Annotated in this window: 41 protein-coding genes (2 of these 41 cut by a window edge); 20 read left to right on the forward strand and 21 right to left on the reverse strand. The window is 70.7% G+C overall.

Annotation, left to right across the window (positions count from 1 at the left end; translation table 11 throughout):
• Both OHA73_RS34890 and OHA73_RS34895 read left to right on the forward strand, forming a co-directional pair.
• On the forward strand, positions 1-420 hold the 3' end of the coding sequence (locus tag OHA73_RS34890; protein ID WP_327657068.1) for a glycoside hydrolase family 2 TIM barrel-domain containing protein. 2,715 nt of this gene lie to the left of the window's left edge; the window shows 420 of its 3,135 coding nt (coding positions 2,716-3,135); the start codon falls outside the window, past its left edge; it ends in the stop codon at positions 418-420.
• A gap of 47 nt (positions 421-467) precedes the next feature.
• Entirely contained in the window at positions 468-2,438 is a 1,971-nt protein-coding gene (locus OHA73_RS34895; RefSeq protein ID WP_327658586.1) for an alpha-glucuronidase, read from the forward strand.
• A 20-nt stretch (positions 2,439-2,458) separates the two neighbouring features.
• On the opposite strand, the gene OHA73_RS34900 is transcribed toward OHA73_RS34895, so the two are convergent.
• The 5 genes from OHA73_RS34900 to OHA73_RS34920 are packed head-to-tail and all read right to left on the reverse strand — an operon-like array spanning position 2,459 to position 8,775.
• A complete protein-coding gene (locus OHA73_RS34900; protein ID WP_327657069.1) occupies positions 2,459-4,477 on the reverse strand; it encodes a beta-galactosidase in 2,019 nt (672 codons plus the stop codon).
• Complete coding sequence (locus OHA73_RS34905; RefSeq protein WP_266715592.1) at positions 4,474-5,181, reverse strand: hypothetical protein; 708 nt, start codon at positions 5,179-5,181, stop codon at positions 4,474-4,476. Before OHA73_RS34905 ends, OHA73_RS34900 begins: the two co-directional genes overlap by 4 nt.
• Complete coding sequence (locus OHA73_RS34910; RefSeq protein ID WP_266715594.1) at positions 5,178-6,833, reverse strand: ABC transporter substrate-binding protein; 1,656 nt, start codon at positions 6,831-6,833, stop codon at positions 5,178-5,180. Before OHA73_RS34910 ends, OHA73_RS34905 begins: the two co-directional genes overlap by 4 nt.
• A 35-nt stretch (positions 6,834-6,868) precedes the next feature.
• Complete coding sequence (locus OHA73_RS34915; RefSeq protein ID WP_266715596.1) at positions 6,869-7,783, reverse strand: carbohydrate ABC transporter permease; 915 nt, start codon at positions 7,781-7,783, stop codon at positions 6,869-6,871.
• Complete coding sequence (locus tag OHA73_RS34920; RefSeq protein ID WP_266715598.1) at positions 7,780-8,775, reverse strand: ABC transporter permease; 996 nt, start codon at positions 8,773-8,775, stop codon at positions 7,780-7,782. The genes OHA73_RS34915 and OHA73_RS34920 overlap by 4 nt, the downstream gene beginning before the upstream one ends.
• 218 nt (positions 8,776-8,993) lie before the next feature.
• Between OHA73_RS34920 and OHA73_RS34925 the strand changes: the two genes are divergently transcribed.
• The 7 genes from OHA73_RS34925 (at position 8,994) to OHA73_RS34955 (ending at position 17,870) form a co-directional block, all read left to right on the forward strand.
• Positions 8,994-9,992: an acetylxylan esterase gene (locus OHA73_RS34925; protein ID WP_327658587.1), complete on the forward strand. Its 999-nt coding sequence runs from the start codon at positions 8,994-8,996 to the stop codon at positions 9,990-9,992.
• Positions 9,993-10,183: 191 nt separating this feature from the next.
• On the forward strand, positions 10,184-11,182 hold the full coding sequence (locus OHA73_RS34930) for a LacI family DNA-binding transcriptional regulator (protein WP_327657070.1): 999 nt from the start codon (positions 10,184-10,186) through the stop codon (positions 11,180-11,182).
• A gap of 128 nt (positions 11,183-11,310) precedes the next feature.
• Complete coding sequence (locus tag OHA73_RS34935; RefSeq protein WP_327657071.1) at positions 11,311-12,609, forward strand: extracellular solute-binding protein; 1,299 nt, start codon at positions 11,311-11,313, stop codon at positions 12,607-12,609.
• A gap of 6 nt (positions 12,610-12,615) precedes the next feature.
• The gene (locus tag OHA73_RS34940) at positions 12,616-13,605 is read left to right on the forward strand and encodes a carbohydrate ABC transporter permease (RefSeq protein ID WP_266715604.1); all 990 of its coding nucleotides are present in this window, start codon (positions 12,616-12,618) and stop codon (positions 13,603-13,605) included.
• Positions 13,602-14,447: a carbohydrate ABC transporter permease gene (locus tag OHA73_RS34945; protein ID WP_327657072.1), complete on the forward strand. Its 846-nt coding sequence runs from the start codon at positions 13,602-13,604 to the stop codon at positions 14,445-14,447. The genes OHA73_RS34940 and OHA73_RS34945 overlap by 4 nt, the downstream gene beginning before the upstream one ends.
• Before the next feature lie 45 nt (positions 14,448-14,492).
• Positions 14,493-16,730: a glycoside hydrolase family 3 N-terminal domain-containing protein gene (locus tag OHA73_RS34950; RefSeq protein ID WP_327657073.1), complete on the forward strand. Its 2,238-nt coding sequence runs from the start codon at positions 14,493-14,495 to the stop codon at positions 16,728-16,730.
• Positions 16,731-16,799: 69 nt separating this feature from the next.
• On the forward strand, positions 16,800-17,870 hold the full coding sequence (locus tag OHA73_RS34955) for an endo-1,4-beta-xylanase (protein ID WP_327657074.1): 1,071 nt from the start codon (positions 16,800-16,802) through the stop codon (positions 17,868-17,870).
• 4 nt (positions 17,871-17,874) lie between these two features.
• Here OHA73_RS34955 and OHA73_RS34960 read toward each other — a convergent pair whose 3' ends face one another.
• Entirely contained in the window at positions 17,875-20,040 is a 2,166-nt protein-coding gene (locus OHA73_RS34960) for a DEAD/DEAH box helicase (protein WP_327657075.1), read from the reverse strand.
• Between the two features lie 314 nt (positions 20,041-20,354).
• On the opposite strand from OHA73_RS34960, the gene OHA73_RS34965 reads away from it, so the two are divergent.
• Positions 20,355-22,418, forward strand: a complete 2,064-nt coding sequence (locus OHA73_RS34965) for a pectinesterase family protein (protein WP_327657076.1) — start codon at positions 20,355-20,357, stop codon at positions 22,416-22,418.
• A 26-nt stretch (positions 22,419-22,444) separates the two neighbouring features.
• On the opposite strand, the gene OHA73_RS34970 is transcribed toward OHA73_RS34965, so the two are convergent.
• A complete protein-coding gene (locus tag OHA73_RS34970; protein WP_267068509.1) occupies positions 22,445-24,271 on the reverse strand; it encodes an AMP-dependent synthetase/ligase in 1,827 nt (608 codons plus the stop codon).
• Between the two features lie 187 nt (positions 24,272-24,458).
• Here OHA73_RS34970 and OHA73_RS34975 point away from each other — a divergent pair, with 187 nt between their 5' ends.
• Positions 24,459-24,974 (forward strand): hypothetical protein, encoded by a 516-nt coding sequence (locus tag OHA73_RS34975; RefSeq protein WP_267068508.1) that lies wholly within the window; start codon positions 24,459-24,461, stop codon positions 24,972-24,974.
• A 12-nt stretch (positions 24,975-24,986) separates the two neighbouring features.
• On the opposite strand, the gene OHA73_RS34980 is transcribed toward OHA73_RS34975, so the two are convergent.
• Positions 24,987-26,453 (reverse strand): MFS transporter, encoded by a 1,467-nt coding sequence (locus tag OHA73_RS34980; protein WP_267068507.1) that lies wholly within the window; start codon positions 26,451-26,453, stop codon positions 24,987-24,989.
• A gap of 158 nt (positions 26,454-26,611) precedes the next feature.
• A complete protein-coding gene (locus OHA73_RS34985; protein ID WP_327657077.1) occupies positions 26,612-27,799 on the reverse strand; it encodes an epoxide hydrolase family protein in 1,188 nt (395 codons plus the stop codon).
• An 84-nt stretch (positions 27,800-27,883) separates the two neighbouring features.
• Between OHA73_RS34985 and OHA73_RS34990 the strand changes: the two genes are divergently transcribed.
• The gene (locus tag OHA73_RS34990) at positions 27,884-28,459 is read left to right on the forward strand and encodes a CGNR zinc finger domain-containing protein (RefSeq protein WP_327657078.1); all 576 of its coding nucleotides are present in this window, start codon (positions 27,884-27,886) and stop codon (positions 28,457-28,459) included.
• 71 nt (positions 28,460-28,530) lie between these two features.
• Here OHA73_RS34990 and OHA73_RS34995 read toward each other — a convergent pair whose 3' ends face one another.
• Complete coding sequence (locus OHA73_RS34995) at positions 28,531-29,763, reverse strand: CynX/NimT family MFS transporter (RefSeq protein ID WP_267068504.1); 1,233 nt, start codon at positions 29,761-29,763, stop codon at positions 28,531-28,533.
• Positions 29,764-29,912: 149 nt separating this feature from the next.
• On the opposite strand from OHA73_RS34995, the gene OHA73_RS35000 reads away from it, so the two are divergent.
• Positions 29,913-30,653: a FadR/GntR family transcriptional regulator gene (locus OHA73_RS35000; RefSeq protein WP_266715628.1), complete on the forward strand. Its 741-nt coding sequence runs from the start codon at positions 29,913-29,915 to the stop codon at positions 30,651-30,653.
• Between the two features lie 104 nt (positions 30,654-30,757).
• Entirely contained in the window at positions 30,758-32,416 is a 1,659-nt protein-coding gene (qcrB, locus tag OHA73_RS35005; protein WP_266715630.1) for a cytochrome bc1 complex cytochrome b subunit, read from the forward strand.
• A gap of 53 nt (positions 32,417-32,469) precedes the next feature.
• On the opposite strand, the gene OHA73_RS35010 is transcribed toward qcrB, so the two are convergent.
• Positions 32,470-35,130 carry a glycoside hydrolase family 31 protein gene (locus tag OHA73_RS35010; RefSeq protein ID WP_327657079.1) on the reverse strand — a complete coding sequence of 887 codons (2,661 nt, stop codon included), beginning with the start codon at positions 35,128-35,130 and terminating at the stop codon, positions 32,470-32,472.
• 137 nt (positions 35,131-35,267) lie between these two features.
• Here OHA73_RS35010 and OHA73_RS35015 point away from each other — a divergent pair, with 137 nt between their 5' ends.
• Positions 35,268-37,457, forward strand: coding sequence for an MGH1-like glycoside hydrolase domain-containing protein (locus OHA73_RS35015; protein ID WP_327657080.1), 2,190 nt, complete (start codon positions 35,268-35,270; stop codon positions 37,455-37,457).
• A gap of 12 nt (positions 37,458-37,469) precedes the next feature.
• Here OHA73_RS35015 and OHA73_RS35020 read toward each other — a convergent pair whose 3' ends face one another.
• The 3 genes from OHA73_RS35020 to OHA73_RS35030 all read right to left on the reverse strand — a co-directional run bounded on the left by OHA73_RS35020 (position 37,470) and on the right by OHA73_RS35030 (position 42,948).
• Positions 37,470-38,606, reverse strand: coding sequence for a serine hydrolase domain-containing protein (locus OHA73_RS35020; protein WP_327657081.1), 1,137 nt, complete (start codon positions 38,604-38,606; stop codon positions 37,470-37,472).
• A 75-nt stretch (positions 38,607-38,681) separates the two neighbouring features.
• Positions 38,682-40,070 (reverse strand): hypothetical protein, encoded by a 1,389-nt coding sequence (locus OHA73_RS35025; protein WP_327657082.1) that lies wholly within the window; start codon positions 40,068-40,070, stop codon positions 38,682-38,684.
• Positions 40,063-42,948 (reverse strand): peroxidase family protein, encoded by a 2,886-nt coding sequence (locus OHA73_RS35030; protein WP_266715640.1) that lies wholly within the window; start codon positions 42,946-42,948, stop codon positions 40,063-40,065. Before OHA73_RS35030 ends, OHA73_RS35025 begins: the two co-directional genes overlap by 8 nt.
• A 321-nt stretch (positions 42,949-43,269) precedes the next feature.
• Between OHA73_RS35030 and OHA73_RS35035 the strand changes: the two genes are divergently transcribed.
• A complete protein-coding gene (locus OHA73_RS35035; protein ID WP_327657083.1) occupies positions 43,270-44,526 on the forward strand; it encodes a lipase family protein in 1,257 nt (418 codons plus the stop codon).
• Between the two features lie 39 nt (positions 44,527-44,565).
• On the opposite strand, the gene OHA73_RS35040 is transcribed toward OHA73_RS35035, so the two are convergent.
• From OHA73_RS35040 to OHA73_RS35060, 5 genes are all read right to left on the reverse strand, one after another.
• Entirely contained in the window at positions 44,566-46,005 is a 1,440-nt protein-coding gene (locus OHA73_RS35040) for an amidase (RefSeq protein WP_267068499.1), read from the reverse strand.
• Positions 46,006-46,030: 25 nt separating this feature from the next.
• Positions 46,031-47,329 carry a purine-cytosine permease family protein gene (locus tag OHA73_RS35045; protein WP_267068498.1) on the reverse strand — a complete coding sequence of 433 codons (1,299 nt, stop codon included), beginning with the start codon at positions 47,327-47,329 and terminating at the stop codon, positions 46,031-46,033.
• Positions 47,330-47,457: 128 nt separating this feature from the next.
• On the reverse strand, positions 47,458-48,363 hold the full coding sequence (locus OHA73_RS35050; protein ID WP_267068497.1) for a polysaccharide deacetylase family protein: 906 nt from the start codon (positions 48,361-48,363) through the stop codon (positions 47,458-47,460).
• 19 nt (positions 48,364-48,382) lie between these two features.
• Positions 48,383-49,585, reverse strand: a complete 1,203-nt coding sequence (locus tag OHA73_RS35055; RefSeq protein ID WP_267068496.1) for a maleate cis-trans isomerase family protein — start codon at positions 49,583-49,585, stop codon at positions 48,383-48,385.
• Positions 49,586-49,626: 41 nt separating this feature from the next.
• Positions 49,627-50,961, reverse strand: coding sequence for an MFS transporter (locus OHA73_RS35060; protein ID WP_327657084.1), 1,335 nt, complete (start codon positions 50,959-50,961; stop codon positions 49,627-49,629).
• A gap of 175 nt (positions 50,962-51,136) precedes the next feature.
• Here OHA73_RS35060 and OHA73_RS35065 point away from each other — a divergent pair, with 175 nt between their 5' ends.
• From OHA73_RS35065 to OHA73_RS35080, 4 genes are all read left to right on the forward strand, one after another.
• On the forward strand, positions 51,137-51,835 hold the full coding sequence (locus OHA73_RS35065) for a GntR family transcriptional regulator (RefSeq protein ID WP_266715654.1): 699 nt from the start codon (positions 51,137-51,139) through the stop codon (positions 51,833-51,835).
• A gap of 69 nt (positions 51,836-51,904) precedes the next feature.
• Positions 51,905-52,306, forward strand: coding sequence for a hypothetical protein (locus OHA73_RS35070; RefSeq protein ID WP_266715656.1), 402 nt, complete (start codon positions 51,905-51,907; stop codon positions 52,304-52,306).
• Between the two features lie 38 nt (positions 52,307-52,344).
• Positions 52,345-53,568, forward strand: coding sequence for a sensor histidine kinase (locus OHA73_RS35075; protein WP_266715658.1), 1,224 nt, complete (start codon positions 52,345-52,347; stop codon positions 53,566-53,568).
• Positions 53,565-54,170, forward strand: a complete 606-nt coding sequence (locus OHA73_RS35080) for a response regulator transcription factor (protein ID WP_266715660.1) — start codon at positions 53,565-53,567, stop codon at positions 54,168-54,170. The genes OHA73_RS35075 and OHA73_RS35080 overlap by 4 nt, the downstream gene beginning before the upstream one ends.
• Before the next feature lie 17 nt (positions 54,171-54,187).
• Here the strand turns inward: OHA73_RS35080 and OHA73_RS35085 are convergent, their stop codons facing one another.
• Together OHA73_RS35085 and OHA73_RS35090 are read right to left on the reverse strand one after the other, a co-directional pair.
• Positions 54,188-57,019: an NHLP bacteriocin export ABC transporter permease/ATPase subunit gene (locus OHA73_RS35085; protein ID WP_327657085.1), complete on the reverse strand. Its 2,832-nt coding sequence runs from the start codon at positions 57,017-57,019 to the stop codon at positions 54,188-54,190.
• A 1-nt stretch (position 57,020) separates the two neighbouring features.
• A protein-coding gene (locus OHA73_RS35090; protein ID WP_266715664.1) for an NHLP family bacteriocin export ABC transporter peptidase/permease/ATPase subunit crosses the window boundary here: on the reverse strand, positions 57,021-57,671 show its end. It continues 1,581 nt past the right edge of the window; the window shows 651 of its 2,232 coding nt (coding positions 1,582-2,232); its start codon lies off the right edge, out of view; its stop codon occupies positions 57,021-57,023.

A 57,671-nucleotide genomic window follows, 5' to 3' on the forward strand; every position in this document is an offset into this window, starting at 1 on the left:
TCGGGTGCCACGAAGACACTCCCCGCCGCGATGCTCGACGGCGACCCGGCCACCCAGTGGTCCAACGCGTTCAGCAAGGACGCCACCGCCCTGCTGCCCGCCTTCAAGGGCGCGCGGCCGGAGGACTGGGTCTCGGTGACCTGGGCCGAGGAACGGCAAGTGGGCCGCATCGAGGCCTCCTTCACGGTCGATGCCACCCACTCCCTGCCCGCCGCGATCGAGGTGGCGGTCGGCGACGGCGACACGTACACCGTCGTGGACGACGCCGACATCGCCTGGGCCAAGGCCTCCGGCGAGCCCACCGTCATCACCTTCGACGCGGTACGAGGACGATCGCTCCGCCTGAAGCTGACCAGCAGCAAGCCCGGGGACGTCACGGGCGCCGTGGGGATCAGCGCGCTGGACGTGGCGCAGTCGTGACACCCCCGCACGGCGTCGATACACCCCCGCACAGCGTCGCTGCACCCCTGCACGGCGTCGATCCCGCGTGGCTGCCCGACGGGGCGCTGCGCGGGGTCGGCGCGCGGCGCGTCCTCGTGCGGGGCGAGGGCGTACTGGTGGACACCGTCCGGACCGAAGTGACCGACGCCTGCGCGAAGTTCGGCGGAAAGGTGGTCGGAGAGGGCGAGGCGTACGAGCTGCTGCTCCAGGTCACTGGTGCCGGCGACCAAGGGGCCGAAGGGTTCCTCCTGGAGCGGGGCGCCGGCCGCGCCACCGTCACCGCCGCCACCCCGGCCGGCCTGCTCCACGGCTACTTCCACGTCGTCCGCCTAGGCGGGGCCGCCTTCGCCGACGCGCCGCCCGAAACGCACCGGCCCGCCCTCGACCTGCGCATGCTCGACCACTGGGACAACGTCGACGTGCACCCCGTGATGGGGCAGGTGGAGCGCGGGTACGCGGGCGGATCGCTGTTCTGGCGGGACGGGAAGGCCCGCGCGGAGCCGGAACGGGTGCGGGCGTATGCGCGGCTGCTCGCGGCCAGTGGCGTCAACGCGCTCGGCGTCAACAACGTCAACGTGCACGCGACGGAAGCCCGGCTGCTCACCGACCGGATCGGTGAAGTCGCCGCCATCGCCGCCGAGTTGCGCCACTACGGCATCCGTACCCACCTCTCCGTCAGCTTCGCCGCGCCCCTGCTCCTCGGCGGCCTCGACACCGCCGATCCGCTCGACGAAGGCGTACGGGCGTGGTGGCGGGCGGCCGTGGACCGGGTGTACGACGTCATCCCCGACTTCGGCGGCTTCATCGTCAAGGCCGACTCCGAGGGGCAGCCGGGGCCTTTCGCCTACGGCCGCTCGCACGCCGACGGGGCGAACCTGCTCGCCGACGCGCTCGCCCCGCACGGCGGCACGGTCCACTGGCGGGCGTTCGTGTACGACCACCGCCAGGACTGGCGCGACCGGAGCACGGACCGGGCGCGCGCCGCGTACGACCATTTCGCCCCGCTGGACGGGCAGTTCAGGGACAACGCCGTCCTCCAGGTGAAGCACGGGCCGATGGACTTCCAGGTCCGTGAACCCGTGTCGCCGGTCATCGGTGCGCTGCCCGCCACGCGCGTCGCCGTCGAGCTCCAGGTCACCCAGGAGTACACCGGGCAGCAGTGGCACGTGTGCGCGCTCGCACCGATGTGGAGCGAGGTGCTGCGGTTCCGAACCCATGGCGGCGACGGTCCCACGGTTGGGCAACTAGCCGCGGGCGGCGGTCTGGTGGCCGTCTCCAATGCGGGCGACGACCCGTTCTGGACCGGCCACCCACTCGCCCAGTTCAACCTGTACGCCTTCGGCCGGCTGGCCTGGAACCCGGATGCCGAACCCGGACAACTCCTGGACGAGTGGATCGAGTTGACGTTCACGCCGGAGTCGACCGGTGATCCCGCCCTGCTGCGGTCCGGGCTGCACGACGTGCTCGCCGGGTCCTGGGTGACGTACGAGAAGTACACCGCGCCCCTCGGCGTCGGCTTCATGGTGCAGCCCGGTCACCACTACGGGCCGAGTGTCGACGGATACGAGTACAGCCCCTGGGGCACCTACCACTTCGCCGATCGCGACGGCGTCGGCGTGGACCGCAGCCGCGCCACCGGCACCGGATACGCGGGCCAGTACGCGCCGCCCTGGTCGGACACGTACGAGACCCCGGACACCTGCCCCGACGAACTGCTCCTGTTCTTCCACCACGTGCCCTACGAGCACGTGCTGCACAGCGGCAGGACCGTCATCCAGCACATCTACGACACCCACTTCGAGGGCGTCGAGGAAGTGGTGGCCGCGCAGGAGGTGTGGGCGTCGCTCGCCGGGCTGATGACACCCGCACGGCACGCCCGCGTGAGCGAGCTGTACGAGGAGCAGTTGCGCTGCGCCCGCGAGTGGCGGGACCAGGTCAACAGCTACTTCCTGCGCAAGTCGGGGGTGCCGGACGGGGCGGGGCGGCTCATCCACTGAGCCGCCCCGCCCCGGCGGCGTCACTCGACGCGGAGCACCGCCACGCCCAGCGGGCCGAGCGTGAGCGGCCCACCCTTCTCGTGGCGTTCGCCGGTGAGGAGATCGGTCGCAGTGGTGTGAGCCGTCAACTCGACTGCCACAGCACCATGGTTGAGCAGGAACAGCACCCGCGTGCCGTCCGGCGCGACGCGGGTCGCCGACTCGACATCGCGGTGGTCCGCGTACGGGCCGATCAGATCGTGGCGGGCGAGCACGGCACGCACCACCCGGTCCGTGCCCGCCTCGTCCAGGTGTGTCGCCACGTACCAGCCCTCACCGCCGCTCTCGCCGAAGCGGTTGCGGGTCACGGCCGGGGTGCCCGCGTAGAAGTCGGACGTGTAGCGGGCCACCGGCTCGGCGCCCTGCGGGATCACGATCTCGAAGACCAGGCTCCCCTCGCCGCCGCCCCCGTCCAGCGGGTTCGTGACCCCGGCCGGGCGCGCGTCCCACTCGTCGACGCGCACCCCCATCAGCGGCGCCAACGGGCCCGGCACATCGGCGAGGAACGCGCGGTCGTGCTCGTCGCAGCGCCCCGAGAGGAACGTCGTCAGCACCGTCCCGCCGCGCTCCGCCACGGCCTCCAGGCGCCCGGCCAGATCCCCCTTCACCAGGTGCAGCGCGGGCGCGAGCACCACGTCGTAGCCCGACAGGTCCGCCGTCACCGGGACGACGTCCACGTCCGCGCCCGCCGCCCGCGCCGCGCCGTAGTAGGCGTGCACGACGTCGAGGTACTTCACGAGCCGAGACGGGCCGTCCGAGATCTCCAGCGCCCACCAGCTGTCCCAGTCGAAGAGCAGCGCGGTGCGGGCCGGGGTGCGCGCGCCGACGGTGCTCGACCCCAGTGATGCCAACTCGCCGCCCAATGCGGCAACTTCACCGAAGACGCGAGTGTCCTCCCGGCCCGCATGTCCGATCACCGCGCCGAAGAACTTCTCGCTCGCCCCGCGCGAGGCCCGCATCTGGAAGTACAGGGCCGCGTCCGCGCCGTGCGCCACCGCCTGCCATGTCGCCAGTCGCAACTCGCCCGGTCTGCGCAGTGGATTGACGTCGCGGCACGCCGTCGTCGACGGGGCCTGCTCCATCAGCCAGAACGGGGCGCCGTCCTTCAGGCCGCGCATCAGGTCGTGGGCGAGCGCCGGCCACGACGGCGGCTTGTCGAGCGGCGGATAGCTGTCCCACGACGCGAAGTCGAGGTGCGGCGCCCACCGGTGGTAGTCCAACGGGCGGTACATGCCCATGAAGTTGGTCGTCACCGGGGTGGCCGGGTCGTGCGCGCGGATCGCCTCCTTCTCCGCCACGAAGCAGCCGAGCAGCGCGTCCGTCGTGAAGCGCAGGTAGTCGAGCGTGATGCCCTGGAAGGCGGTGTGGTCCGGGCCGCGCCAGTGCTCGGTGAGCGCGTTCGGCGGCTCGATCTGCGACCAGTCCGTGAAGCGGTGCGACCAGAACGTCGTGCACCAGGCGTCGTTGAGGGCGTCGAGACTGCCGTGCCGCTCGCGCAGCCAGTCGCGGAACGCCTCCGCGCACCGTTCGCAGTAACAGGCCCCGCCGTACTCGTTGTTGACGTGCCAGGCCAGCAGCGCCGGGTGGTGCGCGTACCGCTCGGCCAGGCGGGAGGCGAGCGCGGTCGACAGACGCCGGTACGTCCGTGAGCTCGGGCAGAAGTTGTGGCGCTGGCCGTACGCGTGCCGGCGGCCCTCGAAGTCGGTGCGGTTGACCTCCGGGTGCGCCTTCGCCAGCCAGGGCGGGAGTGCGGCCGTACCGGTGGCGAGGACGACGCGACGGCCCTCGGCGGACGCGCGGTCCAGGATGTCGTCGACCACCGTGAAGTCGTAGCTGTCCGGGGCGGGTTGGGTCAGCGACCAGATGAAGACGCCGACGGTCAGGGTGTCGATCCCGGCCTTCGTGAAGAGCCGGTGGTCGGCGTCCCACACCTCCTTCGGCCACTGCTCGGGGTTGTAGTCACCGCCGTAGAGGATCTTGTCGATGTGCGGGCGACTCATGCCGTGAAGTCCTCCTGGGCCTCGGTGATCTCCGAGCGGAAGGCGTGCAGCAGGGAAAGGAGCAGGGGTGCGGCGAGCAGGACCGGCAGGGCCTCGGTGCCGAGCGCCGTCAGGCCCCCGGCGAGGACGAGCAGCGAGGCGGTGGCGAGCGACGCCGTCGGCCTGTGCAGCAGGAAGTACGCGGCGAGCCGGGCGGTGTCGCCGGAGCGGAACGCGAACAGCGAGCCGAGCACGAGGGCATGCCCGCCCCACAGCAGCGACACCACGCCGACCACCACGAGCAGCCCCGCCCACCAGCCGGGCACCCCGGCGTCCGGGAAGTGCGTCAGCGAGAAGCCGATCACCGTCAGCCAGGCGAGCAGCGGCACCCAAAGGCGCAGCACCGGAACCGCGTTCAGCCGCCAGCCGTACCAGAACGTCCGCGCGGGCCGCAGCTCCGTGAGCTCCCGCCCGCGCCGGTGCAGCGCGTACAGGGCGGCGGACAGCGCGGGTCCGAGCGGCACCAGGCACAGGGCGATCAGCGGCAGGTTCGACGGATCGGTGCCGAGCAGGAACACGCCGGCCAGGCCGGGCGATGCCGCCGCGAGGAGCATCGCCTCCACGGTGAGCAGGGTGTGGACGAGCGCCGCGGCGCGGGACAGCGGCCCGGTGCCGAAGCCACCGCGCGCCACGGCGGTTGGAGCCCGTCCGGTCACCGCCGTCACCCGTTCTCCTTCGCGAAGCGGTCGGCCGCCTTGTTGTGCAGGTCGACCAGCTGCTGCGAGTTCTTCGCCTTCAACTCCGTGAGGAAGTCGCCCCATTGGGACATCGGCCGCTTGCCCAGCACGAACTTCAGCGTGTTCTGGATCGTGTAGTCCTTCAGCGGGGTGTCCCAGAGCGTGGCCTGCTCCTGTTCGGCGGACTGCAGTGGGTGCGCGGGGCCGATCGGCAGCTCCTTGCGCTTCGACATCCCGTCCTGGAACTTCTGCTCGTCGGCGCTGAAGTTGGAGGAGACGAGTTCCCAGCTGCCGCCGTAGGTGAAGACGCCGTTGAAGAAGCCGAAGTCCTTCTGGAGGTCCTTCGGGGCGTCCGGGTCGGAGCCCATGAGTGTGATGCCGTCCTTGAGCTTGTACGTGCCTCCGGACTTCGTGTACGTGACGCCCTCGACGCCCCACTTGCAGAACTCCTGGCCTTCGTCCGAGTAGAAGAGCCAGTCGACGAACTGCATCATCGCGACGAACGTGTCCTCCTTGAGTGCCTTGCTGGAGATCATCACGCCGTTCTCCAGGCGGGAGCCGCCGTTCACCACCGCACCCGCCGGGCCGAGCGGCACCGGGATCATCTCGATCTTCGCGCCCTTGACCTGCTTCTTCAGGTTGTAGCGGTAGTTCTGCACCAGCTCCTGCGGGTTGGCGCTGATGACGTACGACTTCTCGGCGAGCAGCTTCTGCACGGCCTGGTCGTCCTGCTGGGTGAAGGACTCGGGGTCGAGCAGCTTCTCCGCGACCAGCTTGCGCAGGTACTCGACCATCGACCGGTAGCCGTCCTGCGTCGGCGTGAAGACGAACTTCTTCGCCTTGCCGTCGTAGCTGATGTTGTCGTACGACCAGCCGGCCCGCACCCCGTGCGCCTGGCCGAGGTACTGGAACAACGCGCCGCAGGGGAACGGGGTGTTGGTGCTCCAGCGGTCGGTCATCGGGTACTTGCCGGGGTACTCCTCCTTGAGCGCCTTCAGGACGTCGTACACCTCGTCCCAGGTGGTCGGCAGGGCGAGTCCGTGCTTGTCGAGGATGTCCGTGCGCAGCGACATCGAGTAACCGGACTTCACCTTCTCGTGCAGGCCGGGCAGCAGGTAGTACTTGCCGTCGGACTGCCGGATGGAGTCGATCTCCGGCTCGAGCTTCCACTGCTTCACCTTGGCGCGGAAGTTGGGCATCAGCTGGACGTAGTCGCTGACCGGGAGGATCGCGCCGGACGAGACGAACGCGACCTCGGAGGGGTGGTACGTCTTCGGGATCAGGAACGGCGCGTCGCCCGAGCCGATCAGCACGCCGCGCTTCTTCTCGTAGTCCGCGAGCGGTACGTCGACGGGCTTGAGGGTGACTCTCGTGCGCTTGGCGAGCTCCTTCCAGAACAACCAGCCGTCCTTGGTCGGATAGACCGGGTTGTTGTTGTGCAGCGTGGAGAAGGACAGCGCCTTGGTGGCCTTGAACTGTTGGCCCGCCTTGAACTCCTTCATGGCGCCGTCCTGCTTCTTCGCCAGATCCTTGCCGTCGGCGTCGTCGTCACCGCTGCCGCAGGACGTGAGCGTCGCGAGGCCGATGAAGCCTGCGGCGGCGAGTATCTGGCGCCGTGAGAGCTGACCGCTGTTCTTCACTAGAACTCCCGTGAGAGAAGGGTGAGTTGCTGCCGTCAGCCCTTGACCGCGCCGAGCATGACGCCCTTGACGAAGTAGCGCTGGACGAACGGGTACACGCAGAGGATCGGCAGCGCCGTGAGCACGATGGTCACCGACTGGATGTTGGCGCCGACCTGGCTGAGCTGGTCGGTGGCGGCGCCGGCGTTGGCGCCTCCGGTCGCACCCATGATCATGTTGCGCAGATACACGGTGACCGGCATCAGGTCCGCCCGGTCGAGGTACAGGAACGCGCTGAACCAGGAATTCCAGAACGACACGGAGTAGAAGAGCGCCATCGTCGCCACCACCGCCTTCGACAGCGGCAGCACGATGCGCAGCAGAATGCCGTACGTGCTCAGTCCGTCGATCTGCGCGGCCTCTTCCAGGTCCGTCGGCAGACTCTCGAAGAAGGCCTTCATCACGAGCAGGTTGAAGACACTGATCGCGTTGGGCAGGGCGATCGCCCAGATGCTGTTCTTCAGGCCGAGACTGGTGACCAGGACGTAGTTCGGGATCAGGCCGCCGGTGAAGAACATGGTGAACACGGCGATGCCGATGAGCGCGGTGCGGCCGCGCAGCTGCCTCTTGGAGAGGACATAGGCGTAACAGGTCGTGAGCACCATCGCGACGACCGTCGACACCACCGTGTACAGAACGGTGTTGCCGTAGTTGCGCCAGAACATCGAGTCCTGGAAGACCAGTCGGTACGTCGTGAGGTTGAACCCCTTGGGCCACAAGGTCACTTCGCCCGCGCGGATCTGCCGCTCGCCGCTGAAGGAGCGGGCGATGATGTTGACGAAGGGGTACAGGGTCACGGCCACGACGAGCGAGAGGATCACGGCGTTGGCGCCCCGGAAAGCGCGGTAGCCCTTCGTGGGCCGGTAGGTCTTCGCGGGGCGGTGGCCCGTCGCGGGGTGGTCGACACTCACCACAGGCTGGTCCCCACTGTGCGGCGCGAGAGCTGGTTCGATGTGGTGATCAGGACGAGCCCGATGACCGCCTCGAACAGGCCGATCGCGGCGGCGTAGCTGAAGCTGCTGGACTCGACACCGGTCCGGTAGACATAGGTGGAGATGACGTCGGAGGTCTGGTACGTCAGCGGGTTGTACAGGAGCAGCACCTTCTCGAAGCCGACCGCGAGGAACGTGCCGACGTTGAGAATGAGCAGCGTGATCATGGTGGGGCGGATGCCGGGCAGGGTGACGTGCCAGGTCTGCCGCCAGCGGCCCGCGCCGTCGATCCGGGCCGCCTCGTACAGGTCCTCGTCGATCGTGGTGAGCGCGGCGAGATAGAGGATCGTGCCCCAGCCGGCCGTCTGCCAGATCTCCGAGCCGACATAGACCGTGCGGAACCACTCGGGCTCCTGGATGAAGCGGATCGGGTCGTGGCCCAGCAGGCCGAGCACATGGTTGATCGGGCCGTCGGTCGCGAGCATCTGCACGGTGATGCCGGCGACGATCACGATCGACAGGAAGTGCGGCAGATACGACACCGACTGCACGAACCGCTTCAGCGAGCTGCGCCGCACCTCGTTGAGGAGCAGCGCGAGCACGATCGGGATCGGAAAGCAGAAGACGAGCGTCAGACCGCCCAGCCACAGCGTGTTCCGGAAGACCTGCCAGAACGTCGGATCGCTGAGGAACATCTCGACGTAGCGAAGCCCCACCCACTCCTCGCCGAGGATCGACCCGCCCGGCTCGAACCGGCGGAACGCGATCACGTTGCCGATCATCGGGAGATAGCGGAACACCAGGAAGAACGCGATCGGCAGCACGGCCAGTGAGTACAACTGCCAGTCACGGCGCAGCGATTGGCGCCACGTGCGGCGGCCCGACGGGGGTTTTCCGCTGGGGGCCCGACCGGGCGGATCGGAGGCGGCTCCGGTGTCGGGCGGGTCGCCCGTGATGGTGGAGGAACTCATACGGGGCCTTTCGGCGCGCGGCGCAACGAGGACAGAGGGCAACGAGGGCGGAGGGCAACGAGGGCAGGGGCAGGGGGCGGCTAGGGCAAGGGAGAGGCGTAACCGAGAACTTCCGAGAATCTTCCGGTAACGTCGCCGCAACCTAAAGCCGCTCCCCACCCCTGTCAATGGGTGCCGCTGCCACGGGAGTTGGCCCCACCACACCCTGTGAGGTGCCTGTGCCCGCCTTCGACCTGCCTCTCGACACATTGCGGAGACACCGCCCCGCGCTCGACGAACCCGCCGACTTCGACGCCTTCTGGCAGGCGACCCTCACGTCCGCCCGGCACGCCCGGCCGTTGCTCGACTCCCGGCCCGTCGACAACGGCCTGAAGCTCGTCGAGACCTGGGACGTCGCCTTCCGCGGCTTCGCCGGCGACCCGGTGCGCGCCTGGTACACGCGGCCCGCCGGCGCGTCCGAACTCCTGCCGGGCATCGTGGAGTTCGCCGGATACGGCCGTGGCCGCGGCCTCCCGCACGAGCGCCTCACCTGGGCGAACGCCGGGTACGCGCACCTGCTCATGGACAACCGCGGCCAGGGCGACCAGTACGGCAGCGGCGGCGCGACCCCCGACCCGCACGCGAGCGCGCCGGGCGGTCCAGGACCCGCCGTGCGCGGCCTGCTCGACCCGCACGAGTACCACTACCGGCGGCTGATCACCGACGCCGTCTGCGCGGTCGACGCGCTGCGCGCACTGCCCGGCGTCGACCCCGGGCGGATCGCCGCCGTCGGGAACAGTCAGGGCGGGGGAGTGGCCCTCGCGGTCGCCGGACTCGTCCCGGATCTCGCGGCGGCCGTGGTCACGGCGCCGCTGCTGTGCGGCATCCGGCGCGCCCTCGACCTCAGCGACGCCGGACCGTACGGCGAGATCGCCGCCTACCTCTCCGTGCACCGGGGCGCGGAAGAGGCCGCGTACCGCACCTTGTCGTACGTCGAGGGGATCTCGTTCGCCCGCCGCGCCCACGCCCCGGCCCACTTCGGTGTGGGGCTTCGCGACACCGTCTGCCCGCCGAGCGGCGCCCACGCGGCCTGCAACCGCTACGGCGAACTGGCCCCGCACGACCCCGTCCGCGAGATCCACTCCTACCCGTACAACGGCCACGAGGGCGGCGACGCCACCCACGTACGGCGCCAACTCGCCTGGCTGGGCGCGGTGCTGGATGCCCCGAAGACGTAGATTCAATACCGGGTGTTCGGCGGGCCGCACGGAAAGACGACTTGACCGACACCGGGTCGACGGCGTGTCCTACGGTTTCCGGAAGGCATCCGGAGATCTCTCGGAAGCGTGTGTCGACGGAGGTGGGGAACGTGGCCGGGGAAGGCGCCCAGCGCAAGGCAGCCACGCGGAGTCCTGAGGGGCCGGCCAAGGTGACGATCACCGAGATCGCGCGGGAGGCAGGAGTGTCCGTGCCGACCGTCTCGCGGGTCGTCAACGGTCGCTCCGACGTCTCGCCCGGCACCCGGGCCCGCGTCGAGGACCTGCTGCACCGCCACGGGTACCGGCGGCGGACGCCCGCGTCCGGAGACCGGGCGGCCCTGCTCGACCTGGTCTTCAACGACCTGGACAGCCCGTGGGCCGTGGAGATCATCCGGGGGGTCGAGGAGGCCGCCCACGAGGCCGGGGTGGGCACGGTCGTCTCCGCCATCCACGACCGGGCGGGCGACGCGAGGAAGTGGATGACCAACCTGCGGGCCCGTGCATCGGACGGCGTGATCCTCGTGACCTCGGTGCTCGAACCGGGGCTTCGGGACGAACTTCGGCGGCTGCGCGTGCCGTTGGTGGTGATCGACCCGGCGGGCGCCCCCGTGACGGACGCGCCGACCATCGGCGCCACCAACTGGGCGGGCGGGATGGCCGCCACCGAGCATCTGCTGGAACTCGGGCACCGGCGCATCGGGTTCATCCAGGGGCCGCCGCGACTGCTGTGTTCCCGGGCCCGGCTCGACGGCTACCGCGCCGCGCTCGACGTCGCGGGCGTGCCGGTCGAGGACGAGCTGATCGTGGCCGGCGACTTCTACCACGCGTCCGGGTTCGACGGCTGCCATCGGCTGCTCGACCTCGACGAGCCACCCACGGCGATCTTCGCGTCCAGCGATCAGATGGCGCTCGGCGCGATCGAGGCGCTGCGGCGGCGCGGGCTGCGCGTGCCCGAGGACCTGAGCGTGGTCGGTTTCGACGACCTTCCGGAAGTCCGCTGGTCGGCGCCGCCGCTCACCACGGTGCGCCAACCGCTGTCCGATATGGGCAAGTTGGCCGCCCGGACCGCGCTCGACCTGGCCCGTTCCGTGGAGCCCGCGGCTCCGCGCGTCGACCTCGCCACGGAGCTCGTGGTGCGGGCCAGCACGGCCGCGCCACGGACCGCGTAACTCCGCTACAGCACCTCTGAGGGGTGTCAACGGCCTTTTCTGTCAAGGGCGTTGACACCCCTCCGTTGTGTCCGTAACTTCCGAGGCCATCCACCGATAGTTTTCGGGTCTCTTCCGGAAGGTGCGCCATGTCAGCCTCCGATTTCTCCCGCCGTCGATTCATGGGCGCCGCAACGGCGGCCGGTCTCGGCGCCGCCGCGCTCACTGCCTGCGGCGGCTCCGACACCGGAGGCGGACAGGACAGTTCGGGCCGGACCGTCATCGAATGGTGGAACATCCAGACCACCGAGCCGTCGAAGACCATCTGGCCCCAGCGGGCGAAGGCGTTCGAGGCCGAGCACCCGAAGGTGCGCATCAAGCTCGTCACGCTGGAGAACGACGCCTACAAGTCGAAGATGACCGCGCTGACCAGCTCCGGAAAACTTCCGGACATCTACCACACCTGGGGCGGCGGCGTTCTGCAGCAGCAGATCGACGCGGGGATGGTCGAGGACCTGACCGAGCCCATGAAGCCCTGGGCCGACACCCTGGTGCCCGCCTCCGTCAAGCCCTACCGGTTCGACGGCAAGACCTACGCGGTGCCCTTCGACATCGGCGCCGTCGGCTTCTGGTACAACAAGGCGCTCTTCAAGAAGGCCGGCATCAGCGAACCGCCCACCACCTGGGACGACTACCTCGACACGATCAAGAAGCTGAAGTCCGCGGGCATCACCCCGATCGCCCTCGCGGGCAAGGAGAAGTGGCCCGGCATGTACTTCTGGTCGTACCTGTCGATGCGGATCGCCGGGGTCGACGGCATGCAGAAGGCCGCCGACGCCAAGGACTTCACCGGCGACGACTTCGTCAAGGCGGGCGAACACCTCAAGGAACTCGTCGCCCTCAAACCGTTCCAGAAGGGCTTCCTCGGCGCCGCGTACTCCACGCCGAACGGCGAGGCCGCGACCATGGGCAACGGCAAGGCGGCCATGGAACTCATGGGCCAGTGGGCACCCGTCGTGCAGGCCGACGCCGGCAAGGGCATCGGCAAGGACCTCGGCTTCTTCCCGTTCCCCTCGGTCGCGGGCGGCAAGGGCGCGGGCACCGACGTGTTCGGCGGAGGCGGTGGCTACGCGCTCCGCAAGGGCGCGCCGAAGGAGGCCATGGACTTCATGAAGTTCTTCATGACCGCCGAGTCCGACCGCATCCTCGTCTCCAAGGCCAACCTGATCCCGGTCGTCAAGGACGCGGAGAGCGCGCTCAAGGACCCCAACCTGACCGCCGTCTCCGACATGCTCCGCAAGTCGACCGGCTTCCAGCTCTACCTCGACCAGGCCTACCCGCCGGCCGTCGGCCAGGAGATCAACGACTCCGTCGCCGCGCTCATCGCGGGCTCCAAGTCCCCCGACCAGGTGGCCCGTTCGGTGACCCAGGTCGCCAAGAGTCAGTAAGAGAACATGACTTCGACCTACGTCAAGGACGCCGCCGAGCCCGTCGCCAAGGAGCCGGAGCCCGGCCCCGGCAACCGGCGTCCGCTCGCCCGGCGCGTCAAGGACTGGCTGACCGCTTTCGCCTTCACCCTGCCCGCGCTGATCCTCTTCGGCGCGCTCGTCCTCGCGCCGATCCTGTACGCGCTGTACGTCAGCCTCTTCGACTGGGGCGGATTCGGATCGCCTTCGGACTACACGGGACTGTCCAACTACAGCCGCCTCATCAAGGACCCGGTGTTCCTCGGCGACCTGTGGCGCGGACTGCTCCTGGTCGGCTTCTCCGTCCTCGTCCAACTGCCGTTCGCGCTCGCCATGGCCGTGCTGCTCAACCAGAAGCTGCGCGGCCGGGCGATCTACCGGATGCTGTTCTTCGCCCCGTACGTGCTGTCCGAGGTGATCACCGGTGTCCTGTTCTCCATGATCTTCGCGCCGGACGACGGGCTCGCCGACGGCGTGCTCGGCGCCGTCGGTCTCGACGGGCTCGGCGGCCTGTGGTTCGCCGACCAGTCGACCGTCATGCCGACCCTGTTCCTCGTGATGACCTGGAAGTTCTTCGGCTTCCACATGATGCTGTACCTGGCGGGCCTCCAAGGCATCCCGGCCGAACTGCACGAGGCTGCCCGGATCGACGGGGCCGGCGCCTGGCAGCGCTTCCGGCACGTCACCCTGCCTCTGCTCGGACCCACCATCCGGATCAGCGTGTTCCTGTCGATCATCGGCGCCATCCAGCTGTTCGACCTGGTGTGGGTGACCTCCCAGGGCGGCCCGGACCACGCCTCCGAGACGATGGCCATCACCCTGTTCCAGTTCGGGTTCAAGCGCTACCAGATCGGCTACGCCAGCGCGATCAGCATCGCCCTCTTCCTCATCAGCCTCGTCTTCGCCCTCGCCTACCAGCGCCTCGTGCTGCGCCGCGACACCGAAGGAGCCCTCACCAACATGCGAGCCACCCGATGACCGCCCCCGACACGGTGGGCCGCCGCCGCTTCGGCAAGGTGCCCCTGTACGTGATCGTCTGGCTGGTCGGCATCGTCATGGTGACACCGCTGCTGTACGCGCTCGTGTCCGGGTTCAAGTCCACCGACCAGCTCTCCAGCAACCCCTTCGGCCTGCCCTCGCCCTGGGTGACGTCCAACTACACCGACATCCTCGCCTCCGGATCGTTCTGGCGGATGCTCGGCTCGTCCACCTTCGTCGCCGTCGGGACGACCGTCCTGACCGTGGGGACGGCCGCCCTCGCCGCGTTCTCCCTCGCCCGATTCGCCTACCGGGGAAGGGAGTTGATGTTCACGCTCTTCACCATCGGGCTGATGTTCCCGTTCGCCGTGGCGATCCTGCCGCTGTTCGTCCTGCTGCGCACCTTCGGTCTTCTCGACAACCCGTGGGGCGTGATCCTGCCGCAGGCCGCGTTCGGGCTCCCCATCACCATCGTCATCCTGCGCGGCTTCTTCCGGCAGATCCCCGGCGAACTGGAGGAGGCGGCCACCCTCGACGGCTGCTCGCCCTTCGGCTTCTTCTGGCGCATTCTGCTGCCGATGGCGCGGCCCGCGCTCGGCACCGTCTCCGTCCTCGCCATCGTCAGCAGCTGGAACAACTTCCTGCTGCCCCTGCTGGTGTTCAGCAACGAGACCTGGTGGACGATCCCCGTCGGCGTCCAGCAGTTCCAGGGGCAGTACGCCGCCGACATCGCCCGCGTCTTCGCCTACCTGGTCCTCGCCATGGTGCCGGCGCTCGCCTTCTACGCGGTCGCCGAACGGCAGCTGATCGGCGGCATCACCATGGGCGCGACCAAGGGCTGACGTCCCGAACCCCCTTCACCATCTGCACCGCACTTGAGGAGATTCATGGCCCAGCCCTGGCAGGACACCACCCTTCCCGCCCACGTCCGGGCGGCGGACCTGCTCGCCCGGATGACCGCCGAGGAGAAGGCGGCGCAGTTGTCCAGCGTGTGGCTGGGCGCGGCCATCGGCTCCGACTCCGAGGCCGCCGTGGCGCCCGGACAGCACGCGTACGCCGCCGAGAGCGCGGACCTCGACGCCCTCCTCCCGTACGGCCTCGGCCAGCTCACCCGCCCCTTCGGTACCGTCCCCGTCGACCCCACCGAAGGGGCCGCCCGCCTCGCCGCGTTGCAGCGCCGCATCCGCGCGGGCAACCGCTTCGGGCTGCCCGCGCTCGCCCACGAGGAGTGCCTGACCGGCTTCGGGGCCTGGCAGGCCACCGTGTTCCCGACCCCGCTCGCCTGGGGCGCCACCTTCGACCCCGCCCTGATCACGGAGATGGCGCGGGCGATCGGCGCCTCCATGGCCACGGTCGGCATCCACCAGGGCCTCGCCCCGGTCCTCGACGTCGTACGCGATCCGCGCTGGGGTCGCACCGAGGAGTCGATCGGCGAGGACCCCTACCTCGTCGGCACCATCGGCACCGCCTACGTACGCGGCCTCGAAGCGGCGGGGATCGTCGCCACGCTCAAGCACTTGGCCGGCTACTCGGCCTCGCGCGCCGCCCGCAACCACGCGCCCGCGCCGCTCGGGCCGCGTGAGCTGGCGGATGTGATCCTGCCGCCGTTCGAGATGGCGCTGCGCGAGGGCGGCGCCCGCTCCGTGATGGCCGCGTACAACGACGTCGACGGCCTGCCCGCCCACGCGCACGCCGGACTCCTCACTCAACTCCTGCGCGACGACTGGCAGTTCGGTGGGACCGTCGTCTCCGACTACTTCGGCATCGCGTTCCTGGAGTCCGCCCACCGGGTCGCCGCGTCCGGAGCGGCGGCGGGCGCGCTCGCGCTCGCGGCCGGCGTGGACGTCGAACTCCCGGCCGCCCACTGCTTCTCGACCGGCGAGGGCCTCCCGGAGGAACTGCTCGACCGGGCGGCGCTGCGCGTGCTCACGCAGAAGTGCGAACTGGGGCTGCTCGACCCGGAGAACGAGCCGGAGTCCTCGGCCGAACCGGTCGACCTGAACCCGTCCCACATGCGGGAGTTGGCGGCCAAGGTCGCGCAGGAGTCCGTGGTTGTCCTCGCCAACGACTCGGGCCTGCTGCCGCTCCCGGAGACGGGCGGCCTCCGCGTCGCCCTCGTCGGCCCGCTCGCCGACGAGGAGGCCGCGATGCTCGGCTGCTACACGTTCCCGCGCCACGTCGGCGTCAACCACCCCGAACTGCCCACCGGCGTCGACATCCCGACCTTCGCGGAGGCGCTGCGCGCGGAGCTGCCGGGAGCGGAGTTCGTGGCCGACCCCGCGCGCGCCGACATCTGCCTGGCCGTGGTGGGGGACCGCTCGGGCCTGTTCGGGCGCGGCTCGTCCGGCGAGGGCTGCGACGTGGAAGATCTGGAACTCCCTTTCGGTCAAAGCGAGTTGCTCGACGAGGCGTTCGCCTCCGGGGTGCCGACCGTCATCGTCGTCCTCAGCGGACGCCCCTACGCACTCGGCCGCTGGGCGGACCGGGCGGCCGCCGTCCTCCAGGCCTTCTTCCCCGGGCAGGAGGGCGGCGCGGCGGTCGCGGGCGTGCTGTCCGGCCGCGTCGAACCGTCCGGCCGCCTCCCCATCGGAGTGCCGCGCACCCGCGGCGGCCAGCCCGCCCCCTACCTCGCCCCGCCGCTCGGGCGGCACGGCGGGCCCAGCAATGTCGACCCCACCGCGCTCTACCCGTTCGGCCACGGCCTCTCGTACACCACGTTCGCCTGGGACGCCCCGCAGTGCGAGGACCCCGAGTTCGGCACCGACGGCGAGGTGTCGCTGAAGCTCACCGTGCGCAACACGGGCGAGCGGCCCGGCACCGAGGTCGTCCAGCTCTACCTCCACGACCCGGTCGGCACCGTCGCCCGCCCCGAGGCCCGACTCGTCGGCTACGCCCGCGTCCCCCTCGACCCCGGCGCCTCGGCCGAGGTCCACGCCACGTTCCCGGCCGACCTCGCCGCGTACACCGGCGCCGACGGCCGCCGCGTCGTCGAGCCCGGCGCCCTCGAACTGCGCGTCGCCGCGTCCAGCGAACACGTCCACCACACGGTGCCGCTCACCCTGACGGGCCCGGTGCGCGAGGTGGGGCACGACCGCCGGATGCGCTGCGAGCTACGCGTGAAGTGACGCGCTCGACCACCCGTGAAGCGACGTACTCAACCACCCGTGAAACACGCACAGTTGAGGAGATCCGCCATGCGCACGACCCGTATCAGATCCGCCGCCCTCGCCGCCGCGACGGCCGCCCTGCTCATCGGAGGCCTCGCCACCGTCCCGGCCGCCGCCGCCCCCGACAGCGGCAAGAAACCCGGCGCCTCCGCCACCCTTCACGACCTCGCCCGCGCCCAGGGCCGCTACTTCGGCTCCGCCGTCGACAACCCCGAGCTGGACGACACCCCGTACGCCCACCTCCTCGGCACCGAGTTCGGCCAGACCACACCCGGCAACGGCATGAAGTGGTACGCCACCGAACCCCAGCGCGGCGTCTTCGACTTCACCGCCGGCGACGAGATCGTCGACTACGCCCGCGCCAACGGACTCAAGGTCCGCGGCCACACACTCCTGTGGCACAGCCAGCTGCCCGACTGGCTGACCTCCGGCACCTGGAGCGCCGACGAACTCCGCTCGATCCTCAGGAACCACATCACCAAGGTGGTCAAGCACTACCGCGGCAAGGTCTTCGCCTGGGACGTCGCCAACGAGATCATGAACGAGGACGGCACATACCGCGAGAACATCTTCTACAAGACCCTCGGCCCCGGCTACATTGCCGACGCCCTGCGCTGGGCCCGCGCGGCGGACCCCAAGGTCAAGCTGTACCTCAACGACTACAACGTCGAGGGCACGGGCGCGAAGTCCGACGCGTACTACGCGCTGATCAAGCAGCTCAAGGCCGACCGCGTGCCCATGGACGGCTTCGGCATGCAGGCCCACCTCGCGCTCCAGTACGGCTTCCCGTCCCAGATGCGGCAGAACATCCAGCGCTTCGCCGGCCTCGGCGTCGACGTCGCCATCACCGAGCTCGACATCCGCATGCTCCTCCCCGCCGACCAGACCAAGCTCGCCCAACAGGCCGACTGGTACGGGCAGGTGACCGACGCCTGCCTCGCCGTGAAGCGCTGCGTCGGCATCACGCTGTGGGGCTACTCGGACCGGCACTCGTGGATCCCCGGGGTCTTCGACGGCGAGGGGGCCGCCCTGCCCTGGGACGATAACCTCCGCCACAAGCCGGCGTACGACGCGATCCGCAAGGCCCTGAAGGACTGACGCGTCAGCCCTCTTCCTCCACGCCGAGGCGTGCCTGCTCCTCCTCGACGATCCGGCGCGCGATGTCCGCGTCGGAGACGTCGACGGCGTCGGGCGTCGCCTCGGCCATGGAGCTGCGCCGGGCGTACGCGTCGAACAGCCGGGACTTGTTGGCGAGTATCTTCACCAGGCGTTCGTCGACGCCGCCGGTGGCGAGGAGGCGGTGCACCCGCACCGATCGGACCTGGCCCATGCGGTGCGCCCGCGCCACGGCCTGGTGCTCCAAGGTCGGCTTGATCTGCGGCTCGCACAGGATCACCACCGAGGCGGCCTGGATGTTGAGCCCGACGCCACCGGCCTGGATCTGGGACACGAGGACGGCCGGCCCGGCCGTGTCCGCGAACTCGTCGACGAGCAGTTGTCTGCGCGCGGGCGGAACGCTGCCGGTGAGCGGCCCGAACACCGGGCCCCCGACCGGCGGTTCGGTGTCGAGGGCGCCCTTGACCGCGCGGAGCACGTCGCGGAAGTTGGAGAACACGACGACCTTGAGTCCGGCCTCCGCGGCGTCCCGGACGAGCTCGCGCAGCCGCTCCAGCTTGGCGGACTCCGCCGGGTGCGCGTACGCCGCCCGGCGCATGGCCATGAAGTTGCCGGACGCGACGGCCTCCCGGTAGGCGGCCTGGTCCTGGGAACTCAACTCCTCCCACTCGTCGGTGTGCTGGAGGCTGGGCAGCTCGGCCAGTACGTCGTCCTGGTTGCGCCGCAGATAGACGGGGGCGACCGCCGTGCGGAAGGCGACGGACCCGGCGAGGCCGTCCTCCTCGTCGAGCCGGTCCGCGAGCGAGGGATCCAGTACGCGTACGAGGTTGCGGAACTCGCCGACGCGGTTCTCCATCGGGGTGCCGGTCATGAACAGCACCCGCTCGCAGTGCTCGGCCCACTCGGCCACCGCCTGCGAGCGCAGCGTCTCCGGGTTCTTCACCGCGTGCGCCTCGTCGACGACGAGCATCCCCACCTCGCCGCCGCCGGGCGCCGGAAGGCCGCGCAGCGCGTCGTACGTCGTGACGGCGACACCGCCCCGGCCCTTCCAGTCCGCGAAGGCCTCGCCCCGGTCGGAGCCGTGCACCGGCAGGACACGCAGCGCGCTGCGGGCCTCGATCTCCCGCGTCCAGTTCACGAGGACGCTCGCCGGGCAGACGACCATGAAGTGGCTCTGTCCCTCGGTCGCCAGGTGGGTCAGTGCGGCGATGGCCTGGACCGTCTTGCCGAGCCCCATCTCGTCTCCGAGCAGCGCGCGGCGCCGCGCGAGCGCGAAGCGGGCCCCGAACGCCTGATAGCCGCGCAGCGACACCCGCAGCCGCGACTCGTCGAGCTGCTGGGTCCGCACCTGTTCGGCGATGTCGGCGGGCAGGAAGCCCTCGGCGGCGTCCTTGTCCGGCGTCAGACCGGAGATCTCGCCGAGCACGCTGTAGTACTCGGCGGAGCGCACCTCGAAGTCGACCCACGCCGCCACGTCCGTCGCGGGCCCGCGCAGCAGGTCGACCGAGGCCTGCGCGAACAGCGGCCCCGTGCCCGCCCGCTCGGCCTCCGCGACGACGGCCCGCACCTGCTCGGCGGCGTCGAGGGCGCGGGTCCGCCGGGCCCGTCCGGTGAACAGCAGCCGCAGCCGCCCAGCCGCGGGCCGCGCCTCGTCGAGCAGCGGTCCGAGCCGGCGGGCGATGCCGGTCGCGGTGTCGACGGCGTGCCGCGCGTCGGGGCCCGCCTCCACCAGCACGTGCAGCGCCGTGACCAGCGCGGTCGTCCGGGGCTCCGGCTCGTCCACGTCGAGCGGCACGGCGGCCGTCTGCCGTACGCGCTCGGCGAGGCGGCCCGCGGCGGCCAGCAGTTGCGTGGCGGTCTGCGGGCCCACGCCGTGGATCTGGTTGAGGCGGGCGGGGCCGGCGTCGAGGACCTGGCGGACCGTGCGCAGCCCGTCCCGCTCCACGAGCCCGACGCGGACGCGGCCGTCCGTGGCCTCCTGGAGCCGGGCCACGGGCATGGTGTCGAGGACGCGGGCGACCGACTCGTCGAGGAGCGGCGTGAGGGCGTCCCGGACCGCGCCCACGGCCCGCGCGTGGTCGTCGAGCAGGCCGCGTACGGCGGCGTAGAGGCGCGAACCGTCGGCGACGGCCTCCCGCTCCGTGCGTCCCATTGGGCCCTGCCCTCCTCGTAGCGCGTACGACTGCGCCAGTTGCGTCATCTTCCCATCGAGGTGTGACAGCGGGCCTGGCGGTCACACGGCGTTGCGGCCACGGGGCTCTGCCCCAGACCCCGCTGCTCAATCGCCGCAGGGGCTTGAAAGATCGGGGCTCTGCCCCGGACCCCGCGGGCTCTCGTCCAAAGAGCGGGGCTTGAAGTGCCGAACCGGAACCGCCCCGGCAACCTTTCCCGCCACCCGCGGCGACAGCACACCGGCACGTGCCACCCGGCACGCGTTCCCCCACCACGTACGGAGTGCATGAGCTGATGAGTGACACCCGCAGCAAGCCCCGGCACCGCAGACGCCGCACCGTCCTCCTCGCAGGCGCCCCGCTCGCCGTCGCCGCCGCGGCCGCCCTCGCCTACGGCGGCGGGTTCCTCGGCGCGGACGGAGCGGATTCGGCGAGCGCCGCCACCGCCGCCGACGCCGCGACCGCCGCCGCGTGGGCCGACGACACCGCCGACGGATTCGCGTCCGTCGACGCGCAGGGTCAGGACGGCACGTACGGCGGGCGCGGCGGCGAGACGGTCACCGTGAAGACCCTGGCCGACCTGGAGAAGTACGCGACCGCGAGCAAGCCCTACGTCATCGTGGTCGCGGGCGAGATCAAGATGGACCCCGTCGGCAAGGAGATCAAGGTCGCCTCCGACAAGACCATCGTGGGCGCCGGCACCGCCGGGCACATCGTCGGCGGCGGCTTCTTCCTCGGCACCGGCGTGCACAACGTCATCATCCGCAACCTGACGATCCGCGACTCCTACCAGGGGACCTGGAACGACAAGGACCACGACTTCGACGCCATCCAGATGGACGGCGCGCACCACGTGTGGATCGACCACAACGACCTGCGCAGGATGGCCGACGGGCTGATCGACGTCCGCAAGGACTCGACCGACATCACCGTCTCCTGGAACAAGCTCAGCAACGACAACAAGGCCTTCGGCATCGGCTGGACCGAGAACGTCGTCACCGACATCACCATCCACCACAACTGGATCCGCGAGACCGAACAGCGCAACCCCTCCACGGACAACGCCGCGCACGCGCACCTCTACAACAACTACCTGCAGGACGACGCGGGCACCGACATCACGTCCTCGTACGGGAACTACTCGCGCGGCAAGACGAAGATGGTCCTGGAGAACAGCTACTTCCAGGGCGTCAACAACCCCGTCATCAAGGACGACACCGCCACCCTCGTGCAGCGCGGCAGCGTCTTCTCCGGCACCAGCGGGCGCAACGAGAGCGGGGGCACCGCCTTCACCCCGTCCGACTTCTACGCGTACACGCTGGACAAGGCGGCGGACGTGCCGGGGCTGCTCAAGTCCGGTGTGGGGCCCAGGAGTTCGATCGGAACCGCGAGTGCGACCGCCGAGACGAAGGCCGCCGCGAGCACCCTCACCGTCGCGGCCGACGGCAGCGCCCAGTACAAGACGGTGCAGGCCGCCGTCGACGCCGTGCCCGCGAACAACACCGCGCGCGTGGACATCAAGGTCGCGCCCGGCACGTACCGCGGCACCGTGACCGTCCCGGCGAACAAGCCGCACGTGACGATCGTCGGCACCGGTTCGAGCCGCAAGTCCACCGTCCTCGTCGAGGGGCACGCCGCCGGTACGAAGAAGCCGGACGGATCGACGTACGGCACCTCGGGCAGCGCCACCGTCACCGTCCTCGCCGCCGACACCCAACTGCGCAACCTGAGCGTCAGCAACGACTACGACGAGAGCAAGGACACCTCCATCGCCGCGCAGGCGGTCGCGCTGCGCACCAGCGCCGACAAGGTGTTCCTCGACTCGGTCATCACCAGCGGCGACCAGGACACGCTGCTGCTCGACGGCGCGGGCAAGCGCGTCTACATGAAGGACTCGTACGTCGTCGGCAACGTCGACTTCATCTTCGGCGGCGCCACCGCCGTGATCGACCAGTCCGTGATCACCCTGAAGAAGCGGTGGGACGGCACATCGGCCGGCTACGTCATGGCGCCGAGCACCGCGGCGGGCAAGAAGGGCCTGCTCGTCAACCGGACCACCATCAGCGGCGACGTCTCCGCCGACAGCTTCCACCTCGGCCGCAACTGGCACGCGGGCGGCGACGCCTCCCTCGACCCGCAGGCCACCGTCCGCAACTCCACGCTCGGCGCCGCGATCAAGGCGAAGCCGTGGACGGACATGGGCGGCTTCTCGTGGAAGGACGACCGGTTCGCCGAGTACAAGAACACCGGTGACGGGGCCGGTTCGGCGAGCGCCGACCGGCCGCAGCTGAGCGACGCGCAGGCCGCGCAGCAGGAGGTCGCGGACTGGCTGGGGGACTGGACGCCCACGGCCTCCTGACCGGTGGGAGGTGTACGCGGCGGCGCTCACCGCGCCGCGTACAGCTCCTCGACCTCCCGCGCGTACGTCTCCATGATCGCGGCCCTGCGCAGCTTCAGCGAGGGAGTGAGCAGGCCCTGGGTGGCGCCGAACTCGTGCGGGAGGATGCGGAACGCGCGGATCGACTCGGCGCGCGAGACACGGGAGTTGGCCCGCCGCACCGCGCGCTGGATGTGGCCGCGCAGCTCCTCGTCGGTGACCGCCTCCTCGGGGGAGGCCAGGGCGCGGCCCTTGAGGCCCTGCCAGCTGGCGAGGGCCTCCGGGTCGAGGGTGACCAGGGCCGTGACGTAGGGCCTGTTGTCGCCGATCACGACGCACTCCGAGATCAGGGGATGGGCGCACAGCTCCTGTTCCAGGGTCTGCGGCGAGAGGCTCTTGCCCGCGCTCGTGATGATGATGTCCTTCTTGCGGCCGGTGATGACCAGATAGCCGTCGGGGTCGAGGTGCCCCAGGTCGCCGGTGGCGAGCCAACCGTCGCGCAGCGCCGACTCGTTGGCCTTCGGATTGTTGTGGTAGCCGGCGAAGACGACATCGCCGGCCACCCAGATCTCCTCGTCGTCGGCTATGAACACGGCGTTGCCGGGCAGCGGCTTGCCGACCGTGCCGGGCCGCGGCGCGCCGGGCGGCTGGGCGGTGACCGCCGAGCTCGTCTCGGTGAGGCCGTAGCCGTTGTAGACCGGGAGGCCGCACGCCTCGAAGAACAGGGCGAGGTCGCGGGAGAGCGGCGACCCGCCCGACACCACGCTTCGCAGCCGGCCGCCGAACACCGCCCGCACCTTCGAGTACACCAGGCGGTCGTAGACCTTGTGCGTCAGACGCAGCCGGGGGCCCGGCCCCGCGCCCACACCCGCGGCGTGCCGCTCCATCGCCGCCGCGTACCGGATCGCGGACCGCACGGCCCGCTCGAACAGGGCGGTGTGGCCGCTCTCTTGGGCGTTGACACGTGCCTTGGCGAAGACCCGCTCGAAGATGTACGGGACCGCGTACAGGAACGTGGGCCGGAACGCGGCGAGCGCGGGGAGCAGCGCGCCGGGCGAGGCGTCCGGCTGGTGGGCGACGTTGCCGCCGCCGCGTACCGCGGTGACCACCTGGACCAGGCCGTAGCAGTGCGAGAGTGGCAGGAAGGCCAGCGTGGACGGCTGTTCACCGGCCGGGCCGAACAGTTCGCCCCAGCCCGCCAGGATGGTGTCCACCTCGGCGGCGATATTGCGGTGGGTGGTGATGCAGCCCTTGGGGGGCCCGGTCGTGCCGGACGTGTAGCAGATCACGGCGGCGTCCTGCGGGAGCACGGCGGCCCGCAACTGGTGCACCGCGTCGGGGTGCACCGCGGCGCCCGCCTCGATCAGCGCCTGGACCCCGCCCGACTCCAGCTCCCACAGCCGGGTCAGGTCGGTACGGGCGCCGTATGCGGCGGCGACCGTGATCGCGTTGTGCTCGTTCTCGACGACGACCCCAATCGCCTCCGTGTCCTGGAGGATCCACCGCACCTGCTCGGTGGACGACGTGGGGTACACCGGCACCACCGTGGCGCCCAGGCTCCACAGCGCGTACGCGATCAGCGTCCACTCGTAGCGGGTGCGCGACATCAGGATCACCCGGTCGCCCATGCCGATCCCGCAGGCGAGGAAGCCGCGGGCCACGGCCGTCACCTCGTCACGGAACCGCGAGGTGCTGACCTCCTGCGTCGGGCGGCCGTCCCGGAGCAGCGAGAACTGAAGGCGCTGCGGGTCCTCCAGCGCGGCGCTGAAGACCGAGTCGGCGAGTCCACCCGACTCCAACGGAGGCGCCAGGCGGGGCACTGCGAGTTGCCGCATGTGACTGCTCATCGCTCCCTCTGGTAGGCAAACCGAGTTGACGATTCAACCTGAATGCGTCGGAACGGAAGCTACATCCAAGGAGACCTTTTCGCCCCGGTGTTGGATAACGAATCGGCAGTCACCTGCGGCGCTTCGGATAGGCTTCTGGCTCCCAATGGCATGTACACCTAGAGGAGCGATCTCCGTGAAGCGGCGCCCGACCCTGGCCGGACTGACGATGATGCTGGTGGTCGCGCTCGCGGCGTGCGGGGGTGGTCCGCAGCAGGACACCTCGGGGCACGGCGGCGGCAAGGACACCGGGAGTTACACCGTGCGGCAGGACGACACCGACAAGGTGACCGGGGTGCGCGACGGGGTGCGGCACGTGACCCGCCGCACGACCCGCGCGACCCGGCCGCACCTGGTGAGGAAGTGCGGGACCGAGAGCCGCAAGGTCAAGCACACCAAGCGCAGCCACGGCCGCAAGCGGACCTACTACACGACGAAGAAGGTCCGTGACTGCCACAAGGTGCGCAGGGGCACCGAGAAGTACACCCGGGTCCTGCGGGCCGAGCACTGGTGCGTCCGCCTCGACGACGTCAACGGCAAGCGCACCGTGGACGACCAGTGGTTCCGGGTGAACTCCACGGTCTACGGCAGGGTGCAGGGCGAGGACGACCGGGCGAAGGTCACCATCGAGCCGCTCCGCAAGGGCTGCTGAGCCCGGACCGGGTCACGTGGCGGCGACCTCCGGGATGCGCTCCTTCACCAGCGCGTAGAGGACGACCGCCACGGCCATCACCCCGGCCGCGGTGAACACGCCCGCGGCCCAACTGCCGGTCGCGTCGCGCAGCACACCGCTGACGACGGGGCTGGCCACCGCGCCGATCTCCGCGACCAGGTTGAACAGGCCGAACAGCGAACCGCGGTCCTTCTCCTCGGCCAGGTCGCCGAGCAGACTGTGCACGATCGGCTGGAGCGCGTTGAAGAACAGGCCCGAGCAGAATAGGATCAGGCCGAGCAGCAGCAGCGAGGGGTCGCCGTTCAGGACGCTCACGCCGAACGCCACCGCGAGCACCGTGTGCACCGCCGCGCAGATCACCGCGAGCGGCTTGCGGCCCTTGCCGGCGCGCACCCGCCGGTCCGCGATCCAGCCGCCGACCGGGAAGCCGATGATGCCCGCGCCCGCGTTGAACGCCGCGGTGAGGGCCGCCGCGCCCAGGCTGCTGTGCGCGGCCTCCGCGACGATCTGCACCGACCAGAACGAGAAGAACCACAGGTTCCACATCACGGCGATGAAGCCGATGTAGATCAACCAGACGTTCCGGTTGAGGAGTTGGGTGCTGCGTCCCGTGCGCACGATGCCGCGGATCACGATGGTCACCATGATCAGGAACAGCACGCCGGAGCCGACCGCCGTGAGCCAGTCCGGCCAGCTGAACTCGTCGGCGAGCAGGAACAGGGCGAGGATCGCGACCGCCGCGGGGATCGAGTAGCCGATGAGCCGCAGCGCGGGCGGGCCGAGCCGCAGCGGCCTGTCGCCACGCCCCCGGAAGAACGTCCACGTCGCCGCCGCCACCAGCAGCGACACCACCCCGAACACGTACAGCGGCAGACTCCACGCCCGGCCGCCCATGCCCAGCGTGCCGCCCCAGTCGATCAGGTGCGGGGTGGCGACGATGCCGACGGTCAGGCCGATGGACAGACCGGACAGGACGACGCCGAGGCCGATGGTGCGGCGGGCCGCGGGCGTGTGATTGATGACCAGGACACGGTCGTTGGAGTAGAAGACGCCCTCGCCGAGCCCGGTGAGCACGCGCGCCACGACAAAGCCGATGAGCCCGCCGGTCAGCCCGGAGACCAGGGTCAGCAGGCCCGCCCACAACAGGGAGACGACGAGCATCTCGCGGTGGCCGTAGCGGTCGCCGAGCCGGCCGCCCGCGTACTGCGTGAGCATGTAGCCGGTGAAGAACATCGAGCCGATGAGCCCGCCGAGCGTCGCCGGGTTCGAGGCGTCACCGATGAACCCGGCCTTGTTCTCGATCATCCAGGCGACGACGGGCCCGGTGACGGTGCGGTCGGCGTAGCTGATGAGCCAGCCCGCGAGCAGGAAGCCCCACAAGTGGGTGTGGTGCCCCGAGAAGAGCGCGCGGCTCTTGGCCTCGGTGGCGGTACGTGGTGGAGCGCCGGTTTCCGACATGGGTCCCCCTGGACAATGGGCAGCGGGAAAGCGCTTGCTAAGATCCCAGAGGCATGACGGCAGGTCAACGGGTTGACGGCACCCAGTTGTGTTCATCGGTGAGCGGCTCGGTCGTCAGCGATGAGTGGCTCGGTCATCAGCGATGAACGTTTCGGTGTTCACCGATGGGCGGCCAGCACCGCCGCGAGTCCCTCTCGCAGGTCCTTGACGAAATACTCGGGAACCTCAAGTGCCGGGAAATGTCCGCCCTGTTCGGGCTCGCTCCAACGCACGATCTGCCGGTACCGCTCCTGCGCCCAGGGCCGCGGACACTTCTCGACGTCACGGGGATACGCGGTGATGGCCGCCGGGACGTCGACCCGAAGTTCGGGGTCCAGCGCGTTGTGGCTTTCGTAGTAGATGCGGGCCGCCGACGCTCCGGTCCGCGTCAGCCAGTAGAGGGTGACGTCGTCAAGAATTCTGTCCATGGGAATCGTCTCGAACGGGCTGTCCTCGGTGTCCGTCCATTCGGCGAATTTGTCGAGGATCCAGGCGAGAAGACCGACCGGTGAATCGACGAGCGAGTAGCCGATGGTCTGCGGCCGGGTCGCCTGCTGCTTCGCGTACGCCGCGCGGTGGCGCGTCGCGGTGCCCAGCCAGAAGTCCCGTGTCTCCTCGGCCCATTGGCGCTCGACCGGCGTCAGCCCCTCCATGGTCGCCCCGGGCAGTCCGTCCGCGAACGTGGTGTGGATGCCGAGAACGTGCGCCGGGAACCTGCCGGCGAGGACCGTGGTGATGTTGCCGCCCCAGTCGCCGCCGTGGGCCAGGAACGTGCCGTAACCGAGCCTTCCCATCAGCTCCACCCAGGCGGCCGCGATCTTCTCGGTTCCCCACCCGGTGGTGGCCGGCCTGTCGCTGTAACCGAAGCCCGGCAGCGAAGGAACCATGACGTGGAACGCGGGCGCGTCCGCGTCCTTCGGGTCCGCCAGCTCCTCCACGACGTCGGTGAAGCGGGCGACGCTGTCAGGCCAGCCGTGCGTCAGGATCAGGGGAGTGGCGTCCGCGCGCGCGGACCGGCGGTGCAGGAAGTGGATGCCCAGACCGTCGATGGTCGTGCGGAACTGGCCGATCGCGTTGAGGCGCTCCTCGAACGCCCGCCAGTCGTACCCGGTACGCCAGTGGTGCACGACGTCGACGAGGTCGGCGAGCGGGACGCCCTGCTCCCACCGGCCCCGGCCGGGCCCGGTGTGCTGGACCGTCTCGGCCTCCGGCAGCCGCGCCGCGGCCAGCCGCGCGCGTAGATCCTCGAGGTCGGCGTCGGTCGCGTGGGCTTCAAATGCTTGTACGTCGCTGGTGGGGCGGGGCATGAGGGACCTCCTGGCCATCGCGGAACCGGCTAAGACGGTTCTAGCAGGAGTCCGGACCACCCGGCAACCGCCTAAGGTGGTTCCATGCGTGCTGGATTTCCTGACTTCCGCCTCGGCAACGTGCTCGCGACCAGCTTCACGGGGACCCTCTCGGAGCGGCAGGGCAGCGCCGTGGAGCGGATTCCCGTGCCGCAACGGCTCATCGACTGGCTGGCGGTGTACGGCCTCGCCGTCGACTCCTGCTCCCTCGCCGAGCTCGACCTCGCCCGGGAGCTGCGGGAGGCGGTCCACGCCGCCGCGACGGCGGCCGCGGTCCAGGACCCGCTCCCCGCATCCGCCGTCCAGGTCATCAACGACCGCAGCGCTCAGGGCCGGGCGGCGGCCGTCCTGACGCCCGAGGGCGAGCGGCGCTGGCAGCTCGGCCCGGAGTCCCGCGTGGAAGACGCCCTCAGCGTGATCGCCGCCGACGCGATCGGCGTCATCGCGGGCGAACGGGACGGAAAGCTGGCCCTGTGCGCGTCGCCCACCTGCCAGGCCGCCTTCTTCGACACCAGCCAGAGCCGGACCCGCAAATGGTGCGACATGAACACGTGCGGGAACCGCCAGAAGAAGGCGCGCTTCCACGCCAACCAGCGCAAGGACGCCGGCTCGGCGGAGTGATCGGAGCCCCGGCCGGCGGGGCGCCGATCATTCTGCCGAGCACTCCGCCGACCACCTTGCCGACGGGCAGTTCACGCCTCCAGCTGGCGGGCCCGCCCCGCGCCCACGCCCGCGAGCCCCATCGGCACGCACAGCACCGCGAGCATCACCAGCGGCACCGTCCAGCCACCCGTCGCGTCGTGCAGCGCGCCGAGGAGGAACGGGCCCGCGGCGGCGAGCAGATAGCCCACGCTCTGCGCCATGCCGGACATCTCCGCGGCGCGCGCCGCGTCGGGGGAGCGCAGCACGATCACGGCGAGCGCCGTGCTGATCAGCAGTCCGCAGCCGAAGCCCTGCATCAGCATCCACGCGTACGCCCCGCCGACCGGCGCCACCAGCAGGCCCAGCACGGAGCCGAGGACGAGCAGCGTGCCGGTGAGGGCGAGGGCGACCTGGTTCGAGGCCCGGCCGACGAGCGCCGTGAAGGCGAGCGAACCCGCGATGCCCGCGAGGCTCATCACGGACAGCATCCACCCCGCCTGCGTACCGTCCATGCCCTCGCTGGTGAGCATCGCCGGGATCCACGCGGCACACGCGTAGTACTGCAACGACTGGAGGCCCATGAGGAGCGTGATCTTCCAGGCGAGCGGTGAACGGCGCAGTGGCGTACGGGAGTCGGCGGCACCGGGGGCCATCGCGGGCGGCGCGTCCGAGCGGCGCAGCTGGGGCAGCCACAGGGCGAACGCGAGCGCGGAGAGCACGGCCCAGACGCCGATCGCGCCGCGCCAGCCGAGCCCGAGCGCGTCCCCGAGCGGCACGGTCACCCCGGCCGCGAGCGCGGCGCCGCAGAACAGGGCCACCGAGTACAGGCCCATCATCAGGCCGGTGCGGCGCTCGAAGTTGCGCTTGATGACGCTCGGCACGAGGACGTTCGAGAGGGATATCGCCGCGCCGATGAGGACGGTCCCCGCGAACAGTGCGGGCAGACCGGGCGCGAGGCGGAGCGCGATGCCCGCCGTGAGCAGCGCCATCATCGCGCCGAGCGCCCGCGTCATACCGATGCGCCGCGAGAGCTTCGCCGCGAACGGGGCGAGGAGGCCGAAGCAGAGGATCGGCAGCGTGGTGAGCAGCCCCGCGAGCGAGCCGCTCAGCCCGGTGGAGTGGCGGATCGTGTCGAGCTCGGGCGAGACGGACACGACGCCGGGCCGCAGGTTCATGGCGATGAGGAGGATGCCGGCGGCGAGGAGGGGGCCTGCCGCCGTCGCGGCGGTGGAGGTCGCCTTCGCGGCGGCGGTGGGGGTGGATGTGGGGGCACTGTGCGGCATGCGAGCCAACGTAACATCCCATGTTTCGCACTGGAGAGTGCACGTAAAGCGTAGATATCTGGACGAAAGTAGGTGAAGCGGGCTAGCCAGGTACCTGATACATGGGATATTTTTGCCCGCGTACCCCGAGCAGCGAGAAAGGTCACCCCGTGCCCGCACCAGCCAAGCCCGGCGCCACTCTGGTCCAGCGCACCATCGGCCGGATCGAGCGGAGCATCGAAAGCGGCGAGTGGGCCGTCGGTGATCGGATCCCGGCCGAGGGGCAGCTGGTGGAGGAGTTCGGCGTGGGCCGCAACACCGTGCGCGAGGCCGTCCGCGCCCTGTGTCACACCGGGCTACTAGAGGCGCGGCGCGGCGACGGCACGTATGTGCGCGCCGCGAGCGACCTCAACGCGGCCCTCCAACGCCGCCTGCGCCGCGCCGAGTTGAAGCACATTCTCCAGGTCCGCCTCGCCATCGAACGGGAGGCGGCGCCCGCCGCCGCGGCCCACCGCGGCGAGGCCGACCTCGCCCGCATCCTGTCCGCCCTGCTCGCCCGGCACCGCGCCGAGGAGAGCGGCGACCCGGCCGCGTACGTCGAGAAGGACGTCGAGTTCCACCGGGCCGTCGTCGCCGCGAGCGGCAATCCGCTGATGACCGAGCTGTACGAGAGCATCGTCGAGTCGGTGCGCGACAGCATCGCCTCGCTGCGCCCGAGCTGGACGCCGGAGCTGCCCGGCGCGAGCGCCCACGACGACCTGGCCGACGCGATCGCGCGCAGCGACCCGGAGGCGGCGGCGAAGGCGGCCTGGGCGCACACGCTGACCGTGGAGGCGGCGATGGAGCGGATGGCGGCCGACGGGCGGCCGGAAGTGGCCGGCGGGCAGTCGGAGATGGCCGACGGGCAGTGAACCGCCTTGATCCTGGCGGGAATTGACTGCTCGTCGCCCCTGTCGGTGCCACCTCCGCGCGCTCTACCCTGACGAGAGCCTCAACGGCCTTGTAGGGGAGTCGTATGAGCGATGACAGCGAACGCACACGAGGCGACGCGCGCCGCCCAGACCCCCCGGGTTCCGGTGAACGCCTCGCCGACTGGGCGGACGGCCGGCTCGGGATCTATCAACTCGCCAAGTCCCAGATGCGCAAGGTCTTCCCTGACCACTGGTCCTTCATGCTCGGCGAGATCTGCCTCTACAGCTTCATCATCCTCATTCTCACCGGCACCTATCTGACCTTCTTCTTCGACCCGAGCACCCAGGAAGTCATCTACGACGGCGCGTACGTCCCGCTCAAGGGCATCCGGATGACCCAGGCGTACGAGTCGACGGTGCGCATCAGCTTCGAGGTGCGCGGCGGGCTGCTGATCCGTCAGATCCACCACTGGGCGGCGCTCGTCTTCGTCGCCGGCATGACGGTGCACATGATGCGCGTCTTCTTCACCGGCGCGTTCCGCAAGCCGCGCGAGCTCAACTGGGTGTTCGGCTGGACCCTGTTGTTCCTCGGCATCATCACCGGCCTGACCGGCTACTCGCTCCCCGACGACCTGCTGTCCGGCACCGGCCTGAAGTTCGCGCAGGGCGCCGTGCTCTCGGTGCCGATCGTGGGCACGTACCTGGCGATGTTCCTGTTCGGCGGCGAGTTCCCCGGCGACGACTTCATCTCCCGGCTCTATCCGATCCACATCCTGCTGCTGCCGGGCATCATGCTGGGCCTGGTGGCGCTCCATCTGATCCTGGTCTTCTACCACAAGCACACCCAGTTCGCGGGCCCCGGCCGCAGCGAGAAGAAGGTCATCGGAGCCCCCTTCTTCCCCATCTACGTGGCGAAGGCCGGTGGCTTCTTCTTCCTCGTCTTCGGGGTGCTCGCGGTCCTCGGCGCGGTGGCGACCATCAACCCGGTGTGGGCCTTCGGGCCGTACAGAACGGATCTCGTCACGACGGGCGCGCAGCCCGACTGGTACCTCGGCTTCTCCGAGGGGCTCATCCGCGTGATGCCCGCGTGGGAGATCAACGCCTGGGGCCACACGCTGCAGTTGGGCGTCTTCCTCCCGTTCACGCTGTTCCCGCTGATCCTGTCCTTCATGGCGGTGTATCCGTTCCTGGAATCCTGGATCACGGGCGACAAGCGCGAGCACCACGTGGCGGACCGCCCGCGCGACAAGCCGGTCAGGACCGGCATCGGCGTGGCCTGGCTGGCGCTGTACGCGGTGCTGCTGATCGGCGGTGGCAACGACATCGTCGCGACACAACTGCACCTGTCGATCAACGCCATCACCTGGTTCGTGCGCATCAGCTGCTTCGTGGCACCCGTCCTCGCGTTCGTCGTCACCAAACGGATCTGTCTGGGCCTGCAGCACCGCGACCGTGACAAGGCGCTGCACGGCCGCGAGTCCGGGCAGATCAGGCGGTTGCCGCACGGCGAGTTCATCGAGGTCCACGAGCCGCTCACGCGCGCCGAGCTGTACACCCTCAACCAGCACGAGCAGCCCAGGGCCTACGAGTTGGGTCCACGGGTCGATGCGAACGGGGTGCAGCGGAAGTTCAGCATCCGGCAGCGGATACGGGCCCGGCTCGCCAAGGCGATGTTCGGCCCCGGCACGTACGTACCGAAGGCGACGCCCGAGGAGTACCAGGCGCTGCACTCGGGGTGGCACGAGTCGGAGCGGGTGGACTGAGGGGCGAACCGAGCGGGAGGGGCCGGTCCACGCGTGGACCGGCCCCCTTGCTGTCAGGTACTTACGTGCACCGTAAACGCCTTGCCCGTCGGCAGCTGCGCCGTGCGGACCGTCGTCACATGCGTCTTCTCGTCGTACGACCATGAACTCCCGGACAGAGGGCGTCCGTTCACGGTCACCCGGTCGGGCGCCCCGCCACCGTGCACCGTGAAGGTGTAGGCGCGCTCGCTCACCTTGCCCGCGTAACTGCCCTTACTGGCACCGACGTTGATGACCGAGCCGCCCCGCTTGCCGGTGTCGACGGTCACGCGCTGCGTGGCCGACGCGCCTTCCTTGAACTTGCGGGTCACGCCGTCGTCCTCGTACAGGGTGTACGTGCTGTGGCCAGGCTCCGACGCGTAGACGTCATAGCCCAGTTGGCCCTTGTCGCGGTTCTTCCACGACGTCGTCCCCTTCGGCCACATCGGCACGATCGCCCCGGACTTCACGAAGAGCGGGAGCGTGTCGATCGGGGCGTGGTAGCCGTCGACGGTGGTCGGGCCCTTGTACTGCTTGCCCGTCCAGTAGTCCGTCCACGTGCCCTTCGGCAGATAGATGCCGTCGCGGGTGTCGGAGTCCTTGTAGACCGGAGCGACGAGGAAGTCGTCGCCCGCCAGGTACTCGTACTTGGCTTGCCCGCCAAGGGTGTTGGCGTCGCCCGGGTACTCCAGCCACAGCGGTCGTACGCCGCCGACGCCCGTGTCCGAGGCCTGCTTGGCGAGCGTGTAGAGATACGGCATCAGGCGCTCGCGCAGCTGCAGATACTTGCGGTTGATGGAGGTGTACGGCTCGCCGTCCACCCACGGCTGCTGGTTGATCTTCTCGCCGGTGGTCATGTCACGGGCCCAGCCGTCCATCGTCATGACGGCCGGCAGGAACGTCTTGGCCTGTAGATCACGCGCGTACATCTTGGCGTCGTGGGAGTAAATGGAGCCGATGTCGCCGGTGTTGTAGGCGATGCCGGACATCGTCGCTCCCGCGTACGTCGGGATCTGCCAGCGCACGAAGTCCCACGACAGCTTCTGGTCGCCGGACCACAGGACGCCGCATCGCTGGGCGCCCGCCCACGACACCGGCATCCAGACGAACCCGCGGGCGTCGCTGTTGTCCTCGATTCCGGCCTTCGCCTTGTCGCAGGCGTCGAGGGCCATCCCGTAGCCGTTGCCGACCCAGGCGACGTCGAGTTTGGCGACGCGCTGGCCCGCCTTCACCTGGTCGGCGAGCTTGTCGATGCCGTCCTGCGTCCACAGCCCGAGCTCGGCATTGTGGTCCTGGAGGCCCTTGGCGGTCTCGGCGAGGTTCTCGTACCCGCAGCCGTACCCGTCGTTGACCAGCATCCAGCCGAGTGGCATCTGGTGGTTCACATACCCGTCGGCGACCTTCAGGGAGTCGAGGGTGTGGCGCTCGCCCTGGTTGGCGTTGTGCAGATAGCAGTCGGCGTCGCCGGGTTCGAGGCCGTAGACCGGCGGCATGAACGGCTTGCCGACCAACGACGTGTACTTGCCGATGACCTTCTTGGCGTCACCGAGGAAGTAGTAGGCGTCCAGGCGTCGTTCCTGCTGGCCCGTGTGGACCGAGGGGCCGAAGTCGTAGACACCAGGGGCGAAGGTGTTCCGGTAGGCGCCGTAACCGGCCGAAGAGAGGTAGAACGGCTGGGAGTTGGGATAGCCGCCCTCGTCCCAGTCGGTGTTGTTGGCGACGTGGACGGTCTTGTCGCGGTGGGAGAAGCTGCCGTTCTGCTCACCGCCGCCGAAGAACTGCTCGTCCTTCGCACGCTCCAGACTCTGCCGCATCCCGCCGGTGGACCAGCGCAGCGGCCTGTCCTCCTGCCAGATCCGCGTCCTGTTGTCGGCCTTGTAGAGCCCGAAGCGGAGCGGCTTCTTGTAGACGCGCAGAACGGCGTCGGCGGAGCGGATGCCGTAGTAGGCGCCCGCGTCGAAGGACGTCGTGTGCGTGTCGGGGGCGGGCTGCTTGTGCACGATCTGGTCGCCTGCCGGATCACTGAAGTCGCCCGACGGGTCGGCCTGCAACCGCAGTTGACCACCCTTCAGGAAGTCGGCCTTCGCCTTCAGGTCCCCGGCGGCGATCGTGTAGCTGCCGTCGTCCCCCTTGAAGGAGGTGAGGTTCCCGGCGTCCGTCGTCTCGGGCAAGTAGGCCTTGCCGACGAAGGAGTTGTCGTGCACGTCGTACGGGACGACCACCACGTGGTACGTGCCGTCCGCCTTCGGGATGACCGTCGCCTCGGGGTCGGCGGTGCCCGCGCTCGACGCCACCTGCTTGCCGGCGTCGTCGTAGACGTACATGTCGAAGTCGTCCTTGGGCTGCTTCGCCCACTCGACCGAGACCGGCACGCCGCCCTCGGGGTTGTCGTCCCAATACCCGTCGGGGACCGCCACCTTGAGGTCGAAGCGGTCGCAGGTCTTCCCGTCCGGATCCTCGGCCGCCGACGGACACTTCTTGGGGTCGTCGACCGTTCCGGACGCGTAGGTGGGGCTCTGCCAGGTGACGCTCTTGTGCTCGGCATCGAGCACACCACTGCTCGGCGTGGCCGCGCCCGCTTCGTGCGCGGGGGCGGCGAGAAGCGCCGCCGCGAGCGCCGCGGTGGTCCATGCGGCCAGGGCGCGGGCTCTTCGGTGGGCTCTGGGATACGGCTGTTCTCGGTGCAGTCTTCGCATGAGGTGCGTCTCCGCTCAGAACGACCAGCTGCTGTTTACTTGTGCTTGAAACTCCTTGCGCGCGTGCACGATTACGCACAGAGTCAGGGTTGAAGATCCCGCTCACACAGGTTCATGTCAACAGGAAGTGCCGCCTCGTGACCGCCCATCAGCCCGCACGCCGCCCCGCCCGCGCCGCCCTCGCCGCCCTCCTGCTCATCGGTGGAGCCGGTCTTGCCGCCCCGCCCGCGGCAGCCGCGCCGCGACCCTCGCCCGACTACGCCGACGTTCTCGACCTGCACGGCACCCCGAAGGCAGCGCTGCCGGGGGATGCCGAGGACAACAACGCCATCAGCACCTTCTCGGACCGAGGGGCCTGGCACTCCTACGCTCTGCCGAAGGCCGGGGACCGTGCCGCGTACGGCGGGTTCAGCGGGCCGCTCTACATCGCGCAGGAGTATCCGTGGTGGCTGAGCAAGTCGTTCAGCCGGATGCGGCTCAGCGAGGGCGGTCGCACGCTCGATCTCGCCGGCGGTGGCACGCCTCGCTTCACCTCGAAGCCGGGGCGTCTGCTCCAGTCGTACGACCTCGGGCGCGGGCTCACCCTCACCCTCGAGCTGCGGTTCGCCACCAACCGGACGGCCCTGGTGCGTGCGGAGGTGCGCAACAGAGGCTCAAAGGCCCGCACGCTCGGCGCCGACTGGAGCGGCAGTCTGCTGCGGCCGAAGAAGGCGCCCATGCACGACGCGCCCGCCCTGAAGTCCACCGGGCACGGCGTCGGCGTCGACTTCGCCAAGGTGCGGGAGAAGTGGGACTACCTCACCGACGGCACCGAGCGCTTCGAGGTCACGCACAAGGACCCTGTGCGGACGACCGTCGACGGTGACAAGTACCGGACCGAGGCCGCCTCCCCGGTCGCCCTCGCCCCCGGCGCCGCGCACCGCTTCGACTGGACGGAGTCGTACACGTTCACCGATGCCGAGCGCACCCGCGAGGCGCGGCGGGCGCGCGCCGTGCTGGCCGCCCCGCAGGCGTACGCCACCGCCGGTGATGCCCGCTGGCGCGGCTACGTCGCCGGGGTCACGCGCGGGGTGCCCGCCGAGCGGCGCCGTACCGCCGTGAAGTCCCTGGAGACCCTCGTCACCAACTGGCGTTCCGCGGCAGGGCAGATCAAGCACGACGGCGTGACGCCCTCCATCTCGTACAAGTGGTTCACCGGCGGTCTGTGGGCCTGGGACAGCTGGAAGCAGGCCGTGGGAACCGCCCGCTTCGCCCCGGAGCTCGCCGAGTCGCAGATCCGGTCCATGTTCGACTGGCAGATCACCGAAGGGTCGAAGACCCGGCCGCAGGACACAGGGATGGTCCCCGACGCCGTCTTCTACAACGACCCCGCGCGCGGTGGCGGGAACTGGAACGAGCGCAACTCCAAGCCCCCGATGGCCAGTTGGTCCGTGTGGGAGGTGTACCGGAAGAGCGGAGACCGGTCCTTCCTGCGGGAGCTGTATCCGAAGCTCGCCGCCTACCAGGCCTGGTGGTACCGCAACCGGGACCACGACCACGACGGCCTCGCCGAGTACGGCGCCACCGTCGACCCCGCCAATGACTCGACCGAGGAGCGCCGCCTCGCCGCGGCCTGGGAGAGCGGCCTGGACAACGCGCCGCGCTTCGACGCGAAGCTCGGCACCTCCGTCGTCGCCAACCACGCAGCCGACGGCACCCTGCTCGGCTACTCGCTCGACCAGGAGTCCGTCGACCTCAACGCCTATCTCGCCCAGGACCAGGCCTACTTGGCACGCATCGCAGACGCGATCGGCCGCCCCGGCGAGGCCGCGAAGTGGCGGAAGAAGGCGGACGCCACGAACGCCGCCGTGCGGGCCAAGTTCTACGACCCGGCCGACGGCTGGTTCCACGACATCGCTCTGAAGGGCGGCGCGCCGCTCACCGACCGCGGTCGCGGCATCGAGGGCGCCGTCCCGCTGTGGACCGGCGCTGCCACCAAGGAACAGGCCGCGCGCGTGCGCCAACGCCTCACGGACCCAGGCGAGTTCGCCACCCACGTGCCGTTCCCGACGGTGTCGAAGGCGTCCCCGTACTTCGACTCGACGGCCTACTGGCGCGGACCCGTCTGGTTCGACCACGCGTACATCGCGCTGAGCGGACTGCGCCGGTACGGCTACACCAAGGACGCCGACGACCTCACCGGCAAGCTCCTCGCCAACAGCAAGGGGCTCACCGGGGACCGCCCGATCCAGGAGAACTACGACCCGCTGACCGGCGCCCCGCTCAACTCGCCGAACTTCAGCTGGTCGGCATCGCTGCTGCTGCCGATCCTGTCCGGCGAGCAGTGATCCGGAAGGCGCTCAGGACGCCGCGTACGTCCAGAAGTCCCGCATGATCTGCGGCGGCGTCGGCCCGCTCATCGCGAGCTGGGTCATCAGCACCGACACCGTCCCGGTCGTCGGTGTGAGGTGGGCGGCGGTGCCGGTGCCGCCCACCCAGCCGTAGCGGCCCGGCACGTTGTAGGGGTGGGTGCGGGTGACGTCGACGGAGCCGCCGAAGCCCCAGCCCTCGCCCTCCGTGAACAGGCCGCTCGCGGCGCGCTGTTCGGCGGTCAGATGGTCTGTGGTCATCAGCCGCACCGAGTCCGCGGAGAGCACGGAGCTGCCGTCGGCGAGCAGCATCCGGGCGAACGCCAGCCAGTCGTCGGCCGTGGAGACGAGCCCGCCCGCGCCGGAGGGGAACGCGGGCAGACTGCTCCACTGGCCGTCCGGGGCGTCGACGAGCTCGGCGCCGCCGTCGGCCGTGGGTACGTAGGCGCTGGTGAAGCGGTCGCGCTTGGCGGCGGGTACCTCGAAGCCGGTGTCGACCATGCCGAGCGGCTCGAAGATCCGCTCGGCGAGGAAGTCAGGGAGCGAGCTGCCCGTCATGCGGGAGATCAGTACGCCCTGGATGTCCGAGCCGACGTTGTAGAGCCAGACGTCGCCGGGCTGGTGCAGCAGCGGCACTCCGGCGAGCGAGGCCAGCCAGGTGTCCGGCTCGGGGACCCGCTGCGGGTGGTGCGGGTCCATCAGCGCGAACAGCGGCTGCACGGCCGGGAGGGAGAAGTCGGAGGGGAAGCCCCAGCCCGCCCGGAAGGTGAGTAGGTCCTCCACGGTGATCGGGCGGGCCGCCGGGACCACGTCCTCGATCGGGCCGGCCGGATCGCGCACCACGTTCGGCGCGGCGAGCTCGGGAAGCCAGTGCGAGAGCGGCGAGTCCAGGGCGATGCGGCCCTCCTCGACGAGCGTCATGAGGGCCGCCGCCACGATCGGCTTGGTGATCGACGCGATCCGGAAGATCGAGTCGCGGGCCATCGGCGTCCCGCCCTCGGTGTCGGTGTGGCCGACGGCCGCCACCTCGACCCGGTCGCCGCGGGCCACGAGCCCGACGGCCCCCGGCACGGGACCCTTCGACACGTGTGGGGCCAGGACCTCGGTCAGGCCGGTGCTCTCGGTCATCGGGCGATCCTCCAATGCGTACGGGTGCCGTGGCGTGTTCGCGTGAGCGTACAGAGGAAGACCGCCTGGACCGGCTCAACTCATCGGCTCCCCGTCCCAGAGCGTGTCGTGCGCGCGGTGCGCGTCGGTGAGCCCGTTCGTGAAGAAGCGCTCGTAGTACTCGCCCTCCACGTGGTGCGCCTGCAGCCAGACCCCCGGTACATGGATGGCGTCCGTGTGCGCGGGGAAGCGGCGGTGCGTGGCCAGGATGTACGTACAGATGTCGCGGGCGCAGTCGATGACGCGCTCGTCGTACTCGCTGGCCTCGGCGAGATAGCGCTGGCCGTAGTCCTCCTTGTAGATGCGGGAGAAGACGTCCTTGTCGCCGTACGTGCCACCGGTGCCGAACTTGGCGTCGACGATCGCGTCGACCGCGTCCGACATCGAGGCGTGCGTGGGCGGGCAGGCGGCGGCGATCAGCGGTTCGCCGGTCGCCGGGTCGGCCAGGCCCACCGGGTGCGAGCGCAGGTTCGCGTACTTGGGCAGCGGGACGTGCCAGCGCCACAGGTCGGCGAGGCGCCAGCGCGGCGTGACGAAGGTGAAGCCGAGCATCCTCCCGTACGTCTTCGTGAACTTGGGGTCTCCCATGGCGATCGCCGGGTTGATGGAGGCGTGGATCCAGGCGCCGAGGCCCATCGCCTCCGCCGTCAGCATCACCGTCTGGAGGAGCAGGTCCGCCTCGATCTGGGTGCGCATCGGGCCGAGCGCGCCGAGCGGCAGCTTCAGGTCCTTGTTGAGGAACCCGTTGTCGACCCACTTCTTGACGCCCGCCGCCCGGTACAGATTGCGGTCGTCGACGAGCGTCGGGCGCGCTCCGTCCGGCTGCGTGAGCAGGTACATCAGGGCGTTGATGTACTGGTGCGAGAGGTCGACGACCGGGAACAGGACGGTCGTCCCCGGCAGGTTGGACAGGAAGCGGTTGGAGTCCAGATAGGCCGGAAAGTCGCGCAGGCCCTCGGCGACGTCCAGGCGGTGGTCGAGGACCTTCACCTTCGACTGCGCGGCCCGCTCCACCAGGGCCTTTGCGGTGAACGGCTCGTGCGGCGCCGCCGGCAGCTTGCGCAGGAAGTACGTACCGCTGTCGTTGATCAGGAAGAAGTACGTGCCCTGCGCGTTGTCGGGGCTGCCTGCCGTGCGGCCCGTCATGGTCAGGTTCGGCTTGGACATGATGGGCTTGCCGTCGCGCGGGTCCTCGAAGGGGCGGTCCGGCATCGTCAGGCCCGTCGAGCCGGTGACGGCGATCAGCAGCGCCTCCTCCAGCTCGCTCAGCGGCTGCGGCTCGTGCTTCGAGCTGTAGCTCATGGATCCGGCCGGCACCGACGCGCCGCGGGAGACCCGGTGGGTGCGGCGGCGCCAGATCGTCTTCAGGAGCGGGCGCGCGAGCAGGTCGTCGAGACCCTGGTGACCCGAGGACGCCTCAGCCATGCCCGCCACCGTTCTCGGCCGGCGACACCGGACGCCACGGCGCGAACGCGCTCGCGTCGCGCGGCAGCAGGCTCGCGAGGTCCGGGCAGTGCCGCAGGATCACGGACTTCATGCCGCCCTTCTCCACCCAGTCCATGCCGAGCGGCGTGTAGATCTCCGGGCGGTAGTCGACGGTGAGGAAGCGGTCGCTCTGCAGCCGCCGCGTCGCCATCAGGATGAAGATGCGGAACGCGGTGTCGGAGAAGCCGAAGCCGGTGGGCGGGTTCTCCGCGAACAGGCCGACGACCGTGTCGATCTCGTCGACGTCCCGGTACACCTCCTTGAGGCGTGCGAGGGTCTCCGGCTCCCGCGTGAGGTCCTCGAAGCGGCGGATGCGCTCCTTGTGCAGGCCCGCGCGGAAGTCGTTGTAGCGGGGCACGCCGCGCCTGCGGGTGCGCACCAGGTCGACCACCGACAGGTCGATGATCTCGCCCTCGCGATGGAACTGCGTCAGCGACTTCGGGTAGTTGTGGAGCGTGATCGCGCCGGGGTGTGCGATGCCGAACGAGTAGAGGGTGTCCGCCAGGCCCGTCTTGCGGATCTGGCTCTCGGCGGCCGCGCCCTGGATGTCGTTGAAGCCGAGCGTTTCGAGGCGCTGCCCGAAGCGGTGCTCGCGCAGCTCGTAGTCGTCGGGGATCAGCGGGTGCATGCGGTAGACCGTGACGAAGTCCTCGGTCAGCGAGTACGGGGCGCCGTGGTGGTCCGGCATCGTCTTCGGGATGCCGGTCAGGGAGTGCGATTCGAGCAGCCACAGGCCCAGCTGGTTCAGCCAACTCTTCGGCGGACCCTCCCAGTTGGTGCGCAGGCCGATGTCGATGGCCTTCGTCGCGAGGATCGCCGGTGTCCACTCCACCGTATGGATCTTCGCGATCAGCGCGGAGACCACGAGCCGCGCCGTGTGGTAGATCCGGTCCTCGCTCATCGACGGGTACTCGGAGCGCAGCGCGTCGCACACCGCGTTGTGCTCGCGCGCGAACAGGGTGTGCATCGAGCTGAGCCCCATCCACCAGTTGTCCTTGAACCCGGTGATCGGGATGCCGGCCCGGTTCGTCGGGATGTGCCCGCCGTCCAGCAACAGGCGTGCCCCGCCCTCGGGTTCGCGCAGCTGCTTCGCGGTCCGCTCGTCGCCGCCGTACACCTCGGAGCCGTCCCACCAGTGCGAGGCGGTGTTCCCGAAGAGGATCGGCGGCTTGTCGCCGGGCAGCTCGATGCCCTCGTTCTCGGCGAACCGCATCATGCTTTCCTCGGGCCCGTCGGGCGTGTTGACCCATGTCCCGCCGCCCGGCGGCAGCGGCACCTCGACCGTCTTGCCGCCCTCCTTGTAGCGGCGGTGGTTCACCCAGTCGTGCACCTGGAACTGGATCCAGGCCGCCGCCAGGATGTTCAGCGAGGTCGCGGGGACGAAGCTGTCACGCGCCAGCAGGCTGCGGCTGACCGTCACCGGGTTCGGGGTGTCGAAGAGGTCGGGCCGGTGCACCGGCTTGAGGTTGCGGCCGAACGCGGCGCCCACCGCGCCCATCTTCGGCTCCGACAGATCGTTGTACGTGCCGTCGTAGGACCGCTCCGTACGCAGCCGCTCGTCGACAGGGACCGGTACCGGCTCGGCCTTCGGCGGCGCCTCCTGCACATCGGTGTCGATCAGGTTCAGCTTGCGCAGCACCTTCCGTAGGAACACCAGGTTGAGCAGGCTCAGGTCCACCGGCAGCCGGTGCCACGGCACATACCGGTTCAGGATGCGGAAGACGAAGCCGATGGGGGCGCCGAGGATCCGGTTCCTGAGCGGCTCGTGCGGGGTGAAGCGGGTGCCGTGCCGCTGCGCGCTGCTCGCCCGGTACGCGGCCTTGCGGGCCCGGTTGAGATTGCCGAGCGGGCGGAATCCTTCCGTGGTGTACCAGGGGTTGAAGGAGAGTTCCTCGATCCGCCGGGCCGCCGAGTGGGCCTCGGCCGTCGTGATGTCCTGGCTCGGTATGGTCAGCCGGGCCACGGGGATCGGCGGGGTGATCGCTTCCTTCCACTCCACGGAGCCGTCCTCGACGGGGGTGCGCCGCTCGTCGACGTAGCGCTGCACGCACAGGTCGAAGGCGACGTCGCCGCGGCCGAGCCGGCGCGCGAGCTCCCGGTGCAGGAAGTTCGGGTCGCGGCGGTCGGGGCGCGGCTCGGGGCCGCCGCCCACGGCGGGCCGCAGCAGGAAGCGGACCGGTCCCGCCTCGCTCCACAGCATCGCGCCGCGGCTCCAATACGTCTCGCGGGCGAGACTGTTGACGGTGTGTCGGGTGGCGGCCTGGACGTTGCGGCGCATCCGGTTCGCGGTGCCGAGGCCGACGGCGATCGGCAGCTTCACGAAGAGCCCGAACGCCTTCTGCAGCGGATTGCGGGCCCCGGCCATCGCCTTGGCGAAGGCCACGAACTCGCGGGCGTCGCGGGCGTGCGACACCGGGAAACCGGTCGCGAGCAGATCGTGGCTCTGTTCGGCCGACACGTTCACGCGCACGGCGATCCCGTGCAGGTCGGGCGCCCCGTCGGGGCCGCGCATGCCGCTCGCGCTGGAGAGCCGTACGGTCGCCGGATACTCGGCGCCGGGCTGGGCGAAGCCGCCGCGCAGCGCGGCCGGAAGGTCGTCGTTGAACCGCAGGCGGGCGTTCTCCACGCCGAGCGCGGCCTTCGCGTGGAAGGCACGCTCGTAGCCGGGGGCGCCACTGGCCCGCCGGTTCGCGACCTGAACCTTCATGATCTCGCGCGCGAGGCGTTCGAACACGAGGCGCTCGGCCTCGGGACTGCCGCCCTCGTACCGCTCGTACTGCGCAGGCTTGTAAGAGGCCTGACGTTCGTTCTCGGCCATCGGTTGCCGTCCCTGTCGAAGGTACGTGGAGAAGGTTCCTGGAGCGGGGGCGTAGCGGGGCACAGAGGGGAGGGCAGCGACCGTATCGGCGCCGTCGGACCTGCCGCAGCGACCGTTCCCGCCATGTACGCGCGCGCGAACTCGACGGCGCCCAAGGGGGTTTGCGCGGGTCAGGGCCCAGCCCATGCCGGATGGGCCCGCACCGCGCGTCGCCCGCCCCTCTCCCGCCCCACCCGCGGGCCCCGCGCATGGCCGATCGACGACGCCTTGACGCTGCCGTGCGCCGATGGTGTGCTGCACAGCCCCGCTTCGGGAGGTGCCATGCGCCAGACGATCGTGCACGGACCCGCCTTCGCCGACCTGCGCCCCCTCAAGGAGGCCACGTTCGTCGAGCCGGGCAGGACCACCTTCCCCGTCCACCCCGAACTGCCGAGCCTGCTTCGGGAGGACAAGGAACATCCGGATCCGGCGGGTGTGCTTCCGCACACGATGGCGACCCTGGCCGCGTACGCGTACGCCGGTCACGCGCAGAGCGGTGACGCGGAGACCGTCGCGATGATGGCGACACGGCTCGGCCTGGAACGCAACCGGTGCCGCGTCTTCGAACAGCGCGTCGACGCGCTCTACATCGCCTCCGCGGCCTATCTGATCCAGGACGAGGACCGCCGGATCGCGATCCTCTGCTACCGGGGCACCCAGCCCGAGGACATCATCAGCATCCTCACGGACGCCGACGTCCGCCCGGAGACCCTCGCCGTCGACCTGGACGGCGCCGAGTACGCGGTGCACGCGGGCTTCTACCGCAACATGCGCTCCACCCGCTATCTGATCCTCCAGGCCCTGGAGCGCGCCGTGCGCGGCGAGTCCATCGACCCCGACGAGAAGGGCACCCGCGGCCCCGGCCTCGAAGCGCTCTACATCACCGGTCACAGCCTGGGCGCGGCCATGGCGGCCCTGATGGCGGTCACCCTCGTCCACGAACCGCGCTACGCCCACATCGCCCGCTGCCTGCGCGCCGTCTACACGTTCGGCCAGCCCATGATCGGCGGCCCCGACCTGGCGCAAGCCTGCGCGGACACGGTCGACAGCAACGGCACCCACCTGCTGCGCGACCGCCTCCTGCGCTACATCTACGACCGCGACGTGGTGCCCGCGCTGCCGCCGCGCCCCGTCGGCCCGTACGCCCCGTTCGGCCGCGAGTTCCACTTCCGTAGGCCACGCCGGGCCGTGGACGCGGTGTTCACGGCGGTGGCCGACGCGGCGGCCGATGCGGTCGCACTCCCCGGCGACCTCCTCACCGGGGCGAACCCCCTGCGGCGGCTGCGCCGCATGACCGCGATCCCGGCCCGCGCCCGCGAGGACGGCTGGGTCGAACGGCTCGAACCCGCCCTGCCCTACCCCCAGATGGACAGCCTCGCGGGCCTGGCGGTCGTGGCCCCCCTCGCCTTCTTCGCGGCCCGCCTTGCGCTGACGCGGACGCTCCCGTTCAAGTACTCCTTCGACGATCACGGGCCGGCGCATTACGTCAACGCGCTTGCGCCTGAAGGGGTGTTGAGCGAGTACGGGGATGTGCGGTAGGCGTCGTCGTCACACGGTCGTGCCGTCACACAGCTGCCGTCACACCGCCGTCGGCCACGCGTCCCGCCACGGTGCCGCCTCCTCGTAGGCCGCGCACACGTCGAGGAGCGCGCCGTCCGCGAGGTGTCGGCCGATCAGCTGTACGCCGACCGGGAGCCCGCCCCGCGTGCGGCCCGCCGGGAGTGAGGCCGCCGGCTGGCCCGTGAGGTTGGCGAGCGGGGTGAACGACGTCCAGTGGTCCGTCGGCACCATCCGCCCGTCGATCAGCTCCGGGCCCTGCACCCCGACGGGGAACGCCGCGACGGAGGTGGTCGGGGTGAGGATCAGGTCGTACGTCGACATCAGCCGGGCCACCCGGTTCACGACCGCCTTGCGCACCAGGTTGGCGTCGGTGAACTGCTCGGCTGTCCACGGTGTGCGTACGAGCGCCGCGAGGTGCGGGGACATCGCGGGCCCGAGCCGGTCGGCCATGGCCCGCATGCCCGTCAGGTCGGTCTCGGCGGCGACGATCGCCCCGAACGCCGTGCTGTAGTCGGGGAGTTGGAGGTCGATCCGGTCGACCTCGGCGCCCAGGTCCTTCTCGAAGACCCGCGCCGCCTCGTCCGCCACCCGGCGCACCTCGGGGTCGACGGCGACCCGGCCCAGGTCCTGGCTGTAGGCGATGCGCAGCGGGCCGGTCGGGCGGCGCCGGGTCCAGTCCACGTCCGCGCAGGGGATCGAGTGCCGGTCGCGCGGGTCGGGGCCGGTGAGCACCGAGAGCATCAGGGCGGCGTCGGCGACGGTGCGTGTCAGCGGGCCGATGTGCTCGACCGACTCCCAGCCGGAGACCCCGGGGTAGCGCTCGTCGCGGCACCCCGGATACACCGGCACCCGCCCCATCGACGCCTTGAACCCGAAGATTCCGCACAGCGCCGCCGGTACGCGGACCGAGCCGCCGCCGTCGCTGCCGAGCGCCACCGGACCGAGCCCCGCCGCGACGGCCGCCGCCGAACCCGCGCTGGAGCCGCCCGGCGTGCGGTCGAGGTCCCACGGATTGCGGGTCACCGGGAACAGCGGGTTGTGCCCGGTCGCGCTGTAGCCGAACTCGGTGGCATTGGTCTTGCCGAGGACGACGGCGCCCGCCGCCACCGACCGCTCCACCACGATGTCGTCCTCGTCCGGCACGAAGTCCGCGTACGCGTGCGAGCCCGAGGTCGTACGGATGCCCTTGGTGGAGATCAGGTCCTTGACGCCGAGCGGGACACCGGCCAGCGGGCCCGTGTCACGGCCCGCGGCGATGTCGTCCGCGACCCGCCGGGCGGCGGCCCGGGCCAGGTCGGGCGTGGGCGTGCAGAACGCGCCGAGCTCCCCGTCCACGGCGTCGATCCGGTCGAGCACCGCGTCCGTGACCTCGACGGGGGACAGCTCCCGCGAGCGGATCAGCGCAGCGGTCTCGGTGGCGGACAGGCGGCAGATCTCGGCGGCGTCGGTGGGGTTCACGTGGGGGCCTTTCCGTTGTTCCGGTTCAGACGGTGGTGGTGCCGGCCACGTCGACGGCGGGCTCGGCAGGGGTGGGCCGCGGCGCCGTACGACGCTCGACCAGGACGTGGACGACCGCCGCGACCACTATGCCGAACAGTGGATCGACGGAGCCGGGCAGGAGGTAGTGCGCGAGCCCCGCGGCCAGGGCCCCGGCCGCCCACGCGCCGAGCGCGCCCCACCGGTAGTCCCGGACGACGGCCGCCCGGCCCTTGCGGCGCAGGTACTGGTCGGTGATGAGCACCGCGCCGATCGGCGGCACGAACACGCCCAGGAGGTTCAGCCAGTCCACGAAGTGGCCCCACGCCCCGCTCAGTGCGAACAGCAGGCCCAGGAGACCGAGGCCGAGCGCGAGCGGGCGCATCTTGGCGGGGGTGAGCGCGGCCCAGCCGACGGCGCCGTTGTAGAGGCAGTGCGAGGCGACGGAGCCGAGGTTGACGAAGACGAACAGCACCGCGAGCGCCGTGAGCAGCGGGCCGTGACCGGTGAGCAGGGGCAGGAAGCCGCCGCCGTCGGCCGCGGGATCGGCGGACCCGCCGATCGCGACGACGACGCCCCCGAGCGCGTAGGCGACGAAGTTGGCGAAGGGGAAGGCGAAGGCGGTGGCGGCGACCGCGCTGCGCCCGCTCCTGGACCAGCGGGTGAAGTCGGCCGTCATGGTGCCGGAGTCGGCGAACCCGGCGATGACGATGGCGACGGCCCCGCCGAACCCGAGGGTGCCGCCCACGCCCTGATAGGTGAGGGCGTCGGAGGCGGAGGTGTGGCCCGCGCCGTAGCCGACGGCGATCGCGCCGAGGACGACGAACAGGGGCGTCGCGACGGCGCCGACGAGCGCGAGGGCGCGGATCCCGGCGACGGTGAGCAGCGTGTAGATCGCGCAGCCGAGCAGTGCGCCCCACAGCGGGGTCCAGCCGAGCGTGTCCTGAAGGGTCGTGCCGGTGAGGCCGACCTGGAAGCTGAACCAGCCGATCACGACGGTGGCGAGGAACCCGGCCGCGGCGAGTCTGCCGCGGCGCCCGAAGGTGTCGGCGGCCTGGAGGGCGAAGTTCTTGCCGGTGCGGCCCGCGTAGTGGCTGAGGGCGCCGACGTAGCCGAACAGGACGAGGTTGCCGACGAGGATCGCGAGCAGGCCGTGGACGAGGCCGAGGTTGTAGACGATCACGCCGCCGAAGACGGCGTTGCCGAGGTTCATCGGGAAGCCGAACCAGACGGCGGCCACCGACGGGAGGCTCTTGCGGGCGGTGGGCGGAACTGGTGCGTGTTCGTACTCTTCTGCGCTGGTCATGTGCCCCTCCGTGAGGGTGAGGACCGGTTGGTATACCGCAAACGCGAGTGAAGGTAGAAGCCGCTTGTTATACGGGAGGGCGCACCGCGTTTCCGCTGGAGCACCCCCCGTTGCCACCGTGTAAAGGATCAGCGCATGTCGGCCGGGCGCTCCGTGCCCCCGAACGGGAAGCGGCGCCGGAAGGTGTCGGCCGCGTCCTCCAGGGTCACGAACGACACGCCCTCGTGGCCGGAGACGTACTCGATGAAGCGCTCCAGCATCAGCAGGACGTTGGGGCGGCCCGAGACGTCCGGGTGGAGCGTGATCGGCAGGACGGCGTAGTCCAACTCCCGGTGCACCCAGTCGAATTGGTCGCGCCAGTCCTGCTCCAGGGCGCGCGGCGAGACGTAGCCGTGGCTGTTGTGGGCGTGCTTGTTGAACATCATGGGCGGCAGGTCGTCGACGTACCAGTTGCCGCAGAACTCGACGAGGTCCACCTCGTGGCCGTGCACGAGCGGCTTCATCCAGTCCTTGGCGTCGCCCGTGTAGTCGATCTTCGTCCAGGAGTCGCCGACGCGGGCGTAGAACGGGGTGAAGTCCCGGTAGTTCTGCGAATGGTCGTAGGAGAAGCCGTACTTGTGGAGCAGGGCCGCCGTCGACTCCGACATCTCCCACCAGGGTGCGACATAGCCCTTGGGGCCGCGCCCCGTGAACTGCTCGATCAGCTCGACCGACTTGGCGAGGACGTCCTCCTCCTGCTGCGGCGACATCTCGATCGGGTTCTCGTGCGAGTAGCCGTGCGCGCCGACCTCGTGGCCCGCGTCCACGACCATCCGGGTCTGTTCGGGGAACGTCTCGATGGAGTGGCCGGGGATGAACCACGACGTACGGATGCCGTAGCGCTCGAAGAGCTTGAGCAGGCGCGGGGTGCCGATCTCGCCGGCGAAGACACCGCGCTGGATGTCGTTGGGGGAGTCCTGGCCTCCGTAGGAGCCGAGCCAGCCGGCGACCGCGTCGACGTCGACCCCGAGGGCTATCTGGATGTCCTTGGGCATGGGTGAACTGCTCCTCAAGTTACTGGAGTTGGGCGGTGAGTTCGGTGGTGGCCGCGGCGAGGGCCTGTCGGTCGGTGTCCGTCCAGTCGCGCTCGCGGGTGCTGTGGACGGAGATCCAGCCGGTGAGCGGGGTGCGGGACTGTGCGGTGCCGGTCTGTGCGATGTCGGTCCGCGCGATGTCGGTCTGTTCGGTGTCGGTCTGTACGGGCGAGAGCATCTGCGCGCGTACGCCGTATACGTCGATCAGTGCCTCGGGCGGGTGCGGGGCCTCGCGGAAGTGCGGCTGCACCAGCGCCCGGCGCTCGGCCTCCAGCCACTCGACCGTGTTCAGGCGGCGCTGGTCGAGCGAGGCGTCGCGGCGGATGGAGCGCACGCCGGGGCCAAGCGCCTCGCCCGCGGTGAGGTCGACGTGCAGCCCGTGTTCGGGCAGGTCGACGCGGAACGTCGTGCGGTCGGCGCCGGTCGCCGCCAGCAGCGACTCCAAAGTGCTCTGAACCTGTGCGCGCAGACTGCCGTCGCGCAGCAACTGCCCGTGCCCGGACCACGACGGACGCGCCCCGGCAAGGTCGAGCGCCCGCCACAGCGTCGCACTCACCGAGTCGAACACCGGGAGATCCAGGGCCCGTTCGAGCCGGTCCGCCTCGAAGGCGCCGTACACGTTCGTGCAGACGACGGCGACGGCCTGCGCTCCGTCGGTGGCCGCCGCCTCGATCTGGCGGGCCACGTCGGCGGGCGGGATCCGGGCGAAGGCCTCGTTGTCGTGCTCGCCGAAGGGCTCCGCGAGCACGCACTCCAGGCCCTCCTTCGCGTACGTCGACACGATCGCGTCGGCCACGTCGCGGGTGTAGGGCAGGGCGAGGCCGAGCCTGCTCACCCCGTAGGCGGCGCAGGCGTCGAGCAGCGCGAGCGTCGAGGTCGTCGCCGGGATGCCGGTCTCCGCGGTGAGCGCGGCGGCGAGGGCGCGGTCCCGCTCGATACCGAGCCAGGACCCCGACGTCCCGTTCCACACCAGGACATCGACCTTGGCGTCGGCCAGCTGCCGGGCCGCCGCGAGCATCGGCTCGGGGGCGAACTGGGCGTCGCTGCCCGTGTCGAGGGCGATCCGGGTGACCGGCACCCGCGCGAAGTGCGCGGTGGCGATCCCCGGCGCGCCCTGCAACAGCCCGTACGTCACGGGTTCGAGGCAGGTGTTGGAGGACGGCGTGAGCATGCCTACGCGCAACGGGCGACGGTTCTCGCTCAACGAATGATTCACCGGATGATTCATCGGACGACGAGCCTCCTCGAGTAGTCGATGACCAGGGACGCGGCGGTGAACAGCAGCGCCGCGCCGACGAAGTACAGCAGCGCCCACGTGTAGGAGCCGGTGCCGCCGACGATGAAGCCGACGGCGATGGGCGTGACGATCCCCGCGATGTTGCCGGACAGGTTCATGGCGGCGCCGACCACGCCCGCGTTGGCGCGACCGCCGAGCGTGGAGGGAAGCGCCCAGTACAGGCCCGCCCAGCGCAGGAAGAACAGCACGACGGAGAGCAGCGCGACCGCCGTCATCGCGTCCGGAACGAGTACGACGCCGAGCAGGCCCGCCGTCACGGCCGCGCCCGCGATCCCCATCAGCGTGCGCAGCACGGTGTTGGCCGCGGTGCCGCGCGAGCGCCAGTGGTCGGCGAGCCAGCCGCCGATCAGCTCGCCGACGAACCCGGCGCCGAAGATGACGAGCGTGGACCAGCCGATGGACTTGATGTCGAAGCCCTTGGTCTCCGACAGGTACAGCGGGCCCCAGGTGAGCAGCCCGTAGAAGACGCCGTTGAAGCCCATCCAGCCCAGGCACATGCCCCAGAACGAGCGGTACTTGACGTAGTCGCGCAGCTTCGCCGGCCGGTCCTCGCCGGGCGCGGCGGCGTCCTCGGCGGCGTGCGCCCGCTCGATGTACGTCGCCTCTGCCTCGTTCACGCCCGCGTGCTCGCGCGGGGTGTCGCGCAGGTAGCGCAGGGCGAGGAAGCCGACCGCCACGGTCACCGCGCCCGCGACGACGAAGCTGATCCGCCAGCTGCCCGTCCAGGCGATGAGCCCGGAGATGGCGATGCCGCCGAGCGCGGAGCCGAGCGGGGCGCCGCCGTCCATGAGGACCGCGCCGCGCCCGCGTTCCTTCGCGGGCAGCCAGTGCGCGCTCAGCTTGCCGCCGGCCGGCATCACCGGGGCCTCGACCGCGCCGAGCGCGAGCCGGGCCGCGAGCAGCGAGCCGACGCCGGTGGCGGCCGCCGTGGCGCCGGTCGCGACACCCCAGCCGATGGTGGCGCCGCCGGCCATCCGGCGCGGCCCGAACCGGTCGATCAGCCGTCCGCCGGGGATCTGCATCAGCGCGTACGTCCAGAAGAACGCGCTCAGGACGAAGCCGGTGACCTCCTTCGACAGATGCAGATCCTTGGTGATCAGCGGCAGCGCCACGGACACGGAGCCGCGGTCGATGTAGTTCAGCGTGACGATGCCGAGGAGGAGCAGAAACACCTTCCAACGCGTGCGGCTGGGCGGGGACTTGGTGGTTCTCGTGTCCGGTGCGGCCGCGTCGGCGACCTGCGGCGGATTGGCTGACTGCATGGCAAACCCTCTGTTGACGGGACCCCGAAGGTCCACGGTCCGGACAGGTGGGCACGCTTGTGACGTGCAGTGCACGAGCTATGGCATACCAAAGAAAGCGGATCGGACCGTCGTCCGTCAAGGCGTTGGTATACCGTGAGCATCAATTCACGGGGAGGAAACGGGGGGAGGGCGCATGGCACAGGCGGGGTCCGGCGAGCCGGGCTGGCTGCGCGATCAGGTCTGCGAGGGCATCAGGGACCGGATCATCTCCGGCCAACTGCGGCCGGGGGACCGGCTGTTGGAGCGGGACGTCGCCGAGGAGTTCGGGGTGTCCCGGATCCCGGTGCGCGAGGCGATCAGGGTGCTGCTCAGCGAGGGCTTCCTGGAGGCGGTCTCCGCCCGCAAGATCGTCGTCAAGCAGCTCGCGTTCCAGGACGTGCTCGACCTCTTCGACCTGCGCGAGGCCCTGGAGGTGCTCGCCGTGCGGCGCGCCACGGAGCGGGCCCAGAAGCCGCAGATCGCCGCGCTGGGACGGCTGTTGACCAGCGCGGAGCGGGCCACCCGCACCGGGAAGCCCGCCCGCATCTCCCGCGCGAACACGGACTTCCACCACCACATCGTGGAGATTGCGGGCAACACGCTGCTCGCCAGCACCCTGCAACCTCTGGAAGGCCGGATGCGCTGGCTGTTCCAACAGGTCGACGACCCGCACGCGGTGTGGGAGGAACATCAGGCCCTGTACGAGGCGATCAGGACGGGAGACGTGGACCTCGCGGCCGACCGCGCCCTCCACCACGTACGCCACTACCGTGAGGTGGCGATGCGGGTGCTGTTCGGCGCGGAGGCCCTGGACGGCCGGGAAGAAGCCACCGGCGCCGCCCGGGAACCCTGACAAATGTCATGGGCGGGTCGTGGACGGGCTCACTGCCGCCGCGACCGGCTCCGCGCCGACCATGAACCCATGGACACTCCGGTACCCACCCATCAGGCCCTTCGCCCCGTCAAGCGGCTCGTCGCCGCGTATCTCGCGCTCAGCGTCGCGACCCTCGTGGCCGTGGTCCTGCTGCGCGACGACTCCTCGGTCGTCGACGACGCGGTGTGGACCCGCACGGTCCTCGTCGTCGCCAGCGCCGTGTTCACCTACGCCTTCGCCGCCCACGCGGCCCGCGGCTCGCGCCGCGCCTACCTCCGGCTGCGGCTGGTGACGGCCGTGATGCTCGTGGCCGTCGTGGTGATCGTCGCGCTGCCCGGTCTCTTCCCGGTGTGGCTGCGTGTCGAGCAGAGCGTGTGCGGGCTGCTGCTGCTCGGTGTCGTGATCATCGCCAACGGCCGGGGCGTCCGCGCCCACTTCCCCTCCCGGTGACGATGCCGCAGGTCGTCGGCGGTGTTAGCGTGCCCGCCATGGAGGAGCAGGGGACCGGGGCCGCGGACCGTGATCCGCAGCGCTGGTCCCAGGGCTGGCGGCGGGCGGGACTCGCCGCCGGAATGCTCGCCTATCCGATCGTGACGGCGGTCGGCGTCGCCCAGTACGCCACGGGCGGGGCGGCCGTCGCCGGTTACGCCCTCCTGGTCGCGTTCTGCTGCTGCTACGCAGCCGCCATGGCGATGCTGGGCCGGGGCGCCGAGCGGCGGATCACGGCGGTGCTCGGCTGCGTGATGACCGCCCTCTTCCTCGCGACGCTGCCCTTCGCCCACGAGTACGCCTTCTTCCTGTGCGCGGTGCTCGTTTCGTTCACCGCGGCGCTCCTGCCGCGGCACGGACTCGTGGTCATCGCGGCCGCGGCCCTCGCCGCGCTCGTCGTGCCGTGGGCTGTGCGGCCCTGGCACAGCGGACTCGGCTGGCTGGAGGCCATCGCCATCGTCTTCACCGCGCTCACCGTGTACGCGTTCCGGGAGATCACCCTGTCGAACCGGGCGCTCGTCGCGGCCCGCGCCGAGGTCGCCGACCTCGCGTCCCAGGCCGAACGGGACCGGATCGCCCGCGATCTGCACGACCTGCTCGGCCACTCGCTCACCGTCATCACCGTGAAGAGCGGACTCGCCCGCAGGCTCGCGGCGCAGGGGTCGCCGCGCGCCATCGACGAGATCACCGAGGTCGAGCAGCTCTCCCGGCAGGCCCTGAGAGACGTGCGGGCCGCGGTCACGGGCTACCGGGAGGTGACTCTCGCCGGTGAACTGGCCCGCGGGCGCGAACTGTTGCGGGCCGCCGGGATCGAGGCGGAGCTGCCCTCGGCGACCGACGCGCCTGCCGGGGACCGCAGGGAACTGTTCGGGTGGGCCGTACGGGAGGGCCTGACCAACGTCGTCCGGCACGCGCGGGCGACCCGCTGCACCGTCGAGCTGACCCCGGCGTCCGTGGAGATCCGCGACGACGGCGTGGGCGGCACGGCCGCCGCGGGCAACGGGCTGACCGGGCTGCGGGAGCGGGCGGCGGCCGCCGGCGGAGCGGTACGGGCGGGGCCGGGACCGGAGGGCGGCTGGGTGTTGCGGGTGTCCGTGCCCACGTCGCCGCGCGACCCCGCCCTCGCCCCCGCGTACGAAGGCAGCCCGCACGACCGCGCTTCCGCGTACGAAGGATCCCCGCGCGACCCCGCCCCCGCGCACGAAGGAAACGAGTCCGCATGATCCGGCTGCTGCTCGCCGACGACCAGGACCTCATCCGCAGCGCCCTTTCCGCGCTGCTGGATCTCGAGGACGACTTCGAGGTCGTCGCCGCCGTCGACCGCGGCGACAAGGTCGTCGCCGCCGCGCGGGCGCACCGTCCCGACGTCGCGCTCCTCGACATCGAGATGCCGGGGCGCGACGGGCTCGAGGCGGCGGCGGACCTGGCCGAACAGGTGCCGGAGTGCCGCGTCGTCGTGCTCACCACGTTCGGGCGGGCGGGGTATCTGCGGCGGGCCATGGCGGCAGGCGCGCTGGGGTTCGTGGTGAAGGACGCGCCGCCCGAGGTCCTCGCCGATGCCGTCCGCCGGGTGGCCCGCGGCCAGCGGGTCGTCGACCCGGACCTCGCCGCGGCCACGCTGGCGGCCGGCGAGTCCCCGCTGACCCGGCGGGAACGGGACGTGCTGCACGCGGCGCGGGCGGGCGGCACGGTGGCGGACATCGCGGCGGCCCTGTTCCTCTCGGAGGGGACCGTGCGCAACTACCTGTCGTCCGTCATCGCCAAGACCGGCACGCGCAACCGGATGGAGGCGGTGCGGGTGGCGGACGAACGGGGCTGGCTGTAGGGGCGGCGCCCCCGGCGTCACGCCATCTGCCGCCGCACCAACTCGTGCAACCGCCCACCCGTATCCGCCAACAGCTCCTCGGGCGACCCCTGTTGGACCACCCGCCCCGCCGACATCACAACAACCCGGTCCGCATCCATGACCGTCGACAACCGGTGCGCGATGACCACCCGCGACGCCCGGAGGGCCTTCGTGCTGTCGATCACGATCCGCTGCGTCTCATTGTCGAGCGCACTCGTCGCCTCGTCGAAGAAGAGGATCCGCGGTCGCCGGATCAGCGCCTGCGCGATCATCAGCCGCTGACGCTGCCCGCCGGAGACCGCGCCGCCGCCCGAGATCATCGTGTGCAGCCCCATCGGCATCCGCTTGATGTCCTCCGCGAGGCCCGCCATCTCGGCCGCCGCCATCGCCTCCTCCTGCGTGAAGGACTCGGCGCCGCAGATGCAGTCGAGGATCGACCCGCTCAGCGGCTGGGCGTTCTGAAGGACGACGCCGCACTGGCGCCGCACCGCCGCCTGGTCGAGCGCCGAGAGGTCCTGACCGTCGTACAGGACGCTGCCGTACGCCGGGGCGTCGAAGCCGATCAGCAGGCGCAGCAGCGTGGACTTGCCGCAGCCGCTCTCGCCGACCACCGCCACGAACTCGCCGGGCTGGATGGACACGTTCACGTCGTCGAGGACCAGCGGCCCGTCGTCGGTGTAGCGGAAGGAGACGCCCCGCGCCTCCAGGGCGCCGGTCAGCTCGCCCGGCTGCGTGGCCGCCTCGCGGACCTCGGGCTTCTCGTCGAGCACCGGCTTGATCTGCTCGAACATGGGCAGGACCGCGGCCGCCGAGATCAGCGCGCCGGTCAGCTGGGTCACCGACGTCAGGAGCATCGTCACCGACGTGTTGAAGGTGAGGAAGGACGCCGCCGACATGGAGCCGCGGGCCGGCCCCGCGAGCAGCATGAACATCACGAGCGAGCACAGCGGGAGATAGACCGAGTTGAGGACCGTCGTCGCGTTCTTGATGCGTCCTGCCCTGCGCTGCAACTCCCGGGTGCGCGCGAACTCCTTCGCCCACGCCGCGTACGCGAAGCTCTCCGCGCCCGCGACCCGCAGCTTCGGCAGCCCGCGCAGCGTCTGGAACGCCTGGTTGTTGAGCTTGTTGCCGAGCTTCACCAGGCGGCGCTGCCAGCGCAGTTCGAGCAGGCCGAGCGTGAGGAAGACGGCCGCGACCAGGACCAGCATGCCGAGCGCCGCCATCGCCAGCGGGACGCTGTAAAGGAGGAGCATGACGAGGTTCATCGCGCCGACCGTCGTCGACTGGACGACGATCGGGCCCACGCCGGACAGCAGCCGTCTGATCGAGCTGATGCCCATCGCCGCGCTCGCCAGCTCACCCGTCGAGCGGGACGCGAAGAAGCGCGTCGGGAGCCTCAACAACCGGTCCCAGACCGCCGGTTGGAGGACGCTCTCCACTCTGCCCTCGATGCGCAGCACCGTGAGGTTCTGCAGCAGCATGAACGCCGCCGTCACCACACTGGTGACCACGACCGCGAGGGAGACCTGCGTGATGAGGCTGGTCTGTGCGTTGGGGACGTACGTGCCGAGGACCTGGCCGGTCGCGATGGGCACGAGCGCGCCGAGGCCCACCGTGACCAGGCCCGCAAGGAGCAGCCTGCGGATGTCCTTCGTCATCGACTGCACGCTGAAGCGCATCAGCCGCAGCGGGGTCAGATCGCCGTCGGGGAGCGGGCGGTAGAGCATGATCGCCCGCTCTTCGAAGTCCTCCGCGTTGTCCTCGTCGACGCGGGTGCGCCGGTCGCCTGCCGGGTTCACCGTCTCGTATCCGCCGCGCCGGTACAGCAGCGCGACCGGGGCCCCGGACGAGGCCCGGTAGCCGACCAGCGGGCCCGCGTCGCGGCGCCACCAGTCCCCGGCGAGCCGTACGGGGCGGGTGCGGAGCCGGGAGGCCGTGGCGAGTTGCTCGACCGGGTCGAGGCGGTCGCTGACCGCGCCCACGTGGTCGGGGTCGACGAGCCGGATGCCCGCCGCGTCCGCGACGACCTTGCAGGCCGCGTACGTGGCGTCGGCGCCCGCGTCGGAGGAGTTCCGGCGCCCGCGCTTGGTGCCCATGGACGCCAGCAGGGTGCGGTCGGCCTGCTCGCGGACGGCCTCGCCCGCGCGGATGCCGGCGGCGGCGCGGTCCTCGTGGGCGCTCTCCAGGCGCTCGATCCAGCGGTCGAGCGTGGAGAGCAGCCGCCACTGCTGGTTGACCATGCGCTGCCACAGGCCCGTGTCGACCAGCAGATCGGCCGCCGCGTCCGCCGCGTAGGCGGACCCGTACTGCACGCTGCCGGGCGCCAGTTGGGGCCACAGCACGTCGTCGTCGCCGAGGAAGGAGTCCCCCTGCACGTCGTGTGCGCCGACGGCGCGTCCGTCGAGCGGCGCCTCGAACAGGACCTGCTGCCCGCGGCCGACCCCGAGCGCGAAGGCCTCCTCCAGCAGGCTCCAGCCGTACGAACCGGCCGCGTCATAGGAGGCCGGCGGCGCGTACGGCAGCTCGCGCAGCGGGATGCGGCGCACCGCGCAGCCGCTCAACGGCCGCCCCACGAGCGTGTGCTGGGTGCCCTCGACCGGGCCGAGCAGCAGCGTGCCCGGCTCCAGGCGGCCCAGGAAGTGCCAGTGCCCCTGGCTCTGCGCGTCCACCGCGAACAGGTCGAGCGCGCCGCCCGCGACGAGCCACAGCACGTGCGGGCCCTCCAGCGGCAGGCTGCGCAGGTCCGTGCAGTCGACGGGGGCGCCCAGGCCGCCGAAGGCCGCCACCACTTGGTCGGAGGAGGTGAACTCCTGGTGCAGGTCGGTCATGTCAGTGCTCCTTGACCAGCTCGGCGTACGGCCCGCCGGCCCGCACCAGGTGTTCGTGGCGGCCGCGCTCGACGACCTGGCCGTGGTCGAGGACCACGATCTCGTCGCTGTCGCGGACCGTGCTGAGGCGGTGCGCGATCACGACGCAGGCGCAGCCGCGCCGCCGGATGTTGTCCATGACCGTCTGCTCGGTCTCCGCGTCGAGCGCGCTGGTCACCTCGTCGAGCACGAGGATGCTGGGACGGCGCACGAGGGCCCGCGCGATCTCCAGACGCTGGCGCTGCCCGCCGGAGAAGTTCCGGCCGTCCTGCTCGACCCGGCCGCGCACACCGCCGGGGCGGCGCGCCACCACGTCGTACAGGCACGCGTCGCGCAGCGCCTCCTCGACGGCCTCGTCGGAGATCGACGGGTCCCACAGCGCGACGTTGTCGCGGACCGTGCCCTCGAAGAGGAAGACGTCCTGGTCGACGAAGGACACCGAGGCCGCGAGCGCGCCGCGCGGGATGTCGTCCAGGCGCCGGTCGTCGATCCGGATGACGCCCTCCCACGGCGCGTACAGGCCGGAGATCAGGCGGGAGACCGTGGACTTTCCGCTGCCGGAGCCGCCGACGAGCGCCACCTGCTGGCCGGGCCCCACCGTCAGCGAGAAGCC

Source organism: Streptomyces sp. NBC_00483 (assembly GCF_036013745.1).
Classification (GTDB): domain Bacteria; phylum Actinomycetota; class Actinomycetes; order Streptomycetales; family Streptomycetaceae; genus Streptomyces.

Bases quoted from the DNA above. Each gene is read 5' to 3' on its own strand.
- OHA73_RS34900 (WP_327657069.1), bottom strand. From the start codon at position 4,477: ATGAGTCGCCCGCACATCGACAAGATCCTCTACGGCGGTGACTACAAC.
- OHA73_RS34920 (WP_266715598.1), bottom strand. From the start codon at position 8,775: ATGAGTTCCTCCACCATCACGGGCGACCCGCCCGACACCGGAGCCGCC.
- OHA73_RS34935 (WP_327657071.1), top strand. From the start codon at position 11,311: ATGTCAGCCTCCGATTTCTCCCGCCGTCGATTCATGGGCGCCGCAACG.
- OHA73_RS34940 (WP_266715604.1), top strand. From the start codon at position 12,616: ATGACTTCGACCTACGTCAAGGACGCCGCCGAGCCCGTCGCCAAGGAG.
- OHA73_RS34945 (WP_327657072.1), top strand. From the start codon at position 13,602: ATGACCGCCCCCGACACGGTGGGCCGCCGCCGCTTCGGCAAGGTGCCC.
- OHA73_RS34950 (WP_327657073.1), top strand. From the start codon at position 14,493: ATGGCCCAGCCCTGGCAGGACACCACCCTTCCCGCCCACGTCCGGGCG.
- OHA73_RS34955 (WP_327657074.1), top strand. From the start codon at position 16,800: ATGCGCACGACCCGTATCAGATCCGCCGCCCTCGCCGCCGCGACGGCC.
- OHA73_RS34960 (WP_327657075.1), bottom strand. From the start codon at position 20,040: ATGGGACGCACGGAGCGGGAGGCCGTCGCCGACGGTTCGCGCCTCTAC.
- OHA73_RS34965 (WP_327657076.1), top strand. From the start codon at position 20,355: ATGAGTGACACCCGCAGCAAGCCCCGGCACCGCAGACGCCGCACCGTC.
- OHA73_RS34970 (WP_267068509.1), bottom strand. From the start codon at position 24,271: ATGCGGCAACTCGCAGTGCCCCGCCTGGCGCCTCCGTTGGAGTCGGGT.
- OHA73_RS34980 (WP_267068507.1), bottom strand. From the start codon at position 26,453: ATGTCGGAAACCGGCGCTCCACCACGTACCGCCACCGAGGCCAAGAGC.
- OHA73_RS34985 (WP_327657077.1), bottom strand. From the start codon at position 27,799: ATGCCCCGCCCCACCAGCGACGTACAAGCATTTGAAGCCCACGCGACC.
- OHA73_RS34990 (WP_327657078.1), top strand. From the start codon at position 27,884: ATGCGTGCTGGATTTCCTGACTTCCGCCTCGGCAACGTGCTCGCGACC.
- OHA73_RS34995 (WP_267068504.1), bottom strand. From the start codon at position 29,763: ATGCCGCACAGTGCCCCCACATCCACCCCCACCGCCGCCGCGAAGGCG.
- qcrB (WP_266715630.1), top strand. From the start codon at position 30,758: ATGAGCGATGACAGCGAACGCACACGAGGCGACGCGCGCCGCCCAGAC.
- OHA73_RS35010 (WP_327657079.1), bottom strand. From the start codon at position 35,130: ATGCGAAGACTGCACCGAGAACAGCCGTATCCCAGAGCCCACCGAAGA.
- OHA73_RS35020 (WP_327657081.1), bottom strand. From the start codon at position 38,606: ATGACCGAGAGCACCGGCCTGACCGAGGTCCTGGCCCCACACGTGTCG.
- OHA73_RS35025 (WP_327657082.1), bottom strand. From the start codon at position 40,070: ATGGCTGAGGCGTCCTCGGGTCACCAGGGTCTCGACGACCTGCTCGCG.
- OHA73_RS35030 (WP_266715640.1), bottom strand. From the start codon at position 42,948: ATGGCCGAGAACGAACGTCAGGCCTCTTACAAGCCTGCGCAGTACGAG.
- OHA73_RS35035 (WP_327657083.1), top strand. From the start codon at position 43,270: ATGCGCCAGACGATCGTGCACGGACCCGCCTTCGCCGACCTGCGCCCC.
- OHA73_RS35045 (WP_267068498.1), bottom strand. From the start codon at position 47,329: ATGACCAGCGCAGAAGAGTACGAACACGCACCAGTTCCGCCCACCGCC.
- OHA73_RS35050 (WP_267068497.1), bottom strand. From the start codon at position 48,363: ATGCCCAAGGACATCCAGATAGCCCTCGGGGTCGACGTCGACGCGGTC.
- OHA73_RS35060 (WP_327657084.1), bottom strand. From the start codon at position 50,961: ATGCAGTCAGCCAATCCGCCGCAGGTCGCCGACGCGGCCGCACCGGAC.
- OHA73_RS35065 (WP_266715654.1), top strand. From the start codon at position 51,137: ATGGCACAGGCGGGGTCCGGCGAGCCGGGCTGGCTGCGCGATCAGGTC.
- OHA73_RS35070 (WP_266715656.1), top strand. From the start codon at position 51,905: ATGGACACTCCGGTACCCACCCATCAGGCCCTTCGCCCCGTCAAGCGG.
- OHA73_RS35075 (WP_266715658.1), top strand. From the start codon at position 52,345: ATGGAGGAGCAGGGGACCGGGGCCGCGGACCGTGATCCGCAGCGCTGG.
- OHA73_RS35080 (WP_266715660.1), top strand. From the start codon at position 53,565: ATGATCCGGCTGCTGCTCGCCGACGACCAGGACCTCATCCGCAGCGCC.
- OHA73_RS35085 (WP_327657085.1), bottom strand. From the start codon at position 57,019: ATGACCGACCTGCACCAGGAGTTCACCTCCTCCGACCAAGTGGTGGCG.